The 57,671-nt window shown below is 45.9% G+C and carries 52 protein-coding genes and 1 riboswitch (2 of these 53 only partly in view); of the genes, 36 read left to right on the plus strand and 16 right to left on the minus strand.

The window, feature by feature from the left end; translation table 11 throughout:
* On the minus strand, window positions 1-509 hold the 5' portion of the coding sequence (gene pgeF / locus ACTHPA_RS04145; RefSeq protein ID WP_440498886.1) for a peptidoglycan editing factor PgeF. The gene continues 253 nt to the left of window position 1, outside the view; 509 of the gene's 762 nt are visible here — the first part of the coding sequence; it begins with the start codon at window positions 507-509; its stop codon lies beyond the left edge, outside the window.
* Between the two features lie 130 nt (window positions 510-639).
* Between pgeF and ACTHPA_RS04150 the strand changes: the two genes are divergently transcribed.
* The 3 genes from ACTHPA_RS04150 to ACTHPA_RS04160 all read left to right on the plus strand — a co-directional run bounded on the left by ACTHPA_RS04150 (window position 640) and on the right by ACTHPA_RS04160 (window position 2,683).
* Window positions 640-1,170: a sigma-70 family RNA polymerase sigma factor gene (locus tag ACTHPA_RS04150; protein ID WP_440498888.1), complete on the plus strand. Its 531-nt coding sequence runs from the start codon at window positions 640-642 to the stop codon at window positions 1,168-1,170.
* Window positions 1,157-2,425, plus strand: coding sequence for a DUF4179 domain-containing protein (locus tag ACTHPA_RS04155; RefSeq protein WP_440498890.1), 1,269 nt, complete (start codon window positions 1,157-1,159; stop codon window positions 2,423-2,425). The genes ACTHPA_RS04150 and ACTHPA_RS04155 overlap by 14 nt, the downstream gene beginning before the upstream one ends.
* Window positions 2,426-2,533: 108 nt before the next feature.
* On the plus strand, window positions 2,534-2,683 hold the full coding sequence (locus tag ACTHPA_RS04160) for a YfhE family protein (protein ID WP_440498891.1): 150 nt from the start codon (window positions 2,534-2,536) through the stop codon (window positions 2,681-2,683).
* Between the two features lie 50 nt (window positions 2,684-2,733).
* Here ACTHPA_RS04160 and ACTHPA_RS04165 read toward each other — a convergent pair whose 3' ends face one another.
* A complete protein-coding gene (locus ACTHPA_RS04165) occupies window positions 2,734-3,312 on the minus strand; it encodes a DUF421 domain-containing protein (protein WP_440498893.1) in 579 nt (192 codons plus the stop codon).
* A gap of 195 nt (window positions 3,313-3,507) precedes the next feature.
* Between ACTHPA_RS04165 and ACTHPA_RS04170 the strand changes: the two genes are divergently transcribed.
* Window positions 3,508-4,473 carry an alpha/beta hydrolase gene (locus ACTHPA_RS04170; RefSeq protein WP_440498894.1) on the plus strand — a complete coding sequence of 322 codons (966 nt, stop codon included), beginning with the start codon at window positions 3,508-3,510 and terminating at the stop codon, window positions 4,471-4,473.
* Between the two features lie 32 nt (window positions 4,474-4,505).
* Here the strand turns inward: ACTHPA_RS04170 and ACTHPA_RS04175 are convergent, their stop codons facing one another.
* On the minus strand, window positions 4,506-4,697 hold the full coding sequence (locus ACTHPA_RS04175) for a gamma-type small acid-soluble spore protein (RefSeq protein WP_440498895.1): 192 nt from the start codon (window positions 4,695-4,697) through the stop codon (window positions 4,506-4,508).
* 128 nt (window positions 4,698-4,825) lie between these two features.
* Here ACTHPA_RS04175 and ACTHPA_RS04180 point away from each other — a divergent pair, with 128 nt between their 5' ends.
* From ACTHPA_RS04180 to ACTHPA_RS04195, 4 genes are all read left to right on the plus strand, one after another.
* A complete protein-coding gene (locus ACTHPA_RS04180; RefSeq protein WP_440498897.1) occupies window positions 4,826-5,377 on the plus strand; it encodes a histidine phosphatase family protein in 552 nt (183 codons plus the stop codon).
* A gap of 304 nt (window positions 5,378-5,681) precedes the next feature.
* A complete protein-coding gene (abc-f, locus tag ACTHPA_RS04185) occupies window positions 5,682-7,352 on the plus strand; it encodes a ribosomal protection-like ABC-F family protein (RefSeq protein ID WP_440498899.1) in 1,671 nt (556 codons plus the stop codon).
* Between the two features lie 366 nt (window positions 7,353-7,718).
* A complete protein-coding gene (locus tag ACTHPA_RS04190; RefSeq protein WP_440498900.1) occupies window positions 7,719-8,915 on the plus strand; it encodes a DUF3238 domain-containing protein in 1,197 nt (398 codons plus the stop codon).
* A gap of 177 nt (window positions 8,916-9,092) precedes the next feature.
* Window positions 9,093-9,698 (plus strand): alpha/beta hydrolase, encoded by a 606-nt coding sequence (locus ACTHPA_RS04195; protein ID WP_440498902.1) that lies wholly within the window; start codon window positions 9,093-9,095, stop codon window positions 9,696-9,698.
* A gap of 85 nt (window positions 9,699-9,783) precedes the next feature.
* On the opposite strand, the gene ACTHPA_RS04200 is transcribed toward ACTHPA_RS04195, so the two are convergent.
* From ACTHPA_RS04200 to ACTHPA_RS04225, 6 genes are all read right to left on the minus strand, one after another.
* Window positions 9,784-10,332 (minus strand): hypothetical protein, encoded by a 549-nt coding sequence (locus ACTHPA_RS04200; RefSeq protein ID WP_440498904.1) that lies wholly within the window; start codon window positions 10,330-10,332, stop codon window positions 9,784-9,786.
* 340 nt (window positions 10,333-10,672) lie between these two features.
* Window positions 10,673-12,079, minus strand: a complete 1,407-nt coding sequence (locus ACTHPA_RS04205) for a HAMP domain-containing sensor histidine kinase (RefSeq protein ID WP_440498905.1) — start codon at window positions 12,077-12,079, stop codon at window positions 10,673-10,675.
* Window positions 12,076-12,777: a winged helix-turn-helix domain-containing protein gene (locus ACTHPA_RS04210; RefSeq protein ID WP_440498907.1), complete on the minus strand. Its 702-nt coding sequence runs from the start codon at window positions 12,775-12,777 to the stop codon at window positions 12,076-12,078. Before ACTHPA_RS04210 ends, ACTHPA_RS04205 begins: the two co-directional genes overlap by 4 nt.
* A gap of 91 nt (window positions 12,778-12,868) precedes the next feature.
* Window positions 12,869-14,515 carry a peptide ABC transporter substrate-binding protein gene (locus ACTHPA_RS04215; RefSeq protein ID WP_440498908.1) on the minus strand — a complete coding sequence of 549 codons (1,647 nt, stop codon included), beginning with the start codon at window positions 14,513-14,515 and terminating at the stop codon, window positions 12,869-12,871.
* Between the two features lie 25 nt (window positions 14,516-14,540).
* Window positions 14,541-15,503: a dipeptidase gene (locus tag ACTHPA_RS04220; protein WP_440498910.1), complete on the minus strand. Its 963-nt coding sequence runs from the start codon at window positions 15,501-15,503 to the stop codon at window positions 14,541-14,543.
* Window positions 15,490-16,215 (minus strand): gamma-glutamyl-gamma-aminobutyrate hydrolase family protein, encoded by a 726-nt coding sequence (locus ACTHPA_RS04225; protein ID WP_440498912.1) that lies wholly within the window; start codon window positions 16,213-16,215, stop codon window positions 15,490-15,492. Before ACTHPA_RS04225 ends, ACTHPA_RS04220 begins: the two co-directional genes overlap by 14 nt.
* Before the next feature lie 254 nt (window positions 16,216-16,469).
* On the opposite strand from ACTHPA_RS04225, the gene ACTHPA_RS04230 reads away from it, so the two are divergent.
* The 5 genes from ACTHPA_RS04230 to ACTHPA_RS04250 all read left to right on the plus strand — a co-directional run bounded on the left by ACTHPA_RS04230 (window position 16,470) and on the right by ACTHPA_RS04250 (window position 22,515).
* The gene (locus ACTHPA_RS04230) at window positions 16,470-17,483 is read left to right on the plus strand and encodes an asparaginase (protein ID WP_440498914.1); all 1,014 of its coding nucleotides are present in this window, start codon (window positions 16,470-16,472) and stop codon (window positions 17,481-17,483) included.
* Between the two features lie 30 nt (window positions 17,484-17,513).
* Entirely contained in the window at window positions 17,514-18,449 is a 936-nt protein-coding gene (locus ACTHPA_RS04235; RefSeq protein WP_440498916.1) for an ABC transporter permease, read from the plus strand.
* A 59-nt stretch (window positions 18,450-18,508) separates the two neighbouring features.
* Entirely contained in the window at window positions 18,509-19,423 is a 915-nt protein-coding gene (locus ACTHPA_RS04240) for an ABC transporter permease (protein WP_440499209.1), read from the plus strand.
* A gap of 34 nt (window positions 19,424-19,457) precedes the next feature.
* A complete protein-coding gene (locus ACTHPA_RS04245) occupies window positions 19,458-21,464 on the plus strand; it encodes an ABC transporter ATP-binding protein (protein WP_440498918.1) in 2,007 nt (668 codons plus the stop codon).
* 97 nt (window positions 21,465-21,561) lie between these two features.
* Window positions 21,562-22,515, plus strand: a complete 954-nt coding sequence (locus ACTHPA_RS04250) for a winged-helix domain-containing protein (protein WP_440498919.1) — start codon at window positions 21,562-21,564, stop codon at window positions 22,513-22,515.
* 196 nt (window positions 22,516-22,711) lie between these two features.
* On the opposite strand, the gene ACTHPA_RS04255 is transcribed toward ACTHPA_RS04250, so the two are convergent.
* The gene (locus tag ACTHPA_RS04255; RefSeq protein ID WP_440498921.1) at window positions 22,712-23,875 is read right to left on the minus strand and encodes a S1C family serine protease; all 1,164 of its coding nucleotides are present in this window, start codon (window positions 23,873-23,875) and stop codon (window positions 22,712-22,714) included.
* 310 nt (window positions 23,876-24,185) lie between these two features.
* Between ACTHPA_RS04255 and adh the strand changes: the two genes are divergently transcribed.
* Together adh and ACTHPA_RS04265 are read left to right on the plus strand one after the other, a co-directional pair.
* Complete coding sequence (adh, locus tag ACTHPA_RS04260; protein WP_440498923.1) at window positions 24,186-25,727, plus strand: aldehyde dehydrogenase; 1,542 nt, start codon at window positions 24,186-24,188, stop codon at window positions 25,725-25,727.
* Window positions 25,728-25,764: 37 nt separating this feature from the next.
* Entirely contained in the window at window positions 25,765-26,127 is a 363-nt protein-coding gene (locus ACTHPA_RS04265; RefSeq protein WP_440498925.1) for a DUF779 domain-containing protein, read from the plus strand.
* Between the two features lie 344 nt (window positions 26,128-26,471).
* On the opposite strand, the gene ACTHPA_RS04270 is transcribed toward ACTHPA_RS04265, so the two are convergent.
* Together ACTHPA_RS04270 and ACTHPA_RS04275 are read right to left on the minus strand one after the other, a co-directional pair.
* Window positions 26,472-28,118, minus strand: coding sequence for an S-layer homology domain-containing protein (locus ACTHPA_RS04270; protein ID WP_440498926.1), 1,647 nt, complete (start codon window positions 28,116-28,118; stop codon window positions 26,472-26,474).
* Between the two features lie 178 nt (window positions 28,119-28,296).
* Window positions 28,297-28,689, minus strand: coding sequence for a thiol-disulfide oxidoreductase DCC family protein (locus tag ACTHPA_RS04275; protein WP_440498928.1), 393 nt, complete (start codon window positions 28,687-28,689; stop codon window positions 28,297-28,299).
* A 197-nt stretch (window positions 28,690-28,886) separates the two neighbouring features.
* Here ACTHPA_RS04275 and ACTHPA_RS04280 point away from each other — a divergent pair, with 197 nt between their 5' ends.
* Both ACTHPA_RS04280 and ACTHPA_RS04285 read left to right on the plus strand, forming a co-directional pair.
* Entirely contained in the window at window positions 28,887-29,066 is a 180-nt protein-coding gene (locus ACTHPA_RS04280) for a hypothetical protein (protein WP_440498930.1), read from the plus strand.
* A gap of 163 nt (window positions 29,067-29,229) precedes the next feature.
* Entirely contained in the window at window positions 29,230-30,483 is a 1,254-nt protein-coding gene (locus tag ACTHPA_RS04285) for a dicarboxylate/amino acid:cation symporter (protein ID WP_440498932.1), read from the plus strand.
* Window positions 30,484-30,581: 98 nt separating this feature from the next.
* Here ACTHPA_RS04285 and ACTHPA_RS04290 read toward each other — a convergent pair whose 3' ends face one another.
* Complete coding sequence (locus tag ACTHPA_RS04290; protein ID WP_440498934.1) at window positions 30,582-31,499, minus strand: MerR family transcriptional regulator; 918 nt, start codon at window positions 31,497-31,499, stop codon at window positions 30,582-30,584.
* Window positions 31,500-31,527: 28 nt separating this feature from the next.
* Here ACTHPA_RS04290 and ACTHPA_RS04295 point away from each other — a divergent pair, with 28 nt between their 5' ends.
* The 6 genes from ACTHPA_RS04295 (at window position 31,528) to ACTHPA_RS04320 (ending at window position 37,011) form a co-directional block, all read left to right on the plus strand.
* On the plus strand, window positions 31,528-32,691 hold the full coding sequence (locus ACTHPA_RS04295) for a protoglobin domain-containing protein (RefSeq protein ID WP_440498936.1): 1,164 nt from the start codon (window positions 31,528-31,530) through the stop codon (window positions 32,689-32,691).
* Between the two features lie 19 nt (window positions 32,692-32,710).
* Window positions 32,711-33,775 carry an ABC transporter permease gene (locus ACTHPA_RS04300; protein ID WP_440498938.1) on the plus strand — a complete coding sequence of 355 codons (1,065 nt, stop codon included), beginning with the start codon at window positions 32,711-32,713 and terminating at the stop codon, window positions 33,773-33,775.
* A 3-nt stretch (window positions 33,776-33,778) separates the two neighbouring features.
* Window positions 33,779-34,504, plus strand: a complete 726-nt coding sequence (locus tag ACTHPA_RS04305; protein ID WP_440498940.1) for an ABC transporter ATP-binding protein — start codon at window positions 33,779-33,781, stop codon at window positions 34,502-34,504.
* Entirely contained in the window at window positions 34,479-35,912 is a 1,434-nt protein-coding gene (locus ACTHPA_RS04310) for a cryptochrome/photolyase family protein (protein ID WP_440498942.1), read from the plus strand. The genes ACTHPA_RS04305 and ACTHPA_RS04310 overlap by 26 nt, the downstream gene beginning before the upstream one ends.
* Before the next feature lie 108 nt (window positions 35,913-36,020).
* Window positions 36,021-36,341, plus strand: coding sequence for a hypothetical protein (locus ACTHPA_RS04315; RefSeq protein WP_440498944.1), 321 nt, complete (start codon window positions 36,021-36,023; stop codon window positions 36,339-36,341).
* Window positions 36,292-37,011: a hypothetical protein gene (locus ACTHPA_RS04320; RefSeq protein WP_440498945.1), complete on the plus strand. Its 720-nt coding sequence runs from the start codon at window positions 36,292-36,294 to the stop codon at window positions 37,009-37,011. Before ACTHPA_RS04315 ends, ACTHPA_RS04320 begins: the two co-directional genes overlap by 50 nt.
* A 2-nt stretch (window positions 37,012-37,013) precedes the next feature.
* On the opposite strand, the gene metH is transcribed toward ACTHPA_RS04320, so the two are convergent.
* A complete protein-coding gene (gene metH / locus ACTHPA_RS04325) occupies window positions 37,014-40,451 on the minus strand; it encodes a methionine synthase (RefSeq protein WP_440498947.1) in 3,438 nt (1,145 codons plus the stop codon).
* On the minus strand, window positions 40,444-42,291 hold the full coding sequence (locus ACTHPA_RS04330; protein ID WP_440498949.1) for a bifunctional homocysteine S-methyltransferase/methylenetetrahydrofolate reductase: 1,848 nt from the start codon (window positions 42,289-42,291) through the stop codon (window positions 40,444-40,446). Before ACTHPA_RS04330 ends, metH begins: the two co-directional genes overlap by 8 nt.
* A 116-nt stretch (window positions 42,292-42,407) precedes the next feature.
* Window positions 42,408-42,513: riboswitch (SAM riboswitch) on the minus strand.
* A gap of 114 nt (window positions 42,514-42,627) precedes the next feature.
* Here ACTHPA_RS04330 and ACTHPA_RS04335 point away from each other — a divergent pair.
* From ACTHPA_RS04335 to bioB, 3 genes are all read left to right on the plus strand, one after another.
* Entirely contained in the window at window positions 42,628-42,813 is a 186-nt protein-coding gene (locus ACTHPA_RS04335) for a histidine kinase (RefSeq protein ID WP_440498951.1), read from the plus strand.
* Window positions 42,814-42,948: 135 nt separating this feature from the next.
* Window positions 42,949-43,545: a biotin transporter BioY gene (locus ACTHPA_RS04340; protein WP_440498952.1), complete on the plus strand. Its 597-nt coding sequence runs from the start codon at window positions 42,949-42,951 to the stop codon at window positions 43,543-43,545.
* Window positions 43,545-44,546, plus strand: coding sequence for a biotin synthase BioB (bioB, locus tag ACTHPA_RS04345; protein WP_440499210.1), 1,002 nt, complete (start codon window positions 43,545-43,547; stop codon window positions 44,544-44,546). Before ACTHPA_RS04340 ends, bioB begins: the two co-directional genes overlap by 1 nt.
* Before the next feature lie 39 nt (window positions 44,547-44,585).
* Here the strand turns inward: bioB and ACTHPA_RS04350 are convergent, their stop codons facing one another.
* Window positions 44,586-45,290, minus strand: a complete 705-nt coding sequence (locus tag ACTHPA_RS04350) for a hypothetical protein (protein WP_440498954.1) — start codon at window positions 45,288-45,290, stop codon at window positions 44,586-44,588.
* Between the two features lie 142 nt (window positions 45,291-45,432).
* On the opposite strand from ACTHPA_RS04350, the gene ACTHPA_RS04355 reads away from it, so the two are divergent.
* The 10 genes from ACTHPA_RS04355 to gltX all read left to right on the plus strand — a co-directional run.
* Window positions 45,433-47,109, plus strand: a complete 1,677-nt coding sequence (locus ACTHPA_RS04355) for a hypothetical protein (protein WP_440498956.1) — start codon at window positions 45,433-45,435, stop codon at window positions 47,107-47,109.
* 518 nt (window positions 47,110-47,627) lie between these two features.
* On the plus strand, window positions 47,628-48,098 hold the full coding sequence (locus ACTHPA_RS04360) for a CtsR family transcriptional regulator (RefSeq protein WP_440498958.1): 471 nt from the start codon (window positions 47,628-47,630) through the stop codon (window positions 48,096-48,098).
* 28 nt (window positions 48,099-48,126) lie between these two features.
* Window positions 48,127-48,690, plus strand: coding sequence for a UvrB/UvrC motif-containing protein (locus tag ACTHPA_RS04365; protein ID WP_440498960.1), 564 nt, complete (start codon window positions 48,127-48,129; stop codon window positions 48,688-48,690).
* Entirely contained in the window at window positions 48,680-49,762 is a 1,083-nt protein-coding gene (locus tag ACTHPA_RS04370) for a protein arginine kinase (protein ID WP_440498962.1), read from the plus strand. The genes ACTHPA_RS04365 and ACTHPA_RS04370 overlap by 11 nt, the downstream gene beginning before the upstream one ends.
* A 176-nt stretch (window positions 49,763-49,938) precedes the next feature.
* Window positions 49,939-52,386 carry an ATP-dependent protease ATP-binding subunit ClpC gene (clpC, locus tag ACTHPA_RS04375; RefSeq protein WP_440498964.1) on the plus strand — a complete coding sequence of 816 codons (2,448 nt, stop codon included), beginning with the start codon at window positions 49,939-49,941 and terminating at the stop codon, window positions 52,384-52,386.
* Window positions 52,387-52,455: 69 nt separating this feature from the next.
* Complete coding sequence (radA, locus tag ACTHPA_RS04380; RefSeq protein WP_440498965.1) at window positions 52,456-53,826, plus strand: DNA repair protein RadA; 1,371 nt, start codon at window positions 52,456-52,458, stop codon at window positions 53,824-53,826.
* Between the two features lie 181 nt (window positions 53,827-54,007).
* Complete coding sequence (locus ACTHPA_RS04385) at window positions 54,008-55,111, plus strand: PIN/TRAM domain-containing protein (RefSeq protein ID WP_440498966.1); 1,104 nt, start codon at window positions 54,008-54,010, stop codon at window positions 55,109-55,111.
* A gap of 22 nt (window positions 55,112-55,133) precedes the next feature.
* Window positions 55,134-55,829, plus strand: a complete 696-nt coding sequence (gene ispD, locus ACTHPA_RS04390; protein ID WP_440498967.1) for a 2-C-methyl-D-erythritol 4-phosphate cytidylyltransferase — start codon at window positions 55,134-55,136, stop codon at window positions 55,827-55,829.
* On the plus strand, window positions 55,829-56,305 hold the full coding sequence (gene ispF / locus ACTHPA_RS04395) for a 2-C-methyl-D-erythritol 2,4-cyclodiphosphate synthase (RefSeq protein ID WP_440498968.1): 477 nt from the start codon (window positions 55,829-55,831) through the stop codon (window positions 56,303-56,305). The genes ispD and ispF overlap by 1 nt, the downstream gene beginning before the upstream one ends.
* A gap of 69 nt (window positions 56,306-56,374) precedes the next feature.
* On the plus strand, window positions 56,375-57,671 hold the 5' portion of the coding sequence (gene gltX, locus ACTHPA_RS04400) for a glutamate--tRNA ligase (protein WP_440498969.1). 167 nt of this gene lie beyond the right edge of the window; 1,297 of the gene's 1,464 nt are visible here — the first part of the coding sequence; it begins with the start codon at window positions 56,375-56,377; its stop codon lies beyond the right edge, outside the window.

Genomic DNA, 57,671 nt, shown 5'->3' on the forward strand with positions numbered 1-57,671 from the left:
TCAAACTTCTCCTGACTTAACGCCATCCCGATTTGTACATGGAAATCAGCAGGATGACATCCCTCAACTTCTTTCAGATGCTCAAACACCTTCAAAGTGATTTCCTTGACCGTTCCTTGCCAGCCAGAATGGATGACGCCGATGAGGCCGCGTGCTTCATTCCAAAAAATGACCGGAACGCAATCGGCAGTGAAACTGCAGAGCAACACATTAGGTTCAACGGTGTAAAGCGCATCCGTATTCGGAATCGCAGTCGCCCCTACTTCAGCGCCGCGTCCTTTGTCGGCAAGGGTCACCTTATGAAAGTTCGCGCTATGTGTTTGACTGGCGCTGACGAAATCCGCCAGCTTGCATTGCAGGATGTCCGCCAATCGTTTTCGATTTACGAGGACAGTTTCGGGCTTCTCACATGCGTGAAACGCCATATTATTATGCTCGGGCAAACGTTCATCCCTCAATGTTGTTCCTGCAACGAATGTATCGTTGTCGATATATATTTTTGTTTTCATATCATCACCTGTTCTTACTATACTCGATTACACTATGGACAACCATGACAGATGTTCCGGGACTAAATTATTTTCGGTGAAAATGAACTTTTTCACGGTATGATGACTCTTATAGGGGAGAGGTGAGGTCGTGAAGGTCGTTCGGTTAGTGAAGAAAGCAAAAAAGGGGAGCAAAGAGGCATTGCTTCAACTGATCATGAATCAGCGGGACGACTATTATCGTCTTGCCCTGACATATATGGGAAATGAAAACGATGCAATGGATGCAATGGAAGAGATGATTGTCAGTTTGTATATGAATATTCACCAGCTACAGAAGGAAGCGGCATTTTACAGCTGGAGTAAAACGATCCTTGTAAATGGCTGCAAGCAGATGCTTAAAAAGCGGCAAAAAATTGTATTGTTGGATGAATGGGAACCAGAGAAGTCGGGTCATGATCCGTATTTGCAAAGTGAACAGCAAATGGAAATCCAAGAAATGCTCATGTTTGTGAATGAATATCAGAAAGAAGCCATCCAGTTGAAGTACTTCCACGATTTGGATTACGAGACGATTGCCGCACTGACGAATGTTTCGGTCGGCACGGTGAAGTCGAGGGTTTTTCAAGGATTGAAAAAAATAAGAGAAGCTTACAGGGGTGAATCCCATGAAAGATATTGAAAAACGATTGGCCGAGGAGCAGGAACGTTTGCGTAACATAACCGCACCAGTGGAATTGGAAGGGCGGCTTAGTCAGGCGTTGGACACTGTTCCTAGTAAAAAGAAACGGAAGCCTATTTGGCTAATGGCTGTCATTGCACTCTTATTCTTATCTGTTGTCGGTTTTAACTATAATGGGTTTGCCTATTATGGCAAGAAAATAATGGGGTACGATGAATTGATGAGTAGTACGCTAGCTAATTTAAATGAAGAAGGTCTGGGCCAGACGATTGGGGAAAGTGTTGTACTTGAGGATGGGACTGAGTTTACTGTAGAGGGCATTATGACGGATGCGAATCAGTTGATCCTTTATTACACACTTTCGAATCTCGATGAAATTGAAGATATTCAGCTGCCGAGGATTACTGGGTTTTTAACGAATTCGGATAGAGGTAGCGGTACATCCATCATCAATGAGGATGCTTCTGAAATCAAAGGAGAAATGTCTTTTGCCCCGGTTAGCCCATTTGCGAAAAAATTAACATTGGAATATGAAAAACGTGCACTGAACGGAAAGTGGATGACAGGAAGTATTTCATTTCCTTATGATCCGAATAAAGCGATGCAAACCGAAATTAGACAAAAAATTAAGGAAACAGTGAAAGTCGATAAAGGAACAATTACATTCAAATCACTCACAGCTACACCTACAATAACAATGATTAAAGGAACAATGGATGTGGAAAATTTTGATAGAATTCATCTTCCTTTTGAAAAAGTGGAGTTGCATGCGAACGGAAAGCGTATTGATTTGTTAGGCAGCGGCAGTAGTAGCTCATTACGCGGCTCTGGATTCGAATTGCGTTTTGACGCTTTGCCAAAGGACTTAGAGACGTTAAAGTTGGTAGTTAAGGAATTTGTCGGCTATACGATCGTTGATGAAAAGATTCAGCTTAGCCAGATTAATGAGCAACCCATCCTGCTCAAAGGTGAGGATATTTGGGTGAGGGATGTATTGAAAACTGAAGATGGAGTCGAAATTACAATTGCTTCGGATGATGATGTCCTTTTTGACGGTGTAACAATTGAAGGGCAAGGAAGTTCATCCCCGCTGGAAACAACTGTGAGACAAGACTTTGAAAAGCTTCATAACGGAAGGATTTTGAAGGTGCGTACATTAGTATTTTCATCGGATACGACGCCCGAATATATGACAATTAAAGGAATGCATCATATGAAGCCGGTTGATTATGAGATTGAAATTCCCGTGAAGTAGGAATTGAATCGACATGGATGGCGGTTATATAGCTCAATGAAACCAGTCGGTTAATTTTCGACAGGTCGGGAAAACTGATTATAGATTGACGGAAAGGAGCGTTTTTCTATGAATCAGAAAAAGGAACCTCACGAAAGACTGACTGAAAGAAATAATGGCCTAAGCTCGACCCAGGAAGTGTTGTATACCAAAGAATTCAAAAGTGCCGACAAAGCTGCTAAAGAAGATGAGAATAAAAAACGAGAAAAAGAGCAATAATGAAAAGGCCACGACAGATTGCATCCCCCCTGCAATCTGCCGCGGCTTTTTTATTGTAAATACTTTGGTGCGTCGTCCTGTTTCTTCGTTATCGTTTCAGTGAAAATATTATCGGTATGGTTCCGATTCCCCATCTGGCCGTTTTGAATTACTGAAATGAGTTTTTGGATATCCTCTTTTGTGGCGGCTTGTTTTTCAGGTTTCAACATATATCCTAGCTGTCCGCTTGACTCCAAAGTGGCGAACTGGACATCTTTCATTGAACTGATTCCGTCTTGTCGAAAGCGCGCCTCCAACTTATCGACGGTGAGCCTGAGCTTCTTCAGGTTTTCCACATTGATGGTCCCATTGACGATAACAGGCACCGCTTTGCCGGAAATCGCCGTCTCTGATTTGTCGGATTTCAATTGGAGATATTCCGTTGCGAGGAGGCATAGGATGAGGATGACGGCAAGTCCGAATGTTGTCCATAGGCCATGCCCCGTCACCGGCTGAATTAATAATGTTCCAATCGCAATCATGATGATTGTCTGCGGAATTGTCATCTGAGAAATGGACTTCCTTCCGCCGATCCGCAGAAGTATCGTACCGACGATAAATATTAAAAGTGTTTCTAAAACAAGATTCATGATGATGCCCTCCTTCGTATATAAGCTATTGTTTGTAGCATTTGTATAGCTATACATAAAAACAAGGTAGGGAACACCATGACTATAATAAACACTTGCTAAATTAAAAATTAACTAATATTTACATATATAATCTCAATTTAATTCCGATATAATAAGAGCAGGCATATTGAATGCCGAGAGACTATAAAGGGAATGAGAACGATTAAAATAAATTGGAAGAAGTTATTGGTTCTGTTTTCAACCGTCTTCCTAGTGATACAGGTCGCGGGCAGCTTCTTTTTTTATGAGCTGGCAGTGAAGCGCGGCCCGAAAGAGTACTTGCAGGGAAATGCCGATTTGGAAGTTGCTGACGAGACGATGGAGCTATATTTGAATGGCGACTGGAAAAAGTGGGTTGCTGCGCAGAAGTTCGAAACCCTCCATTTGACTTCAAGAGATGGACTTAAACTATCGGGTTACTATTTACCTGCCTCCAAACCGACGAACAAGCTTGTCATTTTGACGCATGGCTATTTAGGTCATGCGAAGCAAATGGGGCTCTTCGGACAGTATTATCATAATGATTTAGGTTATAACATCTTCATGCCGGATGCGCGAGGACATGGAAAAAGCGAAGGCGATTATTACGGATTCGGCTGGCCAGATCGACTTGATCTGATCGATTGGTCGAATCTATTAGTGCAAAAGCTTGGTGCTAAGACGGAAATTGCTTATCATGGTTTATCGATGGGAGCTGCGACAGTGTTAATGGCGAGCGGTGAAAAAGAGCTTCCTCGACAAGTGCATGCCATTATCGCTGATAGCCCGTACCAATCCGTCTACCAATTGTTCACCTACCAAATGAACCGGATGTTTCATCTGCCGGCATTCCCACTATTGGATAGCACAAGTGCATTGACAAAGGTCCGTGCCGGTTATTCATTCAGGGAGGCAAGCGCTTTGAAACAAGTGAGGAAAGCAAGTGTGCCAATCTTTTATATACATGGTATGAGTGATACGTTCGTACCGACGGAGATGGCAAGAGAATTGGAACGAAACACTTCAAGCGAATCTGATATATTCCTCGTCCCGAACGCGAATCATGGAGAGGCTTTTGCGCTTGCGGGTGAGACTTATAAAGTGAAGGTCGGTCATTTCCTAGACCAATATATGAAATGAAAAGCCGGTCCCCGTCATGGGAACCGGTTTTTTCATTTACCAGTCGGCTTGTTCGCTTTTCTAACTTGTGCAGGATCCGTATCGCTATATTGCCCAGTCCCTATACCGCCGGTGCGTGCAAGAACTTCCTTCACTTCGTTGTAGCTTAGCCCCGAGTTTGCATTTTGCCGTTTCACTTCTTCAATATCGGTTCCAGCTTGAGTGAATTTTTTCGAAATCTTCATTGTCTCCACCTCCATTGCTTTAGGATTCCTGGCAAAGGGTTTTTTATTCTTTTGTCGAATTTTGTTATGAACATTACTCATGTTTTCTTTGAATTCAACAAGGGGAAACAAGAATGGAGGTGGTTGAAATGGAGAAGACAATTTACATTGTTCGTCATTGTTCGGCAGATGGGCAGTCGCCGCATGCGGATTTGACTGCAGAGGGCATTGTGCAGGCCGAAAAGCTTGCGGATTTTTTTTCGGAATTGGAAGCAGATCGAATCATTTCAAGTCCGTTCGTTCGTGCCAGAAGGACAGCTGAAGCGATTGCTGACGAAAAAAAGATCCACATCGAGGAGGACAGCCGATTGGCGGAGCGGACGTTGAGTTCACATGCTTTTGAAGATTGGTTGTTGAAATTGGAGGATACGTTCCTCGATGACCATTTAAAATATGAAGGCGGAGAATCTTCCCACGAAGCGATGGAGCGTGTTTGTAATGTCGTGGATGAACTGCCTGACGGATCTAAGGTAATACTCGTGACGCATGGAAATCTGATGACACTTCTTTTGAGATGTTATGACGAGCGGATCGGTTTTCAGGAGTGGCAGGCATTGACGAATCCGGACGTATATCGTGTCCAATTGACGGATGATGATGTACAATGGGAGCGAATTTGGAAGGAAGAAGATCTACAATGAAGACGAATTTGCCGCAACGTACCGTTGAAAGAATTTTTGAATTATAGTATAATGAAATGCATCTATAGAGGAAGGGAATGACGTGTGGACGATGTACAACTAATCTTGGAAATCCGGAAAAAGAAAAGTTTCATTCTTACGGAGAACAGGATTGGTCTGTCCATTTTTATGTCATTTCCTCAACGGTGTCTATCCCTATTTACAGGGATTTTTTGAGGTTTTTAAAAATTGGATTATGATTACCGATCCTTCCGTTATCATCCGGAGGGATTTTTTTATGCCCTCCACAAGGGGAGGAATCATTATGTTACTAGGGAATATTCATCAACTGACGTACTCGATTGGAGATACGATCATCTTGGAACAAGTTTCAGCAGAGCTGCCGGAAGGGGCTTGCATTGCGATTGTCGGTCCGAATGGGGCGGGGAAGTCTACATTATTATCCTTGCTCGCGGGGGAAATTAAACCGACGTCGGGCTCCATTGAATGGATTGGGAAAAAGCCGAGCATCACATATTTCAAACAAGAGCAAGCAGTTGAAGGTATCGTCGATTGGGAACAGTCTGAAACATCTTTGTACCGTTCGAAATGGAGTGTTCCTGAGGAGGCTGAGTATGCATCTGCGAGTGGTGGCGAACGGATGAAGATGCGTCTGTCGGCAGCGCTTTCTTCGAAAAGTGCGGTCGTTTTATTGGATGAACCGACGAACCATCTAGATGCGAGAAGTTTGGACGAATTGGTGAGAATTATTAATGAAGGGAAAGCGACATATTTAATTGTATCGCATGATCGGCATTTCATCGACCAGACGGCAGATTTCGTTTTTGAGATTGAACATGGGAGGCTGACCTTGTATACGGGTAATTACTCGGCGTATCGGAAGAAAAAAGAGATGAACCGGGCGATTCAAGAACAGCATTTCATTCAACAGCAACGAAAGATTGCAAAAGTGGAAGAGCAGATGGCGCAGCTTGCGGAATGGTCCGAGAAAGCACATCGGGAATCGATGAAAAAAGGCGGCGGCGCGATGGGGGCAAAAGAATATTGGCGTATGAAGGCAAAGAAGAAGGATGTCCAGATCCGCTCGAAACGCATGAGATTGGAGGCGGAGCTTGAAAAAGAAAGAGTCGAGAAACCTGAAGAGGAAATTACGGTCGAATTCGATATGAAAGGGCGGAGGAAAAAAGGGCATCGAGTCATGGAACTGAAGAATGTCCGAAAAGCCTATGCCGGCAACGAATTGTTCAAAGACGTATCCTTCACTGTTCAAGCTGGTGAGCGGTTTGCGCTTGTCGGTGCAAATGGAAGCGGAAAGTCGACTCTTTTCCGAATGATGATGGGGCAGGAGGATTTTGAAGGGGATTTGTGGCTGACGAAAGGCATGTCAATCGGCTATATGAGCCAAGCGGTGCTTGATTTGCCGGAAGACGTGACGCTTTCGGAACATTTTCATGCGGATTCGTACCAGGAGCAAGGGATGATTCGGACACAATTGACAAATCTCGGTTTTAACAAGAAGCATTGGCAGTTGCCATTAGGTCAGTTGAGCCAAGGTGAAAAAGTGAAGGTGAAACTCATGCAGTTCATCCTCGAAGGAACGGACGTGTTGCTATTGGATGAGCCGACGAATCATTTGGATTTACCATCGAGAGAGCAGCTCGAAAAGACATTGTCGACTTTTCCGGGAACACTGCTTTTTGCCTCGCATGATCGTTACTTCACCGAGCGAATGGCGGATAACTTGCTCGTATTTGAAAAAGGGAGCATCCGGAAATTGCCGCAGTCGCTGCAGGAGTGGGAGGAACAGAAGACCGCACCACGAAAGGAAACGTCCATCGACGAACGACTTCGTATCGAAACCGAATTGCAAGCAGTCTTAGGAAAATTAAGCATGCTGAAGCCCGGCGACGGGGAGTATGCGGAATTAGACCGGAAATTTCTAGAGCTCAGCAAGGAATTGAGGGAGCTGAAATAATTTAAACCCGCTTCGGACACTTTCTGGGGCGGGTTTTTATTTTGCGATTCTAAGAATGATTTTTTCCGAGTTTAGCATTATCTATTGAATGTGAAGAGTTATCTATCGAATCCATGAAGTTATCTATCGGATTCACAAAGTTATCTATTGAATAAATGAAGTTATCACTAAAACGGGACTTTACGAACGAACTAAAAACGCTTTTGAAAGTTATGGCACAATCTCAGATAGTTATGCTCATCTCGGGACTAAAGACCCTCCCTTCACTTGTTTCGCAACTCGGTAACAAGGGCATTGACAATAAAAAGCTGTGCAATGTTTAGGTGGTTTGTCATTGCAGCAAAATGAAAGCAGGAGGCGGTCTGTATGCTATTTGAAATCAAATCCGTAAAGCATGAGCAAGACCTAATTTCGTTCACATGGAATGACGTCGGGGGATTTTATAATGTATATAAGGATGGCAAGCATTTGTACGAAGGGTCCTACCCAGAATTTCAAGACGGAGACTTCAAACATGGCAAGCTATATCATTACATGATTGAGCGGGTTGAAAATAATCAAGTCGTCGATGTGATTGCCATGCAAACATCGGCCTTCGCGGAAGAGAAAAATGTCGAAAACCCATTGCAATTGCTTGTAATGACGACGATTGTCGCAAAGACGCAAATTGCGCTCTCCTGGGAGGAAATTAAAGACGTTGGGAAATATGAAATTTACCGAAACGGAGAATTTATAGCTGAAATTGACACGAATCGATTTATCGACCGTGACATCGATGTAGATCAATCGTACGTCTATACGATTCGGTCAAGACGTCCGTTGATTAAATCCGATGAACGGATGACATCTGCGAAATCTGTGCTGTCCAACCTGTTTGGCATGATAAATCCAAATACGTCCACATCAGAATCAGCTGTTGAAACGTTTACGACGGTTAAATCGATCGGCAAAATAAGAGACATGTTAAAGCCGATCAATGAGCGGGAGCGTGAAATTACGAACGTTGACCGGTGGAAATTCCGCTATACAACATTCCTTGAAGATGAGTGGATCCGAAATCCGAATCCGCTGTCGCCGAATCATTTTTTCAAAGGCGATGGGCGGGGTTTTGATCCAAACGGGGATAGCTTCCGAACGCGTGTGGACATTGAGTTGTCCTATGATGAAAAAGGAGAGCCGATGACATTCACGAAAGAAGTTGGAACGACAGTAGCGTATAATCATTTGAAACATTTCAAGGAAAAAGCGAAGGCCTCCGCCGATGGTATAACGATGAAGAGAACCGATCATAAAAAAGGAGAAAGTGGTTTTCTACTGGAGCATTCGGTCGGCAATCCGCTGACAACTGCACCGAAAATTGACTATGAAGTGAATGCTGTCTTCAGAAGGCATGGTACATTTGACATGTCTGGCTATTTCGATCCCGCTCCTCATCACGAAATCTATTTGATGAAAGGGAGAGGAGAAGCATGGCAACCCATTATCCAAGTTGAAAGCAGAGGGCTTGCCTTCATGTCGGAAGCGATTGCCTACCATTATTGGCGCTGCTCAAATTTTGAATGAACCATCGGCTTTGACAACATAATCGGCTTCTGTTATTATTATCTTGAATTCGAGATAATGTGATTTCAGATAGATAAAATGCAGATTGCTTGGGATAGCGTCTGCACAATGTAATTTCGTAAACGATTGGGGATTTCTTTTATCCCATTTGCAATATGAGAAATAGGGGGAGAGATTATGAAATATATTTTCAAACAAGGTGCAGACAAGTCTAAGCCGACCCTTCTTTTGCTCCATGGTACAGGTGGAACAGAACAGGATTTATTGCCGCTTGCGGGAATGATCGATCCCGACGCTTCCGTACTAAGTGTGCGGGGAAATGTTCTTGAAAACGGGATGCCACGGTTTTTCCGCCGCCTTGCGGAAGGTGTTTTCGACGAGAAGGACTTAATTTTCCGAACGGAAGAATTGCATACATTTCTTAACGAGGCAGCGGATGAGCATGGGTTTGACAGAAAGAACATTATCGCTGTCGGTTATTCGAACGGTGCCAATATCGCAGGTAGCTTGCTGTTCCATTATGCGAATTCGTTAAAAGGTGCCATTTTGCATCATCCGATGGTGCCGAGGCGGGGAATTGGACTTCCTGATTTGGCGGGAGTGCCTGTATTCATCGCTGCAGGGAAGAATGATCCGATCTGTCCAGCACAGGAGACGACGGATTTGCAGGAGTTGCTGACGGAAGCAGGCGCATCGACAGAAGTTCATTGGGAAATGAACGGACATTCGCTAACGCGGACAGAAGTGGAAGCAGCGGCGGAATGGTATCGTAAGAACTTTTAATGTAAAAAAGTCGACCCTTCATAGGTCGGCTTTTTTGGATTTATGCTGATTTTAATGAAATATACATTTCTGAAAGCAGTTCCTCCTAGATGGAACTGCTTTTTTCTGGTCGTGGCCAGATGAAGTAGGACACGGAAATGGCGAAATCGATTCCGAGAACGATCGCCCATACTTTCAACATGCCGGAGAGGGCTTCCGTTTTGGATGGATCATCGATCAAGTAAATCATTAGAAACAGGAAAGCTCCCCCGATAATGAATGCGAGCACATGTTGCAGCGAGCCTTTCATCGAATGCTTTGCATAGGCAAGGCCATGTTTGCGAACAGGCTTTGAACCTTGCTTTTTGACATAATATAAAAATTTTTCATCTGCCCACCGAATCATGCTTTTCCCGAAAGCGACTGAAACACCTAGGTAGATGGCGGCAATCGCATGGACTTGCGTGGCGGTGGCGCCGTTATAAAGATCGTTCGCTGTGACGATTAATAATAGAAGATCAATAACTGGGGTCAAGGCGAGAAAAAATAGACCGAGACGTTTTTTATTGAAGATATATCGTGTGACAAGCCCTGCTGCAATGACGACCCAAAAACCGATTTCACAAGCAATGATGATCCAAGCAATAAAATTCATAGAAACACCTCTTCTGACGAATTTGCATTGTTTGGAAATATCGTACCACAAATTAATAGATTCGCGTTCGCTAAATTGAAAAAGTCTGCCAATCGGCTGCGGACCGATTGACAAATTTTGTTCGTTCTTTGCGAAGGGCTCAATTAATCGCGCGAAGGGCTCAATTAATTCATCAAGGGCTCAATTAATCGCGCAAAGGCTCAATTAATTCATCAAGGGCTCAATTAATCGCGCGAAGGCTCAATTAATTCCACAAGGGCTCCATTAATCGCACAAAGGCTCCATTGATTCCTTAAGGGCTCCTTTATTCCCGCAAAGATTTCATTCCTCTCCCGCAAACTCATTCATTCGGCAGCTTAATCATAAATTTCGTCCCTTTGCCTTTTTCACTCTCTACTGAAATTGTTCCACCGTGCAATGTGACCAGTTGTTTCACGATCGACAACCCAAGTCCGAACTCGCCATATGGATTCGTTGTCCGTGAATCGATCGCTTTGTAGAACCGGCTCCAAATCTTCTCAATTTCCTCAGGATCCATGCCGATGCCTGTGTCCTCGATTTCAATAATTGCACTCTCCTCTGACGTATAGCCCCTCAGCCAAATTGTGCCGTTTTCTGTGAACTGGATACTGTTCTTTGTTATGTTGATGAGGACTTGGGTGAGTCGATCGTAATCGGCGAAGATGGTAGCTTTTTCACTTACCTCGACGATAATTGCATCTGCTCGTTCGGCGGCAGTTTCCTCTAATTGATCCTGGATGATGGCAAGTAGTTCCGTCAGTTGGATTTCCTGTTTCAATAACGTTACTTGATTTGAGCGGATTTTTTCGTAATCCAGATTTTCATTCACGAGTCTGATAAGCCTCATCGTTTCACTGCTTGCGAGCTGGAGGCCCCGCTCCTTTTCTGATTCTGAAATCATGTCATTTCGTAATCCTTCAATAATGCCGCGGATTGTCGTGAGCGGCGTTCGAAGTTCATGCGATACATCCGCCATGAATTGCCTCCGACGATTTTCTAGATTTTCGATTTCCTCTGCCGATTCTTCGAGCTTTTCGACCATCTTGTTGAAGTCGCCTGCAAGCTCTCCAATTTCATCAACACCTGCTGTCGGAATTCGTACCGAATAGTCGCCTTGGGCCACATTCGCAGTCGCCGATCGAAGCCGATTGATGCGCCTTCCATGGAACGTCGATAGAAGTCCGCTCACTAGCAATGTAATTGCGAGGGCAATGAACGTCGTATAGATTAAATAGCTGTTCATTTGCGAAATGACTTCCCGAGATCCTTTGATCGGGGAGGTTAATAAAACACCGCCGACGAATTGGTTTCGGTGGAAATAGGGGAGAAGGACGAAAGTGACTGCCTGTTCGAACCGTTTGTATTCTTGTTTCACGGTAATCGTTTTCCCGTTTTGCAATTCACGCCATTCTTCCTCGTTCAGTTCGATCAAAGGTGTTTTCAGGCCTGTAGAATAAATGATAGCCGACTTTTCGTCGAATAAAGAGTATTGGATATCTCGGCCTTCCAATACATATCCATATGATTTCAAAATGGAACGTGAATTCCTTTGATCCTGCTCGATATCGGTCAATATCGATTGTCCGTACGAAGCGAGCTCTTCGGTTTTATTATCATAGACGAATTGCTCGACGAAATGGGAGAACAGCAGACTAAGGATTAGAAAGGCGATGATGATGACACTAATATGACTTGCCAGTTGCTGATGGAAATATTTGATTTTCATTTTGTATCACCGGTCGTTTCGTCAAATCGATAGCCGACACCCCATACTGTATGGAAAAACGGCTGGTCTGCTTTCGAAACCTTCGATCGTAATCGTTTGATATGCACATCTACCGTCCGGTCATCGCCGTAAAAATCGTATCCCCACACTCGATCCAGCAGTTGTTCACGCGAAAACACCTGTTTTGGATGCTGTATGAAAAATTGGAGCAAGTCGAATTCCTTTGGCGTCAAGTTCGGTACAGGCTTGCCGTCTAATCGTACTTCTCGGGTCGACGTGTTGATCGTGAAATGATTTGTCTTAAGCGTATCATTGTCGAAATCATCATCCTTCTTAACGGCATAGCGCCGTGTAACAGCTTTAATGCGGGCCATGAGCGCAAGTGGGCTGAACGGCTTCGTCACATAATCATCCGCGCCCATTTCAAGTCCAAGGACTTGGTCGGATTCACTATCTTTCGCCGTCAGCATGATGATCGGCACAGCAACCTCGGCTTGACGCAGTTTCCGGCAAATTGTCACCCCGTCCATCCCCGGCAGCATCCAGTCAATGATCAAGCAATCCCAACTTCCTGACACTGCCCGCTCATACCCTTGAAGACCATCTTTCACGAATTCGCCGTGAATCCCTTCTTTTTCAAAAAACAGTTCAATCATAGAAGATACGCTTTCATTGTCTTCGATTACGAGGATGTTCATTAGCCGCCCTCCTAAGTAAAGTTTCTCTATTCATTAATTATAGCGGAATGAAATAGAAAAACCCGCTTAGATTGCTAAGCGGGTTCGATAATTATTCGTCTACTTTCATTGTTTTAAGTTCAATGGAAGCGCCATAAGGGTGAATGATAACACCCTTTAAGTTCGGCTTTTGCAAGTATGCTTTTCCTTCAAAGTATAATGGGCCTAATGTGCCGTCATCGACGAGCATTAGTTTCTCTGCGTCAATCAACATTTGAAGGCGCTTCGCTTCATCTGCTTCGACAAGAGCGCTGTCGATCAATTTCTTATACTCTTCATTGTAATAGTTCCCGCGAAGGCCACGCAGTGGTTCTCCGATCCATAAGCTTAAAATGTCCATCGCGTCGTTATAGTCTGCGCCCCAACGGGAAATACCCATTTGGAATTCGTTCGCTCTCATCGCATCCAAGCGACCGCTGTACGGTTTCGTATCAATTTGAACATCGATGCCCAAATTCTTTTTGAATTCGCTTTGGAGGAAGATCGCTGTATCTTTTGCAATTGTATCGTCCGCTGTCAAAATTTTAAGCGGAGGCAACTCGCCGACTTCGGCGATTCCTTTTTCTAAGAACTCTTTTGCTTTTGCAACGTCCATTTTCACATGATCTCCGCTCAACTCACGGAATGTTTTATCACCATCGCCATATACACCTGCAGCGACTAATCCGTAAGCAGGAACAGATCCATTATTCAGTACTGTTTTAGTCAAAGTTTCTGCGTCATAAGCAAGTTGGAAAGCTTTACGGATATTGACGTTGTCAAAAGGCTTTTCAAGGAAGTTGAATTGCAAATACCAGGAAATGAATTCAGTTTCCGTGCCGAATTCCGCGCTGTCCTTATAAGAGTCAACATCAGAAGAAGCCAAGTAAACCCGATCCAATTCTCCAGCTTCATACAAGTTCAATGCTGTGCTTTGTTCTTTAATAACTTTCATCGTTACTTTATCGACATCTACATTGTCGAAATCCCAATACTCTTTGTTCTTCACTAATGTAACGCCTTGGGCTTGATTGTATTCAGTCAATGTGTATGGTCCGTTATAAAGGATTGCATCCGCAGTCAGTGCAAATTTATCTTCCCCGACTTCTTTAATGAATTTTTCGTTCAAAGGGAAGTATGTGACGAAAGCCGTTAACCCTAGGAAAAACGGTGTCGGTGTTTTAAGGGTGACAACAATCGTTTTTTCATCGGGAGTTTCAATAGCGACTGCATCAGCCTCAGCCTCGCCATCCACAAATTCCTGCCCGCCAACAATGTAATCGGAGAGGATATTTGAATATGCGCCTGCTGTATCCGGATGCATTGCCCGGAGCCACGAGTATTTGAAGTCTTCCGAAGTGACAGGGTCGCCGTTGCTCCATTTGATGCCGTCGCGCAGATGGAATGTGTACGTTAACTTGTCATCTGACACATCGACACTTTCTGCCATTGCGGGTTGAGGTTCATTGTTCTCATCCAAACGGTAAAGTCCTTCCATTACGTTGTTCAATATGGAGAAAGAGATGCCATCTGTCGTCAACACTTGGTTCAAATCGGGAATGTCGTTAGCGAGGCTCAAGTTGACGACTTTTTCCTTTTTGTCATTCGTTTCGCCAGCCTTTTCGCCGTCGTTGCCTTTCGAGTCGGTGAAGCCGCAGCCGCTTAGAATGACTGCCATGACCAAAGAAATTACGAGTAAAAAATTGAATTTTTTCTTCATTAGTATCCTCCTAACCTACTTGTCTTTAGCAAATTTCTTCCCCCGCATGCTGTAGTGTCATTACGCCGGGGCGGTGATCGAGAAAGTTCTTATATGCAAATCCTTTCACTTCATCTTCGCTATACTTTTTCAATAGCTCATTGATCAGAGCTGGTTGCATTGAGGCATCTTCAAGGCCGATGATTTTTTCAGAGATGCCGTCAAAATCCGATCCGAGCCCAATTTGACGGATTCCTCCGAGGGAACAGAAGTGATCGATATGTGCGATAAGGTCTGATATGGATGCATCTCCTTTTTCGATTACAAAAGGTGGGTTGTATACGACGTGGATTAGGCCATTCTTTTGGAATAAATGCGTCGCCTGCTCATCCGTCAAGTTCCTTCGATGATTGCAGATCGTTTTCGAGTTGGAATGGCTCGCTATCGGATAATGAGCTAAATCCATGACATCCCAAAAGGCTTTTTCGCTTAGATGGGAAACATCTGAAAGAATCTTATTTTCATTGCAAAATTCAATAATTTCTTTTCCGAAAGACGTTAAGCCCGCCCCGCGTTTTTCTCCGACGCCATCCGCAGCCAAATTCGCATTATTCCACGTCAACCCGATTGATAGAACTCCAAGTTCGCGAAGAATCGACAGCTTCTGCATATCATTTCCGATGCAGTCGACCCCTTCCAGCGTTAGAAATGCGCCGATTTCACCTTCTTGTAGTTGGTCGAAATCGCTCCACGTTTTCAACGCTTTCATATTCGGGTTCTTGCCGATGACATCCGTGTAAAAATAGTGGATTTGATCGAGTGCCGCTTGGAATTTTTGGTCCGACTTCAAAGATGGTGAAATGAAAATGGCGAAAGCTTGGATGTGAACTCCGCCTTGCTTAAGTTTTTCGTACGTGACATCGAGCTCATTGGAATCTTTAAATGACATGTTCCCTTCTGCCTTATGCATTCTAGCTAATACGTCACAATGCAGATCAATGATATTCAACTGCTCCCATCCTCTCTAAACAGGCTTTCATATACGCCTCGAAAAGTCGCTTGGAAACCTGATCAGCGTTTTCCACCAAAGCCTCGGGATGCCATTGCACGCCAATGACAAAATGGTGATCTGGACTTTCAATTGCCTCTACAATACCGTCACTCGCTTTACCCGAAACGATAAGCGGGGAAGGGATATCCTTCAACGCTTGATGATGGAACGAATTCACCATAATTTTTTCTGAAGCTGCGATGGACTCGAGCAATGTACCTTTTTCAAGATGGACCGAATGGGATTGGTGATCCCTTTTCGCTTTTTGGTCGTGCTGCAATAAAGCACTTGCGCTTTGTGAGTGAATGTCCTGGTATAGCGTTCCGCCAAAAGCGACATTCAGAACTTGGTGCCCTCTGCATATGCCGAGGATTGGTTTATCCAAAGAGAGCATTTGCCTGACAAGCTCCAATTCAGCCGTATCTCTTTCAGGAGTAACGTTTCCAAGCTGTGGCAGCGGCTCTTCGTTGAATAGTTGAGGATTCATATCGCCTCCGCCTGAAATCAGTAATCCATCTAGCAGCTTAGTAATCTGCTTTGCGTCATTTTCCACCCCGGTTGGTATGACAAGAGGTATGCCTCCACCCGTGATGACCGCCTGGATGTACGTGTTTTGAATCGAGTGAGTAGTCGAATCTATGTTGGAAGTAATGCCAATGACTGGTTTCAATTCTCAATCCCCCTTTTTTATTTGTGAATTGAACTTAACTTCACCACCCATCAGAATAGTCTGACGAATAAGTTGTTATAACCTTATCAAACCTGAAAGAACCTTTCAAGCAGTTTTTAAACTATTTTATCTATTTTATTTAATTCGAAAAGATTGTAATACGGAAAGTTAAAATTAATTAAATAAAGTGGTTGAAATAAGTTGTTTCAAGCTTTATACTTATTTGAAAATAAAGAGAATTGGAGTGTTAGAAAATGTCTGAGCTGCTTGTCACGGTGGAACGGGGTCAATTGATAGAAAGTATACATAGAGGCGACATTGCAATTGTCAATGCGCAAGGAGAGGTGATTTCTTCCGTTGGCGATATCGAAAAAGTCGTTTTTGCGCGTTCTTCCATGAAGCCACTGCAAACGATCCCAATTATTGAGACGGGCGCGGCCGATCACTATCAGTTCGACGATGGAGACTTGGCATTGGCTTGTGCTTCCCATAATGGAGAGAAACAACATACTGAACGCGCTGCATCAATCTTAAGCAGATTGGATTTGGAAGTGGCTCATTTGAAATGCGGCATGCATCCTCCGAGGCGGCAAGAGGCGTTTGAAGAACTAATAAAAAGTGGGGGAAATGTAACGCCTATCCATAACAACTGCTCTGGAAAACATAGCGGAATGCTTGCGACTGCCCAACATATGAATGAAAGTGTGGACGACTATTACAAAATCGACCATCCCGTACAGCAGCGAATCCTTACGGTCATTAGTGAGTTGACGGATGTGCCGATGGAAGATATCCAAATCGGCATAGACGGTTGCGGTGTTCCTGTCCATGGAATTCCGTTACGGAATTTGGCGCTTGGGTTTGCTCGAATGGCTGATCCGAGCGAACTGGAAGAATCGCGACAGCAATCTATCCGCCGGGTGACGACAGCTATGATGAATGCACCGGAAATGGTCGGCGGCACATCCCGTTTCTGTACGGATTTCATGAAGCATATGGGAGGGAAGATGTTCGGCAAAGTTGGTGCAGAGGGGGTTTATTGTGTAGGGGTGCCAAAAGCGGGAATCGGAATAGCTGTAAAAATAGAAGATGGTAATGCGCGCGCCACTTCAGCTGTCATCATGGAAATCCTTAGCCAGATGGATTTAATTGATGAACAGGAAGCGGGGGCTCTTGAATCTTATCATTATCCTCCTCTATTGAATGCTAGGAAAGAGTTGGTCGGCATGTTAAAGCCTGTGTTCAGCATTTATGAGACTGCGAGATAAATATGATCCGCGTGTGAAGGGGTGAAAGGAATGAAGAAATTCTTATTCGTCAGGGTCTTCAATATCATCTTGACACTTGTTGTCATTGCGACCGCTACTTTTTTTCTGATGAAATTATTGCCGGGTTCTCCTTTTGATGAAGAAAGGCTGGCTGGGCTGACGGAAGAGGCGAGGACTGAGTTTTATGCCAAGTACGGACTCGACAAGCCTGTTATCATGCAATATGGAATCTATATGGGGAACTTAGTGAAGGGCGATTTGGGAACTTCCTTTTATTTCAAAGGGCAAAAAGTAGAATCGCTTATTAAAGATAGGATCGGACCTTCTGCATTACTAGGTTTGCAAGCTGTGATCTTGGGAATGTCAATTGGCCTCATTCTCGGTATGGTTGCCGCATTCAGGCATAATACCGCGTGGGATTACTTCACGATGTTCATTGCTGTCATCGGTGTTTCGATACCGAATTTTGTTTTTGCGGCATTGCTGCAATATTATATCGGGTTGAAATGGGGGATTCTACCTGTCGCTTTCTGGGAGAGTTATAGCAGCTCGGTACTGCCGACAATCGCTTTAGCGATGATGGTCATCGCCCTCATTGCGCGGTTCACGCGAAATGAAATGCTTGAAGTACTGCAGCAAGATTATATATTGACTGCAAAATCAAAAGGGCTTTCAAAATGGAGTGTCGTTTTTAACCATACGCTCAGAAATTCACTTATCCCGATCATTACCATTTTAGGGCCTATCACTGTCAGCTTGCTTACAGGCTCTCTCGTTATTGAAAATATTTTCGGCATACCGGGAATCGGCAGCTTGTTTGTTGACTCGATCAAAGTGAATGATTATACGACAATCATGGGATTGACATTGTTTTACAGTGCGTTTTACATTTTGACGATTTTAGTCGTCGATTTATTATATGGGATTATTGATCCGAGAATACGTTTGACAGAGTCGAAGGGGTGAGGATGATGGCAAACAATAGCGTAAAAGAATATGAAGGCCGGCTGGATGAATTGGTTGAAATGGATTTCGATGAAAATTCTTTTGAAGTCGTCGGCTATCAAAAAGATTCACAGGAAGTCATCACTCGACCTCAAATGAGCATGTTTAAGGAAAGCTGGATACGTCTCAAGAAAAATAAAGGCGCGATGCTAAGTTTGGTCATTTTATCGATTCTTATTGTCATGGCGATTATCGGGCCGCATCTTAACGAGTACTCCTACGAGCAGACCGATTACGATAAAGTGTTCCAGAAGCCGAGCAGCGAGCATTGGCTTGGAACGGACCGTTTCGGCCGAGACCAATGGACACGGATTTGGGAAGGGACAAGGATATCTTTATACATCGCATTTTTAGCAGCTACTCTCGACTTGATCATCGGAGTTATGTATGGAGCTATTTCCGCTCTATTAGGCGGACGTGTCGATAACGTCATGCAGCGGATCATTGAAGTGTTGGTCGGAATTCCGAATCTTATTTTGATCATCTTGCTTATTATGCTTATGAAACCGGGGATTGTCACAATTACAATCGCGATGGTCATTACGGGTTGGGTGAATATGGCGAGGCTCGTAAGATCACAAGTATTTAAACTGAAAACCCAGGAATTCATTCTCGCCTCCAGGGCGCTAGGAGCATCGAACGGCAGGCTTATTAAAGAGCATTTCATTCCGAATACGGTCGGTTTGATTATCGTCAATATGATGTTTACAATTCCTGCCGCGATTTTCACCGAAGCATTTTTAAGTTTCATCGGGCTCGGACTGCAAGAGCCACTCGCTTCTCTTGGTGTTTTAATAAATGACGGATTTCAAGCAATGAGAAACCATTTTTACCTCTTGCTGTTCCCGGCACTGGTCATTGTCGGACTGATGGTCTGTTTCAACCTGTTGGCGGACGGTCTAAGGGATGCGCTCGATCCGAAAATGAAAAAATGATGTGTTGGATGTAAAGAACAAAGGGGGGATTTCGATGAAGCCATTACTGGAAGTGAAAGACTTACATGTATCATTCCATACCCAGGCGGGGGTCGTTAAAGCCGTCCGGGGTGTCAATTTTACGATAAATGAAGGGGAAACTTTGGCGATTGTAGGGGAATCGGGGTCAGGCAAATCGGTCACCTCCAAAGCGATCATGAAGTTGCTGCCGGATAAAATCGCAACATACGATGAGGGACAGGTTCTTTTCGACGGTCAAGACTTGTTGGAAGCGCCTGAAAAGAGAATGGAAGTTGTCCGTGGTTCGGAAATTGCCATGGTGTTCCAAGATCCGATGACAGCGTTGAATCCTACGATGACTATTGGAAAACAAGTCGCTGAAAGTGTCATTAAGCATCAAGGATTATCGAAAAAAGAGGCGCAGAAGCGAGCAATTGAAATTTTGGAGCTGGTCGGCATACCGGAGCCGGCAACACGCGTACACCAGTATCCCCATCAGTTTTCAGGCGGAATGAGACAGCGTGTTGTCATTGCGATTGCCATTGCGTGTAACCCTAGGCTTCTCATAGCAGATGAACCGACAACAGCATTGGACGTAACAATTCAAGCGCAGATATTGGATTTATTAAAAGACATTCAAAAGCGGATGGGCACGGCAATTATCCTTATCACCCATGACTTGGGTGTCGTTGCAAATATGGCGGATAAAGTTGCTGTCATGTATGCAGGCAAAATTGTTGAGGAAGGAACGGTCAATGAAGTCTTTTATGAATCACAGCACCCTTATACATGGGGGCTGTTGAAATCGATTCCCGATTTGGATGCGGATGAAGAGCTCTACTCCATCCCTGGTTCGCCTCCCGATTTATTGCATCCGCCAGTAGGGGATGCATTTGCTGCGCGAAATGAATTTGCCTTGGCGATCGATTATAAAACCCAGCCGCCGATGTTCAAAGTATCGGACAGCCATTATGCTGCCACTTGGATGCTGCATCCGAAGGCTCCTGATCTATCGACGGTCATTCAAGTGAAAGAAAGGGAAAAAGTTGTAGTAGCAAAAAAGAGAAAAAGTAAAATAGGGGATACGTCCCCGATCATACAAGTGAAGGACCTACAGAAGCATTTCCATCTTTCCGGCAACAAACAACTACGCGCTGTTGATGGCGTTTCTTTCGATATAAAAAAAGGGGAGACGCTCGGCTTGGTCGGAGAGTCAGGATGCGGGAAATCGACAACCGGAAGAACAATCATCCGTCTATATGAACCTACAGGCGGGGAAGTGTACTTTGACGGCGAGCCTATTCACGGCCAGTTAAAAAAGGGACAGGAAAATCGAATGAAGCAAAAGATCCAAATGATTTTCCAAGATCCATATGCTTCTCTTGATCCGCGGAAAAAAGTGCTCGACTCTGTAGCGGAAGGGATCGATATCCATCGATTGGCGGCTAGTCCAAAAGATAGAAAGGATATTGTGCAAAATCTTCTTGAAATCGTAGGGCTGAATAAGGAATTTATGAATCGTTACCCGCATGAGTTTTCAGGAGGCCAAAGACAAAGGGTTGGTATTGCTCGTGCGTTGGCGGTAAATCCAGAAGTGATCATAGCGGATGAGCCGATCTCTGCGCTAGATGTATCGATCCAAGCTCAAGTCGTTAATTTGCTGAAGGATTTGCAGTATGAGAAGGATTTGACATATTTATTTATCGCGCATGATATTTCTATGGTGAAGTATATAAGTGATCGTATTGGTGTTATGTATTTAGGGAATCTTGTCGAGCTTGCTCCTACAAAAGCGATCAGTGAAAATCCTTTTCACCCCTATACACAAGCCTTAATGTCTGCAGTTCCGGTTCCGGATCCAATGGAAGAACGCGGCAGGGAACGCATCGTGCTAACGGGAGACCTTCCGAACCCGATGAATCCGCCGACTGGATGCCGTTTCCGGACGCGCTGTCCGTTTGCAATGGAAAAGTGCAAAGAGACACCCATTTGGAAAGAGGCAGAAAAGGACCATTGGGTTGCCTGTCATCTCATCGATTGAATGAAGCGATTCTGCTAGCGAAACAGTCTATATACCTAGTCATTATGGTATGATGGAAACTAATTAGTGGATGGATTAGGGAAGATGAGGAGAAAGAATGAAAACCAAAATTCATATCATCTCGATACATGAAGGTTATTTAACGATAATTTCAAAACAACTGGAACTCATTTTTGGTGATAAAGCAATCATCTCGAAATTGGTCGTCAAAGACTTGGATGGAGACAGCATTGCAGCAGAAGATATTGTCATTTTATCAAGATCGATTTTGATGGGAGTTATCCGTCCGTTCATTCCAAACGGGTGCAAGACAATCATTGCACATCGGGAAGTGAATATCGCGAACACAAAGCGATTGATTGATCTACCTGCAGGGCAGAAATTATTAGTTGTAAACGATACACTTGAGAACGCCCAGGAAACACTGGATTCCTTAAAAAACATTTTCTTTACCCATACGTATTATTTAGATGACGAAAACAATCCGGAGCAAGCTATTCCTGCTGATATCGATTACATCGTCACTCCGGGAGAGATGGAATTTGTCCCGAGCAGATATTCGAATGTCATCGATATTGGCGATCGATTGTTATCTTATGGCACGGTATGGGCGATTGCGGAGGCGTTGGAAGCAGGATTCACTCATGAGCAAATGGTGAATCGTTATGTAAAATCCCAAGTTTCACTAGCCGATCCTAATGCCGTTGGATATGAGCCGGAAAAGGACTCCTATACAGATGTTGCAAACCTATCGCAAAGCGAGATACTGTCCATTAACAAGAAAATTGAAGAGCATGGCTTTTTGAAGGAAAGCATAAAAATATTAACCATTTATGCTGAAGGGAAAGCCCAGTTAAAAACATTTGGACGGGTAAAGCTGAAAAGGCTACTTGAGGAACATGATATTTATTTATCCGAACAGCAAATCCGCTTGCGTTTGGAAGTGTTGCAAGAACTAGGGCTTTTGAACGCCCGCCAAGGAAGAGGCGGAACGACCATTACGAATTTAGGGGAAGGCTATTTGCAGGCAGATAAATTGATTCAATCATAAATAAACACCTCCGCCTCAATGGCAGAGGTGTTTCAGCCTGTTGACAAACGCTCGCATCCGTTGTTGCTCGTCTCGCTCGTCCGCTCATGAACCTTAGTTCTATTCGCGTCTTCGCTCGACTTCGCGCCTAGGCTGGCAAGCGTTTTCAATCAGGCTGAGGAAATTCCTGCCCATTGCCACTTGCCTTAAAATTTTTTTATTCCACCGGTGAATTACTAGTCAACGTCAATTCGACTGTCCGTTTTTTGGAGCCTGTGTAAACAGTGAGTGTCGCTTTGTCTCCAATGGAAAGCTCGGAATAAAGGAATTTACGCAGTTCCATTGAATTGTTGATGGCGGTTCCGTTAATTGCAGTAATGACGTCCTGCTCTTTTAAACCGGCCTTGCCTGCAGCGGATGTCGGGTCAACGCTTGCGACCATTACGCCGCCTTTTACTTCTTGCGGCAAGTTCTGCACATACATATATGGCACGTCAGCAAGATCTGCGAGGCCGACGCCGATATAAGGCCGTTCGATTTTGCCGTTTTTCGTAATTTGTTCAAGCAATGGAACGACTTCATTGCTTGGGATTGCGAAGCCAAGGCCTTCCACGCCGTTTTCTGCGATTTTTAGACTGTTAATGCCGATCAGTTTTCCGTCAGTCGTCAAAAGGGCGCCGCCGCTGTTGCCGGGATTGATCGCTGCGTCAGTTTGGATGACGTTCATTTCCCAGCTGCCCGCGGTCGTATTCACATTGATGGAACGTGAAGGCGCACTAATGATACCTTGCGTGACTGTGCCGGAGAAATCTAGACTGAGCGGATTTCCGATTGCGACGACCGGGTCGCCTGCACGCAATTTATCGGAATCACCAAATTCAAGAGCAGTATCGACTTGTTTACTGCTAATTTTCAAGACGGCCAAATCGGTCAATGCGTCGCTTCCGATCAGTTCGGCAGTCTCCTTTTCGCTGCCTTGCAATGTCACTTCGATTTTACCTGCACCTTCGATGACGTGGTTATTCGTCACGATATAGGCGCTTGCTCCGTCAATTTTATAAATGACGCCAGAGCCTGTGCCGTATTCCGAAAGCTCCGAGTTGCCGGCGAATCGGTTGCCATTAGATTTGAAGTTCGATACACCGACAATCCCTTTTGATGCATGCTCCACCATATCGGATAATGTTGCAGGAGAATCCGCTGACGTTTGAACGATATTCGGACTTGAGGAAGAATTCCCCGTCACAGCCGACGCTGTCTCTTCCTTATATGTTTTTGTTTGTAAAATATCAGTATTCGCTACGACTCCCAACGTAAGCGCGGAGCCGAGAATTCCCGCCCCGACTGTCGAAACGAAACGTTTCCCAAATGAACTTGCCATAATAAAAACCCCTCTCTTGTACTCGTTGTTTTCATTGTAAAAGGAAAGTATGAACAAATTATTACGGAGGGATGAACAAATGGTAAACGATGGGCGACTATAAAACCTTAGCAAACGGTGATAAACTATCTAACTTGCAATAGTTAGTATAGTCAGATAGAATGAATTCACAGACTCTTCATTCTTAATAACCGCAGCAAATGTAAGCGTATTCAATAGGAATGACACTACACACTCGCGCATATGGTGGCTTTGTGTGCAATTTTTGCACTTACTATAGCAATCTATAAAGAATAGGGAGGAATGGAACATGGTACAAGCTGTTGAGAATCACGTTTATGCATTTCCGAACACAGAAGGGGCAAAGGTGAATTTCAAGGAACGCTATGATAATTTTATCGGCGGAAAATGGGTTGCCCCGGTGAATGGTCAGTACTTCGACAACCCGACGCCAGTCACAGGCAAAGTGTTTACGCAAGTGGCACGTTCAACTGCGGAAGACATTGAGCTTGCGCTGGATGCGGCACATGCTGCGAAAGATGCTTGGGGTAAAACATCCGTCACGGAACGGGCGAATATCCTGTTGAAAATTGCTGATCGCATGGAAGCGAATCTTGAAATGCTTGCCGTTGCGGAAACGTGGGAAAACGGAAAAGCGGTTCGTGAAACATTGAATGCCGATCTGCCGCTTGCAATCGACCATTTCAGATATTTCGCTTCGGCAATCCGTGCGCAAGAAGGCGGAGTCAGCCAAATCGACAACAATACAGTGGCGTACCATTTCCATGAGCCGATCGGGGTCGTAGGACAGATCATCCCTTGGAACTTCCCGCTGTTAATGGCGGTTTGGAAGCTTGCTCCTGCGCTCGCAGCAGGGAACTGTGTAGTTTTGAAGCCAGCGGAACAAACACCGTCATCCATCTTAGTATTAATGGAATTAATCGAGGATTTATTGCCTGCTGGAGTCGTCAATATCGTTAATGGATTCGGATTGGAAGCGGGCAAACCGCTTGCGTCAAATCCTCGGATCGGAAAAATCGCATTCACGGGCGAGACGACGACGGGCCGCCTCATCATGCAATATGCATCACAAAATTTGATTCCGATGACGCTTGAGCTTGGTGGGAAATCGCCAAATATCTTCTTCGAGGATGTTATGGCGGAAGACGATTCATTCCTCGATAAAGCGATTGAAGGCTTCGTCATGTTTGCGCTGAACCAAGGGGAAGTGTGCACATGCCCTTCACGTGCATTGATCCAGGAATCCATTTACGACAAATTCATTGAGCGTGCAATTGAGCGTGTCAAGGCGATCAAGACCGGCAATCCGCTCGATCCGACAGTCATGATGGGTGCGCAAGCTTCGACAGAGCAACTGGAAAAAATCCTTTCATACCTCGATATCGGTAAGCAGGAAGGCGCCGAGTGCCTCGTCGGCGGCGAGCAAAATAAACTAAGCGGCGAGTTGGCTGACGGATATTATGTCAAACCGACCGTCTTCAAAGGGAATAATAAAATGCGCATCTTCCAAGAGGAAATCTTCGGACCTGTCGTGTCTGTCACGACGTTCAAGACGAAGGAAGAAGCGTTGGAAATTGCGAACGATACATTATACGGTTTAGGTGCAGGCGTTTGGACACGTGATATGAATACGGCGTATCGCTTCGGACGGGGCATTGAAGCCGGACGCGTCTGGACGAACTGCTACCATGCATATCCGGCGCATGCCGCTTTCGGAGGCTACAAGGCTTCTGGAATCGGACGAGAAAACCATCTGCAAATGCTGTCGCATTACCAACAGACGAAAAATATGCTCGTCAGCTATAGCGAAGACAAATTAGGCTTCTTTTAAGAAACACTTGATTGTTGAGTGAAAAGGAGGAATGCCGATGCCAGAACGCGTTCTTGCAACGGACGCCGCTTTGGAATTGATCGAATTATTGAAGGGAAAGCATGGCCCATTGATGTTCCACCAATCGGGAGGGTGTTGTGACGGCTCCTCTCCGATGTGTTATCCGGAAGGCGACCTGATTATCGGTGATCAGGACGTCCTTCTTGGGCATATTGGCGGCACGCCTTTCTACATGCATAAAAACCAGTTTGAATATTGGAAGCACACGCAGCTGATCATTGACGTCGTGGATGGAAGGGGAGGCATGTTCTCTTTGGAGGGAGTGGAAGGGAAGCGATTCCTCACACGGTCCCGTGCATTTACGGCGGAGGAGAATGAAAAACTGCAGCAAGAAGCATAAAGGAGCTGTCCAGAAAGTCAGTTTTTACTGACTATCTGGGCAGCTCTGTTTCTAGTAGCGCAAGTGATCATAAACCGTTGTAAGTGATCATAAATCCAGGTGAGTGATCATAAATCGCTGTGAGTGATCATAAATCCAAGTAAGTGATCATAAATCGTTACGAGTGATCATAAATCCAGGTGAGTGATCATAAATCCAGGTGAGTGATCATAAATCCAGCTAAGTGATCATAAATCGCTTCAAGTGATCATAAATCCAGCTAAGTGATCATAAAACACCCCTAACCCAAAAAAGAGACTGCCAAAAAGTCGACTCAGCGACTCTCCGGACAGTCTCTTCTCATATTATTGATTCGTTAAACTCAACAACTTCGTCAATAGACTCGCAGCAAATGCGCGCGTCGCTGGTTCAGTTGGATGGAATGCTCCATCTTCCAACGAGATGACGCCAAGTCCGCTCATTGTTGCAATTGCTTGGACTGTCTCTGCATCATAGTCTCCCATATCACCAGGTGGCGTGAATGTATTGGATGTAGGAAGATCGCCTCCAAGCTTGCTTTCTGCTACGCGCCATACCATTAGCGCTAACTGTGCACGCGTTACATTTTCAGTCGGCTTGAAATGACCGTCCTCCCCTTTGACAAGTCCGTTCGCAAAGGCAGTTTGAATGTCGGATTGCGTTGCGGCCGCATAATCACCAATATCATCGAATGGAGAGATGATATCAGCTGCTGGCAGCTGCAATGCACGAACGAAAATCGAAGCCGCTTGCGCCCGCGTCAATGCATTTTCAGGTTGGAATGATCCATCTGCATACCCGTTGAAAATTCCAAGTGAAGCAGCTTGCTCAATTGCATTCTCGGCCCAATGACCTTTAATATCGTTGAATAATGAGACTGCAGCTTCCGTCGTCACTGTTACGGAAGGTGACTCCTCGCTGCTCGTACCGTTTTCATCTACTGCCACGATTGAGAATGTATACGATTTATCTTCTTCCAACTTTCCAACCGTGAATGAATTCACATCGCCTTCAACGGATCCGACCTTTTCATCCCCGAGATAAATATCATATGTCGCAATCTGCCCCTCAGATATTGCAGGCTTCCAAGTGAGCGTGATGGCATCTGTTGAAACTTCTTCTGCTACGAAAGCATCAACCGGAATCCACGGATAGTCAGCTTGTACTTTATTCCAAAATTGTTCCGCTACGATTTGATACCCTTCCGGACTCAAGTGGATATTTTGTGGATTTGGCAAATTCACCTTGAAATCTTTTGCAACTGCATCAGCAGTTTGAATCCAATCAACATTCGGCAATTGTGCTGCCGTCTCAATTGCTGTATTCACACCCGCCAACAACTGCGCGAGCAAAGGTTGAATCTCTGCTGGTAAATGCGGATAAGGATTGTAATAGCCCATTACATACACTTGTGCGTCTGGATTGAGCTTATGGATTTCTGTAATGATCTTCATCAAATTCATACCGACTTGCTTGATCTCCATTTGAAGCGCTTGCTCGTCATACGTGACAGCAAACGTCTTCGGGTCAATCTTCACATGCGCAAGCACATCATTCGCACCCGCACTGATTGTAATTAAACCTGCACTAGCAATCGCGTCATGGAGCTTGATGGAATTGCCATCAGTATCTTTCCGCGTCGCATTTTCTTCGATATCCTTCAGCACGTCCTTTGTAGTATAGCCAGGCACAGCAAAGGATTTATTGAAAGAATGTAATAGCCCTGTTTCTTCCATAGTACCTGCAAGGTAATCGGCATAACCGTCACCCATTTCACCTAGATGGTCCATTCCGGCAGCAAGTGAATCACCTAAAGCAAGGTAACTCGCAGAGGCGACCCATGTCGGAGCGGCAATTTTAGTTGTACTCTCACTAACCGATGTGTCAGCGCTTACAATTTGAAGAGGTGCGATTCCCACATAAAGCAAGAGCGCGAATACAGCAAGCAACTTACATATGAACTTTTTTCCCATACTTCCTCCCTTTGGAACTGTTTTTCTACATTTTACCTGACAATTATGAAACTTTCAACATAGTATGTACTACCTTGTTGGACAAACATCTTGCTACTCCTAAATGTATGTCCGATTTTAAAAAATATGTGGAAAATAAAAAGGAGCTTCTCATAAAAGGAGAAACTCCGGAATATTGTTAAATAAATCGTTTCCTTTCCTCGGGCGAAGGGAGCATGCATGCACCTTCATTTTTGCCGAACCAGCGATAACGATTGCGCGCAAAATAATCGTAAAAGCCGTCACGGATATTACGTGGGACGAGTATAAATAGAAACAAGAGGTGCCACAAGCCATCTAGCTTTTTAGCAATATGAAGAGCCGCGGAAGACTTCGTGTACGCCTTTCCGTTTTCGATTAACACAATGCTATCAACGTCATCCGGAATGTTATATTGCTTCACATACTTTTCCCCGGTTTCACTTTGCAATGAAGAAAAAAGGAAGTGGGCGGCAGGATCCCGTTTTATAATGAACTGTACGCTTGAATTGCAGAAATTGCATTCTCCATCGAATAAAACAATCCGTTTCATCATCGTGTCTCCTTCCGACTTGCTTCTTCTTTTTATTATATCCTGTTCAAATGAAACGAAACACAATCTGTGCTTCTTTGATTTTATACAGAAAATTTGGTATAATAATAGAGGTGAAAACGGATACTACCATTTTTCTAACGTCTTCATTTCCCGTTACATTTGCCTTTGGTAACATGAGAAGGAGAGTGATTTGAATGGAATGCGTATTCATTGATCCGTACGAAATGGAATTGAGAAGGGACCCTGATTTTATCGCATCGCTTGAAATGATCGATGAAGGCTCGCCTGTCCATTATCCAAATAATGACCGCAAGCCAAAGTTGAGGGAAGCTTCCGGTTTTGATGCAAGTGAATTGCCACAGACATATCAATAATAGCATGTATGAGAGCTGTCTCCGATCTAGGGGGCAGCTCTTTTGTATTGCTTATGTATGAAAAATAGAAGTTTCAAAATTAAGAAACTAAGGGATAGATAGACAGATAGCATAGAAGAGATCGTCTTAATGCTTCCGATTATTAGACATAGGAGGAATCGCCATGAAGTTAGCACGAAATATTATCATCGCCCTTATTGCCGGTGTCGTTGTCGGACTCCTTCTAAACTTATTTGCGCCTGGAATTTTCGTATATGCTGATAAGTACCTGTTCAAAACGTTAGGCACCATCTTCCTAAATTTAATGAAGATGCTCGTCATCCCGGTCGTTTTTGTTTCCATTGCGCTTGGAACGATTGGCATAGGTGATCCTAAGAAGTTAGGAAGGATCGGTGGGAAGACATTAGTATTCTTCTTAGCTACAACCGCTATCGCTATTGTCATCGCCCTTTCTTTGGCACTCCTGTTAAAGCCGGGTGCAGGGGGGGATTTTGATACGACAGGAGCGAATTATGAAGCGGAAGAGGCACCGCCTGTCACCGATACGTTGTTAGGCATCATCCCGACAAATCCGATCACTGCAATGGCGGAAGGAAATATGTTGCAGATTATCTTCTTTGCAGCATTGGTCGGATTCGGGATTGCAATGCTCGGCAAGCGAGTGGAAAGAGTGACTGAATTTCTAGAGCAGGCTAACGAACTCATTATGTACCTTATCACTTTCATCATGAAGTTTGCGCCATACGGAGCATTTGGCTTGATTGCATCAGCAGTCGGCAGTCAAGGGTTCGACGCGCTGCGGGCGATGGGAATGTACATGGGTGTTGTTCTAGGTGCTCTTCTCATTCACTCGGTCGTCGTCTACGGAGGCTCGGTGTCTTTACTCGGCAAGCGGAATCCGATCTGGTTCTTCAAAAACTTCTTTCCTGCGCAGGTCGTCGCCTTTAGTACGGCGAGTTCTGCGGCAACGCTTCCGATTTCTATGAAGACTGCACAAGAGAAGTTGAAAGTGCCTGAATCGATCAGTTCATTTACACAATCTTTAGGCGCAACGATCAATATGGACGGGACGGCGATTATGCAAGGGGCAGCAGTTGTGTTCATAGCCCAGGCTTTTGGCATTGAACTGTCAATGGGACAGTTGCTCACTGTCGTCCTCACTGCCGTCCTTGCTAGCATAGGAACGGCTGCTGTGCCGGGTGCAGGGCTGATCATGCTGGCGATGGTTCTAACATCTGTTGGCCTGCCTGTCGAAGGAATTGCACTCGTCCTCGGTGTCGACCGACTGCTGGATATGGTGCGAACGGCTGTCAACATTACAGGGGATGCAGCTTGTGCAGTTGTCGTTGCTCAGACGGAGGGCGTCCTAGGTAATCCGGATGATGATCGCGTGCCGTCGAGTACTAAAACCGCCTGACTCAACGGACGGGAAAGCATAAATGAAGCTGTCCAGAAAATCAGCAAAGAGACTGATTTTCTGCGACAGCTTTTTGCTTGAAAACGATTGCGTCACGCTTATTTTCCTAAGTCAATACTCTCCCACACATCTTGGAGGTCATCTGTCAGGCGGATGGCCTGTAGCTCTTTTGCGGCTTGTTGTGCCATCGTTCCTTTACCGCCGATGAAAAAGTGGCTGTTCGGCTGCTTTGCTGCAAATGCATCAAGCTTCTTCAATAGGTCTGGCTCCTCTTCAAAAGGGATGGAAGTGGACGCAGAAAGGATAACGATGTCAGGACGGATCTTTTGGATCACTGCCTCGATGGAACCCGGTGCGGGGGAAGCGCCGACTAGAAAGGTACGCCATCCTTTTAGCATGAATTGTAACAGGACAAGATGAAGCGGGATTTCATGCCGTTCATATGGAAGGCATGCGGCGAGGGCCACAGGGGCTTCCGGATGATGCTGATTGTTTCTTCGGAGCTGCACGAGATAATCACGGACGGCGAGGCTTGAAACCGATTCTTGGTATTCATCCCATTCTCCTCTCTCCCATCGATCGCCGACTTCCTGCAAGAAAGGTTTGATGACTTGGTCCAACAAGGCGGAAAGTCCGACTTCGTAATTTGCCTGTTGAAGGGTGATCATCAATTCGAGCTCATCGCATCTGTTTCCCTTTTCCAATAATTGAAGGACGAATTCATTCAACCTGCCCTTTTGGAGTGATGGTTCCTTAAGGGAGGGAACTATCTCTTCTTTCATTTTATCGGCCAGTTGAACTGCTTGCCGGATCGGCATGCCTTCTTCACAGAGTGTTTTGACATGCAAGAGGAGATTGATGTCTTTCTCGCTATATATGCGGTAGCCATTTGGTAGCCGTTCGGGGCGGATAAGATCGTAACGCTCTTCCCATTTGCGGATGACCTGCTTGGAAAGACCCGTCATGTCCGCAACCTGCTGGATATAATAACGATTATTTGTAGTAGCTCTGCCCAAACCGGCCCCTCCTAACGAATTGCAAGATTTGGCAAAGATTCATACATATCAACCTATTATTAAAGAAAGTATCGAAGATGTGGTCTCTGTTTTTTATGAAAATGTATTAGCGGTTCCTAAACTTCGTAAAATTATTGAGGAACGGACACAAGTGGATTATTTGAAGAGCGTTTTAAGTGACTACATCGTGGAAATGTTTGACGGGCGGATAGATACGGAGTCCATCAGAAAAAAGGTGAAATTGGCGAACATGCACTTCAGCCTGGGTGTCGAACCGAAATGGTACATGGGTACCTTTCAACAAATCCAGGAAAAGTTGATCCGACTGATTTCCGAAAAGGTAAGCCCTTGGGAAGAACGGATGGCAGCTGCTACGGCCGTCTCCAAGCTCATAAACTTTGAAATGCAAATTGTGTTGGAAGAATACGAGAAGAAGAATGAAGAGTTGAGGCGTGAGCAATATGATATTGTGAAAAATGAATTGAAAGGAAAGATTTCATCCATCAGCGAAGACTTAGCAGGCCTAACGGAAGAAACTAGCATCTCAATTGAACAAGTGGATGCAAATGCACATGTCATTCGCTCCAGTATCCATTCGAATGTTGAGAGTGTGAAAATGATTCAAAGCTTTGCTGTCCTTGGAAATGAGAAGGTGGAGCAGTTGGAAGAGCAGATGACCTTCATTTCTGGGAATACGGAGAAGATGGTGAACCTAATCGGGGATTTGAAAGACTCCTCGAATGAAATTATCGATATTATCGAGATGGTGAAAAAGATTGCAGAACAGACAAACTTGTTGGCTTTAAATGCCTCAATTGAAGCAGCGCGAGCGGGGGACGCTGGTAAAGGCTTTGCGGTCGTAGCCCAGGAAGTCCGTAAATTAGCGGAGCAATCTAAACAATCCGTTGAGCAAATTACTGAACTCGTCAGTAAATCCACTAGCTTAACAGACCAGGCTGTCGGAACAATTGACGAAGTACGAGAAAGTGTTTCCCTTGGGATGAAAGGTTCTAAAGAATCACAAATGAAATTCATGAAGATCCTCCATTCCATAGAGGACAATAATGAGCATATTAGCCGAATTGAAACAGACGTGACGGCACTTGTGCAAGTTATTAAGGAAATAGGAAACGACACGAAGAAGGTGGCAGCTACAGCCGACAGTCTTCACCAGACAGCTTTGCAAATATAAGTGACAAGGAGTGTGGAAAATGTTTCTCGCGTGGAATGAAATCCAAAAGAATAAGCTGAGATTTGTACTGATTACGGGTGTCCTCATGCTTGTCGCTTATCTCGTCTTCTTCTTATCTGGCCTAGCAACAGACTTGAAGGATCTAAATCGGGAATCGGTCGATAAATGGAAGGCGTCTGCAATTATCTTAACGGAGGAATCTGATAAGAGTCTCTATCAATCATCTATGTTGATCGAGCAAACAGAAGCGGTAAAGGCTGACGAAATAGCGGTCATTGGCCAAATTAGCGCAATTGCCGGGAATGGTGATCAAAAGACCAATGTATCGCTCTTTGGAATTCGAAAAGACGAATTCCTCATGCCGGAAGTGACGGAAGGTAAGTCTATTGCGGGGATGAACGAAGTGATCGCGGACGATTCATTAAAAGAGGAAGGGTTTAGCATAGGAGATGAACTTCATTTATCATCCTCTATAGAAAAAGTAACAATTGTCGGCTTTACCGATAAAGCCAGGTTCAACGCAGCGCCGGTTCTTTACGCCGACCTTGACACTTTCCATAAAGTTAAATACGGAGTAGGTGCGGAAGCAAACAATGATCGCATCAATGGAATTGTCATCCGGAACGGAGGAGACAATGTCGTTCAAGACGATGCTCTGCAAGTTATTGAAATAGAAGAATTCATTCAAAGCTTGCCTGGCTACACCGAACAAAATTTAACGTTGACGTTCATGATCTATTTTCTATTTGCTATATCAGCAGTCATTGTAGCCATTTTCCTTTACGTATTAACTGTCCAGAAAATTAGTATGTTCGGTGTAATGAAAGCGCAAGGGATCTCTAATTATTATTTATCGAAATCGGTCATTGCACAGACTTTACTATTAGCAGCTATCGGCGTCATGATCGGATTGGCGCTAACATTGACAACGGGGGCATTCCTACCAGCCGCTGTTCCAGTCTCCTTTGACTTGCCGACGATGCTCATATACGGGGCAGTTCTTGTCATCGTAGCTATTGCAGGAGCCGTTTTTTCAGTTTGGACGATCGTCCGGGTAGATCCATTGAAAGCGATTGGAGGGTGAATGATGACAGTCCTGGAGTTAAAACATGTGACGAAAACATTTGGCAGCGGTCATAAAAAGGTGGATGCGCTAAAGAACACGGAATTCCATGCAAGCCGTGGGGAATTAATTGCGATTGTCGGGCCTTCGGGTTCCGGAAAAAGTACGTTTCTGAGCATTGTCGGTGGACTGCTTACTCCGACTTCCGGAGACGTCATCTTGAATGGAAAGAACGTCACGAAGATGACTGAAAAAGAGCGTGCGCAAATTCGGTTGAATGAAATCGGCTTCATCCTTCAAGCTTCGAATTTAATACCTTTCTTGACAGTGGCAAAGCAATTAAAGCTATTAAACAAAGTGAAAAAGGGTAATATGAATGTTGATGAGATGGAACAGCTTTACAAAGACTTAGGCATTGGCGACTTACGAGGCAAGTACCCGTCCGACTTGTCCGGAGGCGAGCGGCAACGTGTAGCCATTGCGAAGGCATTATATAGTAACCCATCAATCATCTTAGCTGACGAACCAACGGCATCTTTAGACTCAGACCGGGCGTACGAAGTAATGGACTTATTAAAGAGGGAGACGAAAAATAAGAAAACAACGAGCATCGTCGTAACGCATGATACACGTCTCGTTAGTTATTGTGACAAAGTGTACATGATGACAGATGGTGTCCTCGTACTGCAAGAAGAATTGACTCCTCTCAAGAAGGATGAAGATGATGCAAAAAACAGTTGTATGGTTTAGAAAAGATTTTCGGCTACACGATAACCCTGCATTATCAGAGGCGGCGAAAGAAGGATTCGTTATTCCCGTCTTTATCTGGTCAGAAGAAGATAAGCGAGAATATGCGGAAAGTGAAGCGTCCTCATGGTGGATCTACCATTCCGTCGCAACACTTGAAAAACAGCTTCAGGCACATGGCTTGAAGCTGTTTATTAAATATGGAGATGAGTTTGATGCACTTGTTGAGGTGATGGATGAGGCTGAAGCAAATGCCGTTTATTTCAATGAACGTTATGAGCCTGTGGAACGGAAGAAAGAAAGCAGGATTAAAGCTCAACTCGAATCAATTGGGAAAAAGGTGCAATCATTTCACGGGCACCTTTTATTTAGCCCTGATCTGTTGAACAAACAAGGCGAGCCTTATAAAGTGTTCACTTCTTTTTGGAAAAGGTGCATGCAGGAAGATGTAGCGCGCCCGCGGCCCTTTCCAGTTGAGATGAAAGGAATTGAACGAGGGATTCACTCCCTTGCGTTGAATCAATTGCGGATCATCGACGAGAAAAACTGGCATCAGAAGTTTGACGAGTATTGGAAACCGGGAGAGCATCCGGCAGTTGAAAAATGGCAACAATATTTGGAGGATGGAATGTCTTTTTATCATGCGAAGAGGGACTTTATTTCAAGCGGCTCCTCCTCCGAACTGTCGCCGTATATAGCTGCAGGAAACATTAGCGTGAAGGCGATGTGGCATTCCGCAAAATCTGTAAGCGAAGAAACAACGGAAGCCTCGGTCCATCAATCCATCGACACTTTTCTTAAACAACTAATATGGCGTGATTTTGCCTACCACCAGCTAATCCACAAGCCAGATATCATCCGATATCCGTTGCGAAAGCAATTTCTGGATTTCCCTTGGCAAGGGACAGAAGAGCAACTTATGAAATGGAAACGGGGGCAGACAGGCTATCCATTGGTCGATGCAGGCATGCGAGAACTATGGAAGACGGGGATGATGCACAACCGAGTTCGAATGGTAACTGCCTCGTTTTTAGTCAAACATTTATTAATTCCGTGGCAAGAAGGCTATAACTGGTTTAAGCATACGCTTCTCGACTTCGATGCTGCAAACAACGCGACGGGATGGCAATGGGTAACAGGATGCGGCATTGATGCTGCCCCTTACTTTAGGATTTTTAATCCGTTCCTCCAAAGCGAAAAATTTGACCCGAGTGGTCGCTATATACGGAAATGGGTGCCGGAACTTTCCAATCTACAAGCTCCGTATATACATAAGCCGTGGGAAGCGCCTGTCTCCGTTCTGGAAAAGGCCGACATTCAAATTGGCGTGACCTATCCTTTGCCAATTGTCGATCATGCAGCTGCGAGGAATCGTGCATTGGACGCATATCAACAAGTGAAAGGGACCTAGATGTGCCCACGTGGGGAGACAAGCACACAGAAATTCCTTTCAACCATAGTCGCTCGCCCGTATGCCCCGTCCATTTTCACATGTAATAGAACGAGGGGGTGAGTGAAGATGATGATGCACCGTGGACACTGTGGAGGACATTGTGGAATGAACCAGATGCTTCCTATGAATCAAATGCCGCAAAACACTCAATTGCAACCAATTGTTTGCCCGACACAATGCCGTTACCATGACCAATTCTTCCCGGTTGAACAACCATATATTCATCCGATAGTCAACGTCAACAGGCAGCATCCTGTTATCACGCCGCGACACTATTATACCGAGACAACGGAAAATGTAATGGGCGCGCCAGTATTCCCTGGACAAGGGCCTGGTTTTGGTAGAAGGGGCAGAGGCTTCTTCGGCTTCGGGAGAAGACCGTTTTAAAAGCAATATCGCTGTCTCCGGCGTCGAGCAAATCGACAATGGGACAGCTTTTTTGTTTTTTAAATCGCGTCGGGGGAGTCGGATTACATATAAACCTGTCCGCACTCAAGAAAACAGATCTGCGCCCAAGAAACTGTTCCCCGCGCTCAAGAAATCAAATCCGCGCCCAAGAAACTGGTCCCGCGCTCAAGAAATCAAATCCGCGCCCAAGAAAGCCACCTCCACGCTCAAGAAATCAAATCTGCGCTCAAGAAACTGTTCCCCGCGCTCAAGAAATCGAATCCGCGCTCAAGAAACTGGTCCAGCGCTCAAGAAATCAAATCCGCGCTCAAGAAACTGTTCCCGCGCTCAAGAAATCAAATCAGCGCCCAAGAAACTGTTCCCGCGCTCAAGAAATCAAATCCGCGCTCAAGAAACTGTTCCTCGCGCTCAAGAAATCGAATCCGCGCCCAAGAAACTGTTCCCGCGCTCAAGAAATCGAATCCGCGCTCAAGAAACTGTTCCCGCGCTCAAGAAATCAAATCTGCGCCCAAGAAACTGTTCCCGCGCTCAAGAAATCAAATCCGCGCTCAAGAAACTGTTCCCCGCGCCCAAGAAAGCCACCTCCACGCTCAAGAAATCAAATCCGTCCTCAAAAAAAAGCCGCCCCCGCAAAGGAGGCGACCCCTAACTTCAATCAACATTAAAATACCTTGCATCCGGATGTGCAAACACGATGGCCGACACCGATGCCTCTGGCTCCATCATGAATTCCTCGGTCAAATGGACGCCGATGTCTTCCGGTTTCAGCAAACCGAACAGTTTCGACTGGTCCTCGAGGTTTGGACAAGCCGGATAGCCGAACGAGAAGCGCTGGCCTTGATACTTGGCCGCGAACCGGTCGCGCATCGTGAAGTCGGTGGCGTCCGGGAAGCCCCATTGGTCGCGGATTTCCTGATGAACCCGCTCAGCGAAACCTTCCGCGAGTTCAAGCGCAGTTGCTTGGAACGCGTGGCTCTCAAGGAATTTCCCTTCGGCTTTCAGCTTATTCGCATAGTCCCGCACGCCGTGACCCGCCGTCACTTGCATAAATGCGACATAATCCATTTCCCCGCTGTCCGCCGTCTTCAAATAGTCGGCAAGGCAGAGGAACGGCTCCTTGCTTTGACGAGGGAACGTGAAACGTTCGATTTCCGTCTTCCCGTCTTCCGGATCATAAATGATGACGTCGTCTCCATCCGCCTGCGCAGGGAAGAACTGGTACATGCCGGAAGCGGATAACTGTCCCGATTCTAAGAATCCAGTGACCATTTCATGAAGCTGCACCGCTCGCTCCTCTCCATTTGCAAGCATCTTATCGACATTGCCGCGCAAGCCTAAATGATGCCCGATCAACGTTCGCATATTAACGTAGGGATATAAATGCGAAACGGAATAATCTCTTAGAACACGTCTACGAAGATCCGATGGTACGAATACAGGTGCATCCTCCCGTACTGTCTTCACAGGCCTCGGCAATACTGCAACCGCAGTATCCCGTGTCGCTCGGATCGCCTCCGACTCAAGCCGCTTTTCCTGCTTCTCAACAAGTTCATTTAACAAAGCCTCTTTATCGCCGCCTTGCAATCGGTTCGCCAGTTCAAGCCCTTGCATCGCGTCCTTTGCATAAATGACTGGTCCATCATATTCCGCGGCAATCTTCGTTTCCGTAAATCTACGGGTCAACGCAGCTCCTCCAACCATGACAGGCGTATCAATACCTGCTGCCTTGAAATCCTGAGCGGTTATCACCATTTGCTGCGCCGATTTTACAAGCAACCCCGATAACCCGATAATGTCCGGCTTTTCTTTTCGGATGACATCAATGAGCGTCGCCGGAGTCACTTTAATACCAATGTCGATGACGCGATACCCGTTATTGCTCAAAATGATATCGACGAGGTTTTTCCCGATGTCATGGACGTCGCCTTTCACAGTCGCTAACACGATCTTCCCTTTGCCGGAATCATCCTCTTTCTTCTCCATGAACTGCTCGAGGAATGAAACCGAAGCCTTCATCACTTCTGCACTTTGCAATACTTCCGCGACGATCAGCTGGTTGTCGTTGAATAGGCGTCCGACTTCGGACATCCCTTCCATCAAAGGTCCATTAATGACGTCAAGTGGCGTGTCATACATCTTAAGCGCAGCCTCTAAATCGGGGATCAACCCTTCCTTCGTCCCTTCAACGACATAATACGCAAGCCGCTCGGGCACCGTCTTTGGAATATCGTCTTCGGTTTTCTCCTTCTTTTTATCCCGATAGAAATCAGTGAAATCTGCTAGCGTCTGATCTGTCGTATGGAATAGCAGATCGTTCGCTAGATTTATTTCATTCTCCGGAATCGACGCGTAACGTTCCAATTTCTCTGTATTGACAATAGCGTAATCGAGTCCTGCCTGCGTGCAATGATATAAATACACCGCGTTCAGCACTTCCCGGCCAACAGGGGGCAGTCCGAAAGAGACGTTGCTTACACCTAGCGTCGTTAATGAACGCGGCATTTTCTCTTTGATCAGACGGATGCCTTCAATCGTTTCAACTGCCGACCCGATGTATTGTGCATCACCTGTTCCGACAGGGAAGACGAGCGGATCGAAAATGATATCTTCAGGAGCGATTCCCCATTTATTTACAAGTAAGTCATAGGAACGCTCGGCAATTTCGAGCTTTCGTTCCCGTGTCACCGCCATCCCGATTTCATCGATTGTCCCGACGACGACGGCAGCGCCAAATTTTTTCACGAGAGGAAGTACCGCGTCGAACCGTTCTTCGCCATCCTCCAAGTTGATCGAGTTGATGATCGCTTTCCCTTGAGAGAATTTCAACGCCTCTTCAATTACTTTTTCATCTGTCGAATCGATGACGAGAGGCACTTTCACTTTTTTGACGACTTCTTGCATGAAATTCTTCATATCTTCAAGTTCATCCCGGTCCGGGTTTGCAAGGCAAATGTCGAGAACATGAGCGCCGCCGCGAACTTGGGCACGTGCAATCTCGGAAGCCTCCTCAAACTTCTCCTCTACGATCAACCGTTTAAATTTCCTAGATCCGATGACGTTCGTCCGCTCGCCGATTAACAATGGGCGCATCGATGGGTCGTACAACAACGGTTCAATCCCCGAAACGGCATGATCATGCCCATTCTCCGGCTTTTGTCGTGGAGCGAGTCCGTCCACAGCTTCGCGGATCGCACGAATATGATCAGGCGTAGTTCCGCAACATCCGCCAACCATGTTCAGCCATCCTTTATCTGCAAAACCTTTTAGTTTTTGTGATAACGATTCAGGCGATTCATGGTAATGGCCTTCTTCATCCGGCAGCCCGGCGTTCGGATAACAAGTGACAAAGCTCGTTGCAAGATCAGAGAGCGAGCGCAGATGGTCTGTCATGAATTCCGGGCCTGTCGCACAGTTCAACCCTACTGAAAGCGGCTTAATATGCTCGATGGAAATATAAAACGCTTCGATGCTTTGACCGGCTAGCGTTGTACCCATAGGTTCAATCGTCCCGGAGATCATGACAGGCAGTTCAATGCCTGTTTCGTCGAATGCCCGCTTGATTCCGATTGTTCCGGCTTTGACGTTGAGCATATCTTGGCTCGTTTCCATCAATAAAATATCAGCGCCGCCTTCAATCAGTGCTTTCGCTTGAACGTAGAAGTCCTCGGAAAGCTTATCGAATGTAATCCCCCCGGTAACGGAGAGAGTCTTCGTAGTCGGGCCAATTGCACCGGCGACGAAACGCGGCTGCTCAGTTGTCGAGTAATCGGCTGCGCACTGTTTCGCGATTTCCACAGCCTTTTTGTTAATTTCAGAAGCGCGGTGACCGAGACTGAATTCGTCCAGTACGAGGGGAGTACCCCCGAATGTGTTTGTGCAAATGATATCGGCACCCGCCTCTAAATAGGCACGATGGATTTTATCGAGAATATCAGGGCGGAGGATGTTCAAATATTCATTGCAACCTTCATATTCTTCGCCACCGAAATCGTCCGCGGATAGATCTTCCGCTTGCAGCATCGTGCCCATCGCTCCGTCTATGATGAGAATTCTATTTTTCAGTTGTTGTTCAATAGGATGTTTAGGCATGGACGATATTCCTCTCCTTCTCCGCATCAAGCTGTTTTATATGATTGATCAGTTCTAACGACATGTCATAGCGAAGGAATGGCGTAATAATGTAGATGCCGTTGAATAGCTCGGCGGCAGTGTCGATCAGTTCCTTTGAAATGTTGACGCCTTCCTGAGTCGCTTTTTCACGGTCATCCCCGCAAGCGGCCATCCTTTCGAGCACCTCTTCGGATAGTTTAATGCCAGGAACTTCATGGTGCAGGAATTCCGCATTTCGAATATTCGTGAGAGGCATGATGCCGATGAAAATCGGTGTATCTAAATGCTTCGTCGCTTCGTATATGTCGATGATCTTCTCTTTCGTATAGACGGGCTGGGTAATGAAATAATCGGCCCCGGACGCGATTTTCTTCTCAAGACGTTGTACAGCGCGATCGAGGACGCGAACATTCGGATTAAATGCGGCAGCGACCGAGAATTTTGCTTTTTTGCGCAGCGGTTTGCCTGTGAAGGAAATGCCTTCGTTCAATTGTTTAATGAGCTGCAACAGCTCCATGCTTGATACATCATAGACGCTCGTAGCGCCTGGGAAGTCGCCAACCTTCGTCGGGTCGCCGGTAACAGCAAGGATATCATGGATTCCTAGCGCATCAAGCCCCATTAAATGAGATTGCAAACCGATTAAATTATGGTCGCGGCACGTCAGGTGGACAAGCGGCCGTACGTGATGCTCATGCTTTAAAATTGAGCCCATCGCCATGTTGCTAATGCGAGGGGAGGCGAGGGAATTGTCCGCCATTGTGACGGCATCTACACCAGCTGCATATAATTTATTCGCTCCTTCAAAGTACTGCTCGGTTTCCAAATGGCGAGGCGTGTCGAGCTCTACGATGACCGTCCGCTCTGTCTTCGCTTTTATGTGAAGAGGTTCGTGTTTTGCAGGTTCCGCTTCCCGGATGACAATCGGCTTTTGTGGAGTGACGGTTTTTTCCGTTACCGGCGGCAATCCCGCCAATTGCTTTTTGGCAGCTGCAATATGTTTTGGCGTCGTTCCGCAGCATCCGCCGATGAGGCGTACTCCCTCTTCACGAAGGAACGTTGCTGCACGGCCGAAATAGTCTGCTTCGGACGCATAGACGATACGGCCATCCTCGACGTCGAGCAAGCTTGCGTTCGGGGCTGCTGATAAGAATGCTCGCTCTGGAATTGACACTTTTTCAAAAGCTTGGATTGTGTGGTACGGGCCTAGCCGGCAATTAACACCGACAATATCAGCGCCTATTGATTCCAACTGGTGAAGGGCATCATTCAGATTCATGCCATTTTGCAATATGCCAGGCTCATCCATCGCTACTTGTGCAATGAGTGGGATATCCGTCAGCTTCCGCAATTCAGTAACGACGGCCGATAGCTCTTCAAAATCATAATATGTTTCCAATAATAGTCCGTCGGGATCGCCGGATAGCAATGCATCTGCCTGTTCGCGCATCATCGTCAGCACTTCGGCGATAGAGGCGTCGCTTTTCCGGATGCCACGCAGTCCTCCGATTGTCCCGAGCACATATTGATTGCCAGGCGCTGCTGCATGCTTTGCGATTTGAATCGCCGCCTCATTGAATTCCTTCACCCTATGCTCTAAACCATAGCGGGCGAGCTTAAGGGAATTGGCGCCATATGTATTCGTCTGAATCACATCCGCCCCCGCGTCGATATATTCACGGTGGATCTTCTCGATGATTTCCGGCTTTTCAATGTTCAATTCCTCATAACTAAAGTCAATGCCATATGAATAAAGCAGCGTTCCCATTGCGCCATCCGCCACTAGTACATTATCTTTCAACCGATCAAGCAATCTCATCAGAAATCATCCTCTCTTCAAGTCTGCAACTTCCTATACAATAAATTTCGACAGCAATGAAAAATAAAAAAGCCTTCGAATAAAAAGAAGGCTTTACATATGCGAAATCTCGCTCCTTCTCATCTATCAGGCCGAAATGGACCTGCTGGAATTAGCACCTGACCGAAACGGCTGGTTGCTGAAGCTTCGACGGGCCAGTCCCTCAGCTTCTCTTGATAAGAATTTGTTATGCAGTTGTTTGAATAATTTAAAACATCATATCGTTAATTGTCCGCCACGTCAATAGGTGAATTATGATAGAATAGGCGTATGAACAAAAAGTAGAAGGTGAATTCGTTGAGGATCTTCAAATTTTCCGTTCCGATTGCACTCCTTGTCGCCGGTGTTTCGTGGTGGATGCTCCATAAGGATCATCAAGAAGTGCCAGGGATGACTCGAGTATGGATTACAGTAGGTGCAGCTCTCTTAAGCGGGTTAATTGCCCATTTTTTATTTCCGAAAAATGAAGACAAGAAGCATTAATACAGAAATCGATAGCGACTTAAGCTGTCGGTTTTTTTGTGCGCTGCATTTAGGTTAACTTTAATAAAATTCAGGTTGACACAAATTGAGTTAACTTATATTCTATTGAAGATAACTCAAATTACGAGGTGGATTATGACAACAGCTTCAGTGAAAACGAAAAGTGGGATGAGCGCTCTCAGTCTCGTCTACTGTGGGATGTTTGCGGCATTAATGATGATTGGGGCAAATATTACATCGTTTGTACCGTTTCTTGTGATCGGCGGTGTGCCTATCACATTGCAAACGTTTTTCGCAGTGCTGGCGGGGCTTCTCCTAGGAAGCCGACTTGGCGCAACAGCGATGACAGTTTATATGATCGTCGGATTGGCGGGGGCGCCGGTCTTCTCGAAATTCCAAGGAGGATTCGGTGCTATTCTCTTACCTACATTCGGTTTTATCGTTTCCTTTATTATTGTCGCGTATATCGCGGGTAAGATTGTTGAAAAATATGGGGGTTTGAGAAGCTATATCGTTGCAGCTTTAGTCGCAATGAGTGTGAATTATTTGTTCGGAACAAATTGGATGTATGCAGCTTATAAGCTATGGGCAGCAGCCCCTGATGCATTCAGTTATAAGGTTGCATGGGCCTGGATGATACCGCCGTTGCCGAAGGATATTTTCCTTTCCGTTCTTGCAGGAATCTTCGGCCATCGGATGTATAAAGTTCTGAAAGTGAGGCGTGCGCATTGATGAATTATGAGGAGCTTGCAGATCGCATCCTCAATGGAGGAGCTTTATCAGATGAAGAAGCGCTTTCCATTTTGGATTGCCCGGATGATGATCTGCTTCCGTTGTTGCATGCGGCCTATAAAATTAGGAAGCATTATTATGGAAATAGAGTGAAGTTAAACATGATCATCAACACAAAATCTGGTCTTTGTCCGGAAAACTGTGGGTATTGCGCGCAGTCGATCGTCTCAAAAGCCCCGATTGAGAAATATGCAATGATGAAACAGGAGGAAATCGTGGCGGGGGCTGAACGTGCGGCGTCTGTAAAGGCAGGAACGTATTGTATCGTTGCAAGCGGTCGGGGACCGGTCAATCGGGAACTTGAAATCGTCATTGATTCCGTTAAGGAAATTAAAGCGAAGCATAGAGACATGACTGTCTGTGCTTGTCTCGGCATTTTGAAGCCTGAACAAGCAAAACGTCTGAAAGAAGCAGGTGTCGATCGCTACAACCACAATATCAATACGTCTGCCGCACATCATGATAGCATTACGACATCCCACACATACAATGATCGCGTGAATACGGTCGAACTAGCGAAGGAAGCTGGAATTTCGCCGTGCTCAGGCGTTATCATCGGTATGCGGGAGACGAAAAAGGATGTAGTTGCAATGGCACGTAGTCTGCATGCGATGGATGCCGATTCGATTCCTGTTAACTTTTTGCATGCGGTGGATGGGACGCCGCTCGAAGGGATGAATGAGCTGACACCACGCTATTGCTTAAAAGTGCTATGCCTCTTCCGCTTCATCAATCCGACGAAGGAAATCCGAATTTCGGGTGGTCGGGAAGTGAATCTGCGGTCGCTTCAGCCATTCGGTCTTTATCCGGCAAATTCGATCTTTATCGGTGATTATTTGACGACTGCCGGACAAGAAAGCGATCGGGACCGGCAAATGCTAATGGATCTTGGATTCGAAGTCGATTTGGAGCCATTAACGAAACAGCCGGTAACAAGTTGAATAAAGATAACAAAGGGCGATCCTTCAAGTTGATGAGTCTCAACTTGAAGGATCGCCCTTTTTCATTGATGGCGGCTGCCATAAAGAAAAGTCTTCTTGTTCCATGAAATACTCCTTTACCGAAATTGAACCGTCAAAAGGTATTGCTTCAATCGTTTCGAGCATGTCATCAAACTGGGCTTCTTTAACTGCAGAGATATTTCTGTTCGTTATTCGTGCAGGAAGTTGATGTTCCTCAATCGTTTTAACCCATTCTTCCAGCGTCGGCTCACTGATGATGACCGTCTCGAAATATTTCATATCCCCATTATCCTCCCGATATCGATAAAGAAGACGGGCACCGATATAATCGTTTTTCTTTCCTTTGAACCCGGGATTCGTCCAGAGGCCGATTAGCAGATCGGTTATTTGGTCGTAACGGAAAGTGACGGAATTCGTTTCACCGGTCCACTCGTTGGCGAAGTAAAGTGTGTAGCCATCTTGTTCCTCCACCTTTGTGAACGTTGTTGGCCCTTTTTGCCGAGGTAGCTTTAGAAGTTGGATGCATATCCAACCGATGAATAGGGAAATGCCGCCGAGCAGGGCTGCCAGTAGCCACTCTCCGTCCAAAAATGTATCTACGGTCAAGTATAATAGAGCGATGCCAAACGCTCCGAAGCCGATAAGGGCAAGATAATAATAAACTTTTTTAGCTGCTGACATTTTACCTGGCAGCTTATCGGCGCTAAAAACATTCGTCTGCATAATAGCTCAACTCCTTTCTCTCTTGTCTTGTACGGAAGTTCGGGGTGGTAGGATTCAAAAACTTGGTCAAAAAGATGAATCGTTTTGCTGCTTCATCCGTATAGTTAGAGGAGATAAATTTTTAATAGAAAAGAGTGTTCATATGATAAATTTACTGCTATTTTCAATTGTCGTCGGTATCGTTTCCGCGATGATCATCGTGCCGTTCACGTCGGTTTCTAAAGAGGGGAAACCAGCCTTTAATCGAATTGGTGCATTGTCTGCGACAGTAGGGCTCATGGCAGTTCTCACATTCGCCCTTTATTACGTCACGAATCTGGACAGGAATTGGACGTCGCTATGGGCTTTATTCCTTGTCGTAGCTGTAGCGGGAGTCGTGCTTGCAACCGGGAAGGAACGAAGCGCCAAAATTGTCCTGTTATTGGCTGCGTTAGCGGGAAGTGCGTTCATCCTTAGTGCGCCGCTATTTAATGCAAATCAAAAATATAAAGCGGTTGAAATGGATCAACAAGTGGAAATCAAAGCGTTTGACGAAACGAAGACGCCTGCAAGTGTACCGCCAAAATTTGCTCGGAATAAAATGAAGAAGGCATTCGGCCAAGTGCCGAATACGAGTTATTATGAGCTCGGCAACTTGCAGATTCAAAAAGTGGATGGGAAATTTGTCTATATCGCGCCAGTTGAATTTTCGGGATTCTTCAAATGGATGAACGGGAAGACGACACCTGGCTACTTCACGATGAGCGCGACCGATTCGGCGGACAATCCGAAGTTCGTGAAAACGGAAATGGCCTATACGCCTTCATCGTACTTCCATAAACAAGTGGAGCGCCATATGCGGATGGCGGCGCCGGATCTCATCTTTTACGGCGATGTGCAGCTTGAAATTGATGATGATGGAAAGCCGCATTATATACGTTCCTATGGGGAATTCATTACAGCGAGAAACGGTTTTGACGTCCAAGGGGTCGTCATGGTAGATCCGGGTACGGGTGAAGTGAGCCGATATCCGCTTTCGAACGTCCCTGAATTTATCGATGGGGCGGTTTCACCCGAAGCGGTCAGCTTGCAAAACAGCTACTTCGGAAAATACGTTCACGGATTCTGGAATTCAATCGTCGGGAAGAAGGATGTGAAGCTGCCTTCAGACGAAGGGACGGAGTCGAATGTCAGTCCGGTGTTCGATGAAAATGGCCATATGTATTATTTCACTGATTTCACAAGCCCGAAAGAAGGCGTCGACTCGATGCTTGGCTATGCATTGACGGATGGCCGCACAGGCGAAGCGACTTACTATACTGGCAATCTGGAAGAGTCGTATATGGACTCGCAAGGTACGCTTCAAATTATTGAAAAGAAATTCATCGAGAAGAAATGGACCGGAGAAATGCCGGTGCTCTATAACTTTTACGGAGAGGCGAGCTGGTTGACGCCGGTTCTTGACTCAAACGGCTTCCTGCAAAATTACTTCATCGTTTCGGCAGCAAACCCAGAAATCTCCGTGTACGCCAATTCACCGAATGAAGCGTTGAGGCTATATAAGACGGCACTGCAACGCGGGGGAAGCACGGTCGACGGCAGCTCGAACGCCGAGGAAGGAAAAGCGTCTGTCAACGTCGTCCGAGTGTATAAGGAACGCGCCGGCGACGCTACACTCATTTCGATCCTTGCAGACGACGGCCGGAACTTCATCGTTTCCACCGAAGCTGTTCCGTTAGCAATCTACATCCAAGAAGGCGACCACCTCGCCATCACGTATTACGAAACAGGCGAGCTCTTCCTGCCTGTTAAGGAACTGAAAAACGCTACGATTGAATAAAAAAAGGCAGCCTCCTGGATATCGGGGGCTGCCTTTATACGTTAATGAGCGATTACGACGAATTATGAGCCGTTCGTAGCCTTTATACGTGTCTACTTCGGGTTATGGACTTTTACAGTGTTTTATGGACATTTCTAGCGGTTTATGGGCTTTTACAACGACTTATGAGCTTTTCCGGCAATTTATTATTGGAAAAGGGTGTAAGGAGTTTGTTCAAAAGGGCAGACTGCACCTATGCGAAAATAACAGCCGTTTGCCTCAACTGTTACGAACCGCCCTTTCGAACAGAACCCACGAAGAGGAAGAAGAGGTCAGACAAAATCCTCAACTACCTTATTACCCTATTTTTTAAACCTTAAACATTAACAGCTGACAAATTTATTCGCTATTAATTGAATGGAAGATAGATTTTTCTGTTAACTTGCATATAAATTGCGCGCCAGATGTATTTTCATGTACAATTAAGTCAAAGATAGTCAAAGTCAATGGCTTAGCACCGTGAGAAAAGAGGTGACATCATGCGAAACATTTCTGACATTATTGAAGGGTATTTAAAGGCAATTATCGAAAAAGAAGATAGCGGGACTGTGGAAATCAAACGGAGTGAGGTCGCAGAAAAATTTCAATGCGTGCCTTCACAAATTAATTATGTCATCAACACCCGCTTCACCGTCGAACGCGGATACGCAGTCGAATCAAAGCGCGGAGGCGGTGGATACATCCGGATTTATCGCGTCCAGACGAATTCGCATAAGGAATTGATCGAACATATTTTAGAAGGAATACAACATGGCGCAACATATGCAATGGCTGAAGGAATCATCTACAGGCTATTGAACGAAGAAGTCATTTCGGAGAGAGAGTCTAGGCTCATTTTAGCTGCGGTGGACCGGACGACGCTCCATTATCCGCTGCCGGAGCGCGATCTTATCCGAGCGCGGATTTTGCAGGCGATGCTATCAACTCTAATCTATAAGCAGCTTGGATAGTGAATTTGACGAATACGAGGTGCAAAATATGCTATGCGATAATTGCAAAGAACGACCGGCTTCCGTGATTTTCACCCAGGAAGGCATGGGCGGTTCTACAGAACGGCATTTATGTGAGAAATGTGCGTTTCAAACACAAATGTTCCACTTTGACCCGAATCAGGAACCGTTGTCGATCCAACAATTCCTTTCCCATTGGTTTGGTGGAAGTGAATCAATGCAGCCTTTTCAGCAGTCTAGGGAAAGCACGTCCGAAGGACCAACTTGCCCCGATTGCCAATTAACGTTCAGGAAATTCCTCGATATAGGCAAGTTCGGTTGTCCGACGTGCTATGACTCGTTCAGGGAGTATTTGCCGCGAGTTTTCAGCAAGCTCCATAATGGTCATACGACACATGTCGGAAAAATTCCGGTCTCCTTTAACGAACGATTTGCCTTGAAAAAGAAAGTCGAGGAAATCAGGCTGAAAATGCAGGAAGCGATCGAGGAGGAACGATTTGAGGATGCCGCCGCGTTGAGGGATGAAGCGAATGCGCTGAAAGAGCGTTTAGCGGAATGCGGCGATGGAGGTGGTGACAGCCATGTCAATTAATAAATTCATGAAAGGTGCTGTCACTGGATGGATGACATCGCATGGGGAGCATGCGGATATCGTCATGTCGACAAGGATCCGCTTAGCCCGGAATTTAAGGGGATATCGATTCCCGATTGCGTTCACAGTTGAAGAGGCGCAGAAAGTCGACTCGCAAGTTTCGGCCGCCTTGCTTACTTCCGATGAAAAAGGGTATGCCTATATGAAGATGTCAGAACTTCCGGCAACAGAAAGACAAGTGCTTGTTGAAAAGCATTTGGTCAGTCCGCAATTGACAGACCCTAAGCGACATGGAGCGGTTGTACTGTCGGAGGACGAGACATTGAGCATCATGCTGAACGAAGAGGATCATATCCGCATTCAATGCATCTATCCAGGATTCCAGCTTGAAAATGCATACGAGCATGCAGATTCTGTCGATAACTATTTAGAGGATAAACTTCCCTATGCTTTCGATGAAGATTTCGGCTACTTGACGAGCTGTCCGTCAAATACGGGCACAGGCATGCGGGCGTCGGTCATGATGCACTTGCCTGCTTTAACGATCACAAAGCAAATTGAGCGCATTATTCCGGCCATTTCAAGGCTAGGCATGATTGTCAGAGGCAGCTACGGAGAGGGAAGCGAAGCGCCGGGCAATATTTATCAGGTTTCGAATCAGACGACTTTGGGCAAACCGGAGAAAGAGATTCTTTCTGATTTGAAAAATGTAGCGCTCCGGCTGATCGCCCACGAAAGGCGTTCGCGTGAACTTCTTCTTTCCAAATCGCGTATTGCACTAGAAAACAAGCTTTTCCGCTCGCTCGGCATTATCTCGTATGCTAGATTGCTGCCTTCTGGAGAAGCGGCACGTTGTCTATCAGACGTCCGTCTGGGCATTGATTTGGGAATAATCGAGGATGTAGACATGTCCATTTTGAATGAATTAATGATTTTCATGCAGCCTGGATTCCTACAGCAATACGCAGGGTCGGAATTGACTGCGGAAGAAAGGGATATATTTAGAGCTAATCTATTCCGTGAACGTTTGCGTTCGGAACAGCAAAGGGAAGAAAATAATAAAGAAAACTGAGCAATAGTTTTGCAACGGATTTTTCTGTTTATTATAATTATGTCAAAGAAGGTCAAAGTCAATTTATTGGAATTGGATTGCTACCTGAACTATTGGAATAGAGTAAGAGGAAGTCCTATTATTTCATTTCAATAGTGGGAAAGGATAGACGTTACTTATAGAAGGAGTGGAAGAATATGATGTTCAATCGTTTTACACAGCGGGCTCAAAAAGTCCTGCAGCTTGCACAAGAAGAAGCGATCAGACTGAAACATGAATCGATCGGCACTGAGCATATCTTATTGGGTCTCATACGGGAAGGCGGCGGCATCGCCGCGAAAGCATTGGAAGCGATCGACGTCAGCTTCGAAACGATTGAAAAGGGCGTGGAGAGCCTTGTTGGTTCCGGTTCGAAGGAAGTCGGGCCGATTGTCCATTACACGCCGAGAGCAAAAAAGGTCATCGAGCTTTCTGTCGATGAATCGCGGAAACTCGGCCATTCCTATATTGGGACGGAGCATATTCTATTAGCGCTCATTCGCGAAGGTGAGGGGGTGGCTGCCCGTGTATTGAATAATGCAGGTGTCAGCTTGAACCGTGCGAGACAGCAAGTACTCCAATTGCTCGGGAGCAACGATAATGCTGTCGGCAACCAAGGTGCTTCCTCGTCCGCTTCTACTCCTACACTTGATAGCCTAGCTCGTGACTTGACGGAAATAGCGCGGGAAGGCACACTTGACCCGGTAATCGGGCGCAGTAAGGAAATTACTCGAGTGATTGAAGTATTGGCACGTCGTACAAAGAACAACCCTGTATTGATCGGAGAGCCGGGTGTTGGTAAGACAGCGATTGCGGAAGGGCTTGCGCTTCAGATTGTAAACAATGAAGTACCTGAAATCCTGCGTGATAAGCGCGTTATGACTTTGGATATGGGAACGGTCGTCGCGGGTACGAAATACCGCGGTGAATTTGAGGACCGCATGAAAAAGGTGATGGAGGAAATCCGTCAGGCGGGCAATATTATTCTATTCATTGATGAATTGCATACACTTATCGGGGCTGGCGGAGCTGAAGGGGCAATTGATGCTTCGAATATCTTGAAGCCGTCGCTAGCACGCGGGGAATTGCAATGCATCGGTGCCACGACGCTTGATGAATACCGTAAATATATCGAAAAAGATGCTGCGCTTGAAAGACGTTTCCAACCGATTCAAGTCGATGAACCGACTGTTGATGAGACGATTTTGATCATCAAGGGCTTGCGCGATCGATACGAAGCGCATCACCGCGTGAAAATTACGGATGAAGCGATCGAGGCCGCTGCAAAAATGTCGGATCGGTACATTTCTGACCGTTTCCTTCCGGACAAAGCGATCGACTTGATCGATGAAGCGGGTTCGAAAGTGCGACTCCGTTCGTATACGACCCCTCCGAATTTGAAGGAGCTTGAAGCGAAGCTTGAAGCGATCCGCCACGAAAAGAATGCCGCGGTGCAAAGCCAGGAATTCGAAAAGGCGGCATCATTCCGCGATAAAGAGCAGAAAATGAAAGAAGAGCTCGAAACGACGAAGACGGAATGGAAAGAGAAGCAAGGCAAGCAGGAATCAGAAGTGACCGTTAATGACATTGCGGAAGTCGTCGCGATGTGGACGGGGATTCCGGTCGCGAAAATCGCAGAGACAGAAACTGCAAAACTGTTGAATATGGAAGAGCTTCTGCATGAACGCGTCATCGGGCAGAAAGAAGCCGTAACGGCCATATCTAGAGCGATTCGGAGAGCTCGCGCCGGATTGAAGGATCCGAAGCGTCCGATCGGTTCTTTCATCTTCCTTGGACCGACGGGTGTCGGTAAAACTGAGCTTGCGAGGGCGCTTGCAGAAGCGATGTTCGGTGATGAAGATGCGATGATCCGCATCGATATGTCCGAGTATATGGAGAAGCATGCGACGTCAAGGCTCGTTGGTTCACCTCCGGGATATGTCGGATATGACGAAGGTGGCCAGTTGACTGAGAAAGTCCGTAGAAAACCGTACTCCGTCGTCTTGCTGGATGAGATTGAAAAAGCGCACCCGGATGTCTTTAATATTCTGTTGCAAGTGCTTGAGGATGGAAGATTGACGGATTCCAAAGGCCGGACAGTCGACTTCCGCAACACGGTCGTCATCATGACGTCCAACGTAGGGGCGGAAACGTTGAAGCAAAATCGCTATGTCGGTTTTAACTTGCAAGACGGTGAACGCGATTACGAAGATATGAAGTCAACGATGCTTGAAGCGTTGAAAAAAGCGTTCCGTCCAGAGTTCCTGAATCGTGTGGATGAAATGATTGTCTTCCACTCGCTTGAGAAGGAGCACTTGCGAGAGATCGTTTCCCTTATGTCGAACGAGTTGACGAAACGTCTTGCTGAACAAGATATTACGCTTGAGTTGACAGATGAGGCGAAGATGAAAATCTCCGAAGAAGGTTATGATCCTGATTACGGTGCACGCCCGTTGCGCCGGGCTTTACAAAAGCATGTGGAAGACCGTCTATCGGAAGAGTTGTTGAGCGGGACCGTTCTGACGGGCGGAAAAGTCATTGTCGATGTAGAAGATGGCGAGTTCGTCGTCAAGACAGACCGTATTCCAGTGGCAGAAAATCAATAATAGGATGGCCCTCCCGTAGAGTTCGCTATCTACGCGGGTGGGCTATCCTTTTCGTATATGGAGGTAAGTATGGCGAAACGGAAAACGAAATTCATGTGCAGAGACTGCGGCTATGAATCTCCGAAATGGATGGGGAGATGCCCCGGATGCGGTGAATGGAATACGATGGACGAAGAAGTTGAAATCGTAAGCAAAGGTCCGCGTGGCGCCTTCAAGCATACCGAGACGGTTCAGCAGAAAGCAATGCCGATCAGCTCGATCGAGACGATGGAGGAGCCGAGGGTCAAAACGGAGCTTGGTGAATTGAACCGCGTTCTCGGCGGTGGGATTGTCCCGGGTTCGCTTGTTTTAATCGGCGGTGATCCGGGCATAGGAAAATCAACGCTGTTGCTGCAAGTGTCTTCGCTCCTTGCGAATCAAAAGCAACGTGTTCTTTACATATCAGGTGAAGAATCAATCAGGCAGACGAAGCTGCGCGCCGAACGTCTTGGCGTTGCATCAGATGAGCTGTTCATCTATGCAGAGACCGACTTGGCAAAGATACATGAAACGATTAATGAGGTCCAGCCGAAATTTGTCATTGCGGACTCGATTCAGACGATTTATCATCCCGAGGTGACATCCGCACCAGGGAGTGTTTCGCAAGTTCGAGAGTGTACAGCTGAACTGATGCGTATCGCAAAGACACAAAATATAGCTATTTTTATCGTCGGTCATGTGACAAAAGACGGACAAATTGCAGGTCCGCGTCTTCTTGAGCATATGGTGGATACTGTCCTCTACTTTGAAGGGGAGAGACATCATACGTATCGAATATTGCGGAGCGTGAAGAACCGTTTCGGTTCGACGAATGAAATAGCAATCTTTGAAATGCTGCAGTCAGGATTGAAGGAGGTTTTGAATCCTTCAGAGCTGTTCCTGCGAGAACGTTCCCAAGGAGGTGCTGGATCGACTGTCGTTGCCTCCATGGAAGGAACTCGTCCGATCCTTGTCGAAATCCAAGCGCTCGTAACGCCGTCAAGCTTCAATTACCCGAAGCGGATGGCAACCGGGATTGATCAGAACCGTGTCTCTTTGTTGATGGCTGTTCTTGAAAAACGGATGGGAATGTTATTGCAGGCGCAAGATGCCTATATTAAGGTTGCAGGCGGCGTTAAGCTTGACGAGCCGGCTATCGACTTGGCGGTTCTTGTGAGCATTGTGTCAAGCTATCGCGATGCAGCTGCTGGGGCAACTGACTGTTTCATTGGCGAAGTGGGCTTGACGGGGGAAGTGCGCCGCGTTTCCCGCATTGAACAGCGGGTGACGGAAGCGGCAAAGCTTGGATTTGAGAAGGTTGTTATTCCGTCGTCGAATATCGGTGGATGGGATTTTCCGGAAGGGATTCAAGTGGTCGGTGTCGAAACGATAAGTGAGGCATTAAACGTTGCCTTTTCGTGAAAAATCAAGGATATGGGACTTTTTATAGGGAGTTCCATGTCCTCAGTTTTTCTATATGAGGAACTTCACCGACTTTTCTTCTGTCCTATATTTATCCGGGGTCATCGATACCGATGCCTCAAAACGGTGAAGGATATGGAAAACATGTATAGTTGTTAGTAATGAAATGGAGGTGTTGTACATGTTGAAAAGAGTGGTTCAGATAGGACTTTTGCTGATCGGAGGAACACTCGGCGTATTATTTTTACCGTATTTATTCACATTATCTTCTTTTACTTCAAAGCCGATGATTGATAATCCTTACGTAGCTGCTGTCCTAGGAGCGGTCGTGTTATATTTGCTAAGTCTTTTCATTGCAGATCCGATCGTGAATTTCATCAAATGGATAGAAGACCGTCTATTGAAGGCTCCGATTTTCGATTTGTTGTTCGGGACAATCGGCCTGATGGTCGGATTGAGTGTTGCTTTTCTCGTCAGTTTCGGGCTGAGCAGTGTGGAAATTCCTATTATCACTTCCATTCTGCCTGTGCTTCTTTCTATCCTTCTTGGATACCTCGGTTTTCAAGTCGGTTTTAAGAAACGTGAAGAGTTTTCAAACGCCATTTTTTCGGCAAGGAATAGCAACCCGAAGAAAAGAGAGAACGTGGAGGCTGTTAGCCAGCCGGATGCTAAGCTCCACAAGATTTTGGATACAAGCGTTATTATCGACGGAAGGATTGCAGACATAGCGTCGACAGGATTTCTGGAAGGGCTGCTTGTCGTCCCTCAATTCGTCTTGACGGAACTACAGCATATTGCGGATTCGTCCGATTCGTTGAAGCGTACAAAAGGACGGCGGGGGCTCGATGTGCTAAAGCGGCTTCAGACGGATGACGGGCCGAATATTTTTATTACAGATGAAGACTTCACAGACGTTGCGGAAGTCGATCTGAAACTTGTTCGTCTTGCGAAAAGCATGAATGGCCAGGTCGTTACGAATGATTTTAATTTGAATAAAGTGGCGGATCTGCATGGTGTAGCGGTTTTAAACATTAATGATCTAGCAAATGCAGTGAAGCCAGTCGTCATACCAGGCGAGGAAATGCATGTCGTCGTCATCAAGGATGGCAAGGAGCATAATCAAGGCGTCGCCTATTTGGATGATGGTACGATGATCGTCATAGAAGATGGTAGAATGCATATAGGCAATGCAATCGATGTCATCGTCACAAGTGTATTGCAGACTTCTGCAGGACGGATGATTTTCGCTAAGCCGAAGAATGGTAAGACGGCAAAGGCGTATTGAAGAAGAAAGCTGAGGAACAACGATGGAGACATATACAGTAATGCTCCCGGCAGCAGGAAGCGGTCGGCGGATGGGAGCGGGATTCAACAAGCTGTTTTTAGAGATGGCAAGCAAGCCCATTCTCATCCACACATTGGATGTGTTCGAACAGGATCTAGCCTGCTCGGGAATGATCCTCTCCGTGAAGGACGAGGAAAAGCCGCAAATTGAAGAGATGCTGGAACGGTTCGGCATTACGAAAGTGACTGCGCTTGTCGAAGGTGGAACGGAGAGGCAGCAAAGTGTAGCGGCTTGCATACGTGCGCATCAATCAGGAGGAATCGTTCTTGTACATGATGCGGCAAGACCTTTCATCAAACAAGAAGTCATACATGAGCTTGTGGGAGTCGCTCAATTGCATGGCGCCGCAATTGCGGGCGTCCAAGTGAAGGATACGATGAAATATGCACCGGGCGGCATTGTCGAGGAGACTGTGGACCGTTCGAAGCTTTGGACGATCCAGACGCCCCAAGCGTTCCGCTATGAACTTATAAAGGAAGCGTCCGAGAAAGCCGAAGCCGAGGGATTCCTTGGAACGGATGAATCGATGATCGTCGAGCGTCTAGGACACCCGGTGAGAGTTGTAGAAAGTACGTATGACAATGTTAAAATGACGACGAAGGAGGACCTCCTATTTGGAGAGGTCCTCTTGAAGCAGAGAAGGCAGGAGGATTTCTGATGATTCGCATAGGACAAGGTTTTGATGTACATCAGTTTGAGGAAGGGCGGCCATTGATCATCGGCGGCATTACGATTCCACATGAGAAAGGGTTGACGGGGCATTCCGATGCGGATGTCTTATTGCATACAGTGACTGACGCTGCGCTTGGTGCCATCGGAGAAGGGGATATCGGCAGGCATTTCCCTGACACGGATGAGGCATTCAAGGATGCGGATTCTGCAGTCCTTCTTCAAAAAGTGTGGGAAATCGTAGAATCGAAAGGATACCGGTTGGGCAATGTCGATTGCACAATCATGGCGCAAAAGCCGAAAATGGCTCCGCATATCGAAACAATCCGGGCGCGCATTGCAGAATTGCTGAAAGCGGATGTGTCGCAGGTTAACGTAAAAGCGACAACGACCGAAAAACTTGGCTTCGTCGGCAGGGAGGAAGGGATCGCCTCTATGGCGACAATCCTTCTCTTGAAAGATTGAGCCCTTTCAAATTGAACGCAGCAGTGATAAAATGACACTTGAATCAATCAAGAACGGAGATGCACTCAAATGACAACAGAAGTACGTGTACGTTATGCGCCGAGCCCGACCGGCCATTTACATATCGGCGGAGCCCGGACAGCGTTATTCAATTACCTATTTGCAAAACATCATGGCGGAAAATTCATTATCCGTATTGAAGATACCGACACGGAACGGAATATCGAAGCGGGCGAATTATCACAGCTTGATAATTTGAAATGGCTCGGAATCCATCATGACGAGTCCGTCGATATCGGCGGGGAATACGGCCCTTACCGCCAGATGGAACGCCTTGATCTTTATACGAAATATGCGCAGGATATGCTTGACGGAGGCCATGCTTACAAATGTTTCTGTACGACGGAAGAACTCGAAGCGGAGCGTGAAAAACAGAAGGCTTCTGGCATCGCAGCACCGATGTACGCAGGCACTTGCCGCCATCTGACTGCTGAAGAAGTCGCTGAAAAGGAAGCTGCAGGCATGCCGTACACAATTCGGATGCGAGTACCTGAAAACGTCACTTATAAAGTCGAAGACCTCGTCCGCGGGGAAGTTGCGTTTGAATCGAAGGATGTAGGTGACTGGGTGCTCGTGAAAGCGAATGGCATCCCAACATACAATTTCGCGGTCGTCATTGATGATCATCTGATGAAAATTTCCCACGTCTTCCGCGGCGAAGAGCATTTGACGAATACACCGAAGCAATTGATGATATACGATGTGTTCGGCTGGGAATACCCTCGATTCGGCCATATGACGTTAATTGTAAATGAAGATCGTAAAAAGCTTTCAAAGCGTGACGAATCAATCATCCAATTCATTTCTCAATACAAGGATCTCGGCTACTTGCCGGAAGCGATGTTCAACTTCTTTGCATTGCTTGGCTGGTCGCCAGGCGGGGAAGAAGAAATCTTCACGCATGATGAATTGATCAAGCTTTTCGATGAAAGCCGTCTATCCAAATCGCCATCCATGTTCGATAAGACGAAGCTGACGTGGATGAACAACCAATACGTGAAGAAGCTCAGCTTGGATGAAGTAATCGAATTGACGTTGCCGCATCTTCAAGCTGCTGGACGTGTGAGCAAAGAGATGACGGAAGAGGAACGCAACTGGGTACACGACCTGATTGCCCTTTACCAAGCGCAATTGAGCTATGGTGCGGAGATTGTCGAATTGACCGCCCAATTCTTCAATGACCATATTGAATATGATGAACAATCCAAGGAGATCCTTTCAGGAGAGCAGGTACCGGAAGTGATGGCTTCATTCCAACGTCAGTTGACCGCACTTGAATCATTTGACCCTGCTTCGATTAAAGCGG

Origin of the sequence: Sporosarcina sp. SAFN-015, assembly GCF_051966875.1 — a bacterium.
Classification (GTDB): domain Bacteria; phylum Bacillota; class Bacilli; order Bacillales_A; family Planococcaceae; genus Sporosarcina.

Coding starts and splice junctions, on each gene's coding strand:
- ACTHPA_RS04155 (WP_440498890.1), top strand. CDS start 1,157: ATGAAAGATATTGAAAAACGATTGGCCGAGGAGCAGGAACGTTTGCGT.
- ACTHPA_RS04160 (WP_440498891.1), top strand. CDS start 2,534: ATGAATCAGAAAAAGGAACCTCACGAAAGACTGACTGAAAGAAATAAT.
- ACTHPA_RS04165 (WP_440498893.1), bottom strand. CDS start 3,312: ATGAATCTTGTTTTAGAAACACTTTTAATATTTATCGTCGGTACGATA.
- ACTHPA_RS04170 (WP_440498894.1), top strand. CDS start 3,508: ATGAGAACGATTAAAATAAATTGGAAGAAGTTATTGGTTCTGTTTTCA.
- ACTHPA_RS04175 (WP_440498895.1), bottom strand. CDS start 4,697: ATGAAGATTTCGAAAAAATTCACTCAAGCTGGAACCGATATTGAAGAA.
- ACTHPA_RS04180 (WP_440498897.1), top strand. CDS start 4,826: ATGGAGAAGACAATTTACATTGTTCGTCATTGTTCGGCAGATGGGCAG.
- abc-f (WP_440498899.1), top strand. CDS start 5,682: ATGTTACTAGGGAATATTCATCAACTGACGTACTCGATTGGAGATACG.
- ACTHPA_RS04190 (WP_440498900.1), top strand. CDS start 7,719: ATGCTATTTGAAATCAAATCCGTAAAGCATGAGCAAGACCTAATTTCG.
- ACTHPA_RS04195 (WP_440498902.1), top strand. CDS start 9,093: ATGAAATATATTTTCAAACAAGGTGCAGACAAGTCTAAGCCGACCCTT.
- ACTHPA_RS04200 (WP_440498904.1), bottom strand. CDS start 10,332: ATGAATTTTATTGCTTGGATCATCATTGCTTGTGAAATCGGTTTTTGG.
- ACTHPA_RS04205 (WP_440498905.1), bottom strand. CDS start 12,079: ATGAAAATCAAATATTTCCATCAGCAACTGGCAAGTCATATTAGTGTC.
- ACTHPA_RS04210 (WP_440498907.1), bottom strand. CDS start 12,777: ATGAACATCCTCGTAATCGAAGACAATGAAAGCGTATCTTCTATGATT.
- ACTHPA_RS04215 (WP_440498908.1), bottom strand. CDS start 14,515: ATGAAGAAAAAATTCAATTTTTTACTCGTAATTTCTTTGGTCATGGCA.
- ACTHPA_RS04230 (WP_440498914.1), top strand. CDS start 16,470: ATGTCTGAGCTGCTTGTCACGGTGGAACGGGGTCAATTGATAGAAAGT.
- ACTHPA_RS04235 (WP_440498916.1), top strand. CDS start 17,514: ATGAAGAAATTCTTATTCGTCAGGGTCTTCAATATCATCTTGACACTT.
- ACTHPA_RS04240 (WP_440499209.1), top strand. CDS start 18,509: ATGGATTTCGATGAAAATTCTTTTGAAGTCGTCGGCTATCAAAAAGAT.
- ACTHPA_RS04245 (WP_440498918.1), top strand. CDS start 19,458: ATGAAGCCATTACTGGAAGTGAAAGACTTACATGTATCATTCCATACC.
- ACTHPA_RS04250 (WP_440498919.1), top strand. CDS start 21,562: ATGAAAACCAAAATTCATATCATCTCGATACATGAAGGTTATTTAACG.
- ACTHPA_RS04255 (WP_440498921.1), bottom strand. CDS start 23,875: ATGGCAAGTTCATTTGGGAAACGTTTCGTTTCGACAGTCGGGGCGGGA.
- adh (WP_440498923.1), top strand. CDS start 24,186: ATGGTACAAGCTGTTGAGAATCACGTTTATGCATTTCCGAACACAGAA.
- ACTHPA_RS04265 (WP_440498925.1), top strand. CDS start 25,765: ATGCCAGAACGCGTTCTTGCAACGGACGCCGCTTTGGAATTGATCGAA.
- ACTHPA_RS04270 (WP_440498926.1), bottom strand. CDS start 28,118: ATGGGAAAAAAGTTCATATGTAAGTTGCTTGCTGTATTCGCGCTCTTG.
- ACTHPA_RS04275 (WP_440498928.1), bottom strand. CDS start 28,689: ATGAAACGGATTGTTTTATTCGATGGAGAATGCAATTTCTGCAATTCA.
- ACTHPA_RS04280 (WP_440498930.1), top strand. CDS start 28,887: ATGGAATGCGTATTCATTGATCCGTACGAAATGGAATTGAGAAGGGAC.
- ACTHPA_RS04285 (WP_440498932.1), top strand. CDS start 29,230: ATGAAGTTAGCACGAAATATTATCATCGCCCTTATTGCCGGTGTCGTT.
- ACTHPA_RS04300 (WP_440498938.1), top strand. CDS start 32,711: ATGTTTCTCGCGTGGAATGAAATCCAAAAGAATAAGCTGAGATTTGTA.
- ACTHPA_RS04305 (WP_440498940.1), top strand. CDS start 33,779: ATGACAGTCCTGGAGTTAAAACATGTGACGAAAACATTTGGCAGCGGT.
- ACTHPA_RS04310 (WP_440498942.1), top strand. CDS start 34,479: ATGCAAAAAACAGTTGTATGGTTTAGAAAAGATTTTCGGCTACACGAT.
- ACTHPA_RS04315 (WP_440498944.1), top strand. CDS start 36,021: ATGATGATGCACCGTGGACACTGTGGAGGACATTGTGGAATGAACCAG.
- metH (WP_440498947.1), bottom strand. CDS start 40,451: ATGCCTAAACATCCTATTGAACAACAACTGAAAAATAGAATTCTCATC.
- ACTHPA_RS04330 (WP_440498949.1), bottom strand. CDS start 42,291: ATGAGATTGCTTGATCGGTTGAAAGATAATGTACTAGTGGCGGATGGC.
- ACTHPA_RS04340 (WP_440498952.1), top strand. CDS start 42,949: ATGACAACAGCTTCAGTGAAAACGAAAAGTGGGATGAGCGCTCTCAGT.
- bioB (WP_440499210.1), top strand. CDS start 43,545: ATGAATTATGAGGAGCTTGCAGATCGCATCCTCAATGGAGGAGCTTTA.
- ACTHPA_RS04350 (WP_440498954.1), bottom strand. CDS start 45,290: ATGCAGACGAATGTTTTTAGCGCCGATAAGCTGCCAGGTAAAATGTCA.
- ACTHPA_RS04355 (WP_440498956.1), top strand. CDS start 45,433: ATGATAAATTTACTGCTATTTTCAATTGTCGTCGGTATCGTTTCCGCG.
- ACTHPA_RS04360 (WP_440498958.1), top strand. CDS start 47,628: ATGCGAAACATTTCTGACATTATTGAAGGGTATTTAAAGGCAATTATC.
- ACTHPA_RS04365 (WP_440498960.1), top strand. CDS start 48,127: ATGCTATGCGATAATTGCAAAGAACGACCGGCTTCCGTGATTTTCACC.
- ACTHPA_RS04370 (WP_440498962.1), top strand. CDS start 48,680: ATGTCAATTAATAAATTCATGAAAGGTGCTGTCACTGGATGGATGACA.
- clpC (WP_440498964.1), top strand. CDS start 49,939: ATGATGTTCAATCGTTTTACACAGCGGGCTCAAAAAGTCCTGCAGCTT.
- radA (WP_440498965.1), top strand. CDS start 52,456: ATGGCGAAACGGAAAACGAAATTCATGTGCAGAGACTGCGGCTATGAA.
- ACTHPA_RS04385 (WP_440498966.1), top strand. CDS start 54,008: ATGTTGAAAAGAGTGGTTCAGATAGGACTTTTGCTGATCGGAGGAACA.
- ispD (WP_440498967.1), top strand. CDS start 55,134: ATGGAGACATATACAGTAATGCTCCCGGCAGCAGGAAGCGGTCGGCGG.
- ispF (WP_440498968.1), top strand. CDS start 55,829: ATGATTCGCATAGGACAAGGTTTTGATGTACATCAGTTTGAGGAAGGG.